Source organism: Spiribacter sp. SSL99 (assembly GCF_009805925.1).
GTDB lineage: Bacteria > Pseudomonadota > Gammaproteobacteria > Nitrococcales > Nitrococcaceae > Spiribacter > Spiribacter roseus.
Genome location: NZ_MAOM01000017.1, coordinates 115,344 through 171,765 on the forward strand (window position 1 = coordinate 115,344; position 56,422 = coordinate 171,765).

Annotated in this window: 52 protein-coding genes and 1 riboswitch (2 of these 53 only partly in view); of the genes, 28 read left to right on the top strand and 24 right to left on the bottom strand. The window is 66.7% G+C overall.

The features are described 5' to 3' along the window. Positions 1-850: the 5' portion of a TRAP transporter substrate-binding protein gene (locus BA899_RS06260; RefSeq protein ID WP_159300091.1), read on the bottom strand. Its footprint begins 233 nt before the window's first position; 850 of the gene's 1,083 nt are visible here — the first part of the coding sequence; it begins with the start codon at positions 848-850; the stop codon falls past the left edge of the window. Between the two features lie 117 nt (positions 851-967). On the opposite strand from BA899_RS06260, the gene BA899_RS06265 reads away from it, so the two are divergent. Further along, positions 968-1,528 carry a biotin transporter BioY gene (locus BA899_RS06265; RefSeq protein WP_159300092.1) on the top strand — a complete coding sequence of 187 codons (561 nt, stop codon included), beginning with the start codon at positions 968-970 and terminating at the stop codon, positions 1,526-1,528. 13 nt (positions 1,529-1,541) lie between these two features. Further along, complete coding sequence (locus BA899_RS06270; RefSeq protein WP_159300093.1) at positions 1,542-2,498, top strand: MBL fold metallo-hydrolase; 957 nt, start codon at positions 1,542-1,544, stop codon at positions 2,496-2,498. Here the strand turns inward: BA899_RS06270 and BA899_RS06275 are convergent. The 4 genes from BA899_RS06275 to BA899_RS06290 are packed head-to-tail and all read right to left on the bottom strand — an operon-like array spanning position 2,495 to position 6,330. Further along, the gene (locus BA899_RS06275) at positions 2,495-3,289 is read right to left on the bottom strand and encodes a hypothetical protein (RefSeq protein ID WP_159300094.1); all 795 of its coding nucleotides are present in this window, start codon (positions 3,287-3,289) and stop codon (positions 2,495-2,497) included. The genes BA899_RS06270 and BA899_RS06275 overlap by 4 nt on opposite strands. Continuing rightward, positions 3,286-4,365 carry an FAD-dependent oxidoreductase gene (locus BA899_RS06280; RefSeq protein ID WP_159300095.1) on the bottom strand — a complete coding sequence of 360 codons (1,080 nt, stop codon included), beginning with the start codon at positions 4,363-4,365 and terminating at the stop codon, positions 3,286-3,288. Before BA899_RS06280 ends, BA899_RS06275 begins: the two co-directional genes overlap by 4 nt. Before the next feature lie 12 nt (positions 4,366-4,377). Further along, complete coding sequence (locus tag BA899_RS06285; protein ID WP_159300096.1) at positions 4,378-5,928, bottom strand: BCCT family transporter; 1,551 nt, start codon at positions 5,926-5,928, stop codon at positions 4,378-4,380. A 15-nt stretch (positions 5,929-5,943) separates the two neighbouring features. Next, the gene (locus BA899_RS06290; RefSeq protein ID WP_110882593.1) at positions 5,944-6,330 is read right to left on the bottom strand and encodes a DUF2237 family protein; all 387 of its coding nucleotides are present in this window, start codon (positions 6,328-6,330) and stop codon (positions 5,944-5,946) included. 99 nt (positions 6,331-6,429) lie between these two features. Here BA899_RS06290 and BA899_RS06295 point away from each other — a divergent pair, with 99 nt between their 5' ends. Both BA899_RS06295 and BA899_RS06300 read left to right on the top strand, forming a co-directional pair. Beyond that, positions 6,430-6,792, top strand: a complete 363-nt coding sequence (locus BA899_RS06295) for a copper resistance CopC family protein (RefSeq protein ID WP_159300097.1) — start codon at positions 6,430-6,432, stop codon at positions 6,790-6,792. After that, positions 6,793-7,674, top strand: a complete 882-nt coding sequence (locus tag BA899_RS06300) for a copper resistance D family protein (protein WP_159300098.1) — start codon at positions 6,793-6,795, stop codon at positions 7,672-7,674. It abuts the gene before it with no gap. Here BA899_RS06300 and BA899_RS06305 read toward each other — a convergent pair. Then, the gene (locus tag BA899_RS06305) at positions 7,646-8,260 is read right to left on the bottom strand and encodes a YqiA/YcfP family alpha/beta fold hydrolase (RefSeq protein ID WP_159300099.1); all 615 of its coding nucleotides are present in this window, start codon (positions 8,258-8,260) and stop codon (positions 7,646-7,648) included. The two genes, BA899_RS06300 and BA899_RS06305, sit on opposite strands and share 29 nt — an antisense overlap. A gap of 29 nt (positions 8,261-8,289) precedes the next feature. Continuing rightward, positions 8,290-8,380: riboswitch (glycine riboswitch) on the top strand. A 154-nt stretch (positions 8,381-8,534) separates the two neighbouring features. Here BA899_RS06305 and BA899_RS06310 point away from each other — a divergent pair. Beyond that, entirely contained in the window at positions 8,535-9,791 is a 1,257-nt protein-coding gene (locus tag BA899_RS06310; RefSeq protein WP_159300100.1) for a D-amino acid dehydrogenase, read from the top strand. Here the strand turns inward: BA899_RS06310 and BA899_RS06315 are convergent. Both BA899_RS06315 and BA899_RS06320 read right to left on the bottom strand, forming a co-directional pair. After that, positions 9,763-10,476 (bottom strand): glycosyltransferase, encoded by a 714-nt coding sequence (locus BA899_RS06315; RefSeq protein WP_144348416.1) that lies wholly within the window; start codon positions 10,474-10,476, stop codon positions 9,763-9,765. The two genes, BA899_RS06310 and BA899_RS06315, sit on opposite strands and share 29 nt — an antisense overlap. After that, positions 10,469-11,374: a LysR substrate-binding domain-containing protein gene (locus BA899_RS06320; protein WP_144348415.1), complete on the bottom strand. Its 906-nt coding sequence runs from the start codon at positions 11,372-11,374 to the stop codon at positions 10,469-10,471. The genes BA899_RS06315 and BA899_RS06320 overlap by 8 nt, the downstream gene beginning before the upstream one ends. A gap of 128 nt (positions 11,375-11,502) precedes the next feature. Between BA899_RS06320 and BA899_RS06325 the strand changes: the two genes are divergently transcribed. Genes BA899_RS06325 through BA899_RS06335 form a run of 3 tightly spaced genes read left to right on the top strand, consistent with a single transcriptional unit; the run spans position 11,503 to position 15,253 of the window. Further along, positions 11,503-12,996 carry an aldehyde dehydrogenase family protein gene (locus BA899_RS06325; RefSeq protein ID WP_144348414.1) on the top strand — a complete coding sequence of 498 codons (1,494 nt, stop codon included), beginning with the start codon at positions 11,503-11,505 and terminating at the stop codon, positions 12,994-12,996. Further along, complete coding sequence (locus BA899_RS06330) at positions 12,993-14,144, top strand: iron-containing alcohol dehydrogenase (RefSeq protein ID WP_144348413.1); 1,152 nt, start codon at positions 12,993-12,995, stop codon at positions 14,142-14,144. Before BA899_RS06325 ends, BA899_RS06330 begins: the two co-directional genes overlap by 4 nt. Continuing rightward, positions 14,141-15,253, top strand: a complete 1,113-nt coding sequence (locus BA899_RS06335) for a mandelate racemase/muconate lactonizing enzyme family protein (protein ID WP_159300101.1) — start codon at positions 14,141-14,143, stop codon at positions 15,251-15,253. The genes BA899_RS06330 and BA899_RS06335 overlap by 4 nt, the downstream gene beginning before the upstream one ends. Here the strand turns inward: BA899_RS06335 and BA899_RS06340 are convergent. The 6 genes from BA899_RS06340 to BA899_RS06365 form a co-directional block, all read right to left on the bottom strand. Further along, positions 15,250-15,606, bottom strand: a complete 357-nt coding sequence (locus BA899_RS06340; RefSeq protein WP_110882603.1) for a thiol-disulfide oxidoreductase DCC family protein — start codon at positions 15,604-15,606, stop codon at positions 15,250-15,252. The genes BA899_RS06335 and BA899_RS06340 overlap by 4 nt on opposite strands. Before the next feature lie 4 nt (positions 15,607-15,610). Further along, on the bottom strand, positions 15,611-17,518 hold the full coding sequence (gene recD / locus BA899_RS06345) for an exodeoxyribonuclease V subunit alpha (RefSeq protein ID WP_157809096.1): 1,908 nt from the start codon (positions 17,516-17,518) through the stop codon (positions 15,611-15,613). After that, positions 17,511-21,221: an exodeoxyribonuclease V subunit beta gene (gene recB, locus BA899_RS06350; protein ID WP_159300102.1), complete on the bottom strand. Its 3,711-nt coding sequence runs from the start codon at positions 21,219-21,221 to the stop codon at positions 17,511-17,513. Before recB ends, recD begins: the two co-directional genes overlap by 8 nt. After that, complete coding sequence (recC, locus tag BA899_RS06355) at positions 21,218-24,685, bottom strand: exodeoxyribonuclease V subunit gamma (RefSeq protein WP_159300103.1); 3,468 nt, start codon at positions 24,683-24,685, stop codon at positions 21,218-21,220. Before recC ends, recB begins: the two co-directional genes overlap by 4 nt. Before the next feature lie 153 nt (positions 24,686-24,838). Continuing rightward, the gene (locus BA899_RS06360) at positions 24,839-25,387 is read right to left on the bottom strand and encodes a porin family protein (protein ID WP_110882607.1); all 549 of its coding nucleotides are present in this window, start codon (positions 25,385-25,387) and stop codon (positions 24,839-24,841) included. Positions 25,388-25,483: 96 nt separating this feature from the next. Further along, on the bottom strand, positions 25,484-26,476 hold the full coding sequence (locus BA899_RS06365) for an asparaginase (protein WP_148122131.1): 993 nt from the start codon (positions 26,474-26,476) through the stop codon (positions 25,484-25,486). A 179-nt stretch (positions 26,477-26,655) separates the two neighbouring features. Between BA899_RS06365 and BA899_RS06370 the strand changes: the two genes are divergently transcribed. From BA899_RS06370 to BA899_RS06435, 14 genes are all read left to right on the top strand, one after another. Further along, the gene (locus tag BA899_RS06370) at positions 26,656-26,961 is read left to right on the top strand and encodes a hypothetical protein (RefSeq protein ID WP_144348404.1); all 306 of its coding nucleotides are present in this window, start codon (positions 26,656-26,658) and stop codon (positions 26,959-26,961) included. Then, entirely contained in the window at positions 26,962-27,801 is an 840-nt protein-coding gene (locus BA899_RS06375; RefSeq protein ID WP_148122130.1) for an urease accessory protein UreD, read from the top strand. Between the two features lie 9 nt (positions 27,802-27,810). Beyond that, positions 27,811-28,146: an urease subunit gamma gene (locus tag BA899_RS06380; protein ID WP_144348402.1), complete on the top strand. Its 336-nt coding sequence runs from the start codon at positions 27,811-27,813 to the stop codon at positions 28,144-28,146. Continuing rightward, on the top strand, positions 28,143-28,451 hold the full coding sequence (locus BA899_RS06385) for an urease subunit beta (RefSeq protein ID WP_144348401.1): 309 nt from the start codon (positions 28,143-28,145) through the stop codon (positions 28,449-28,451). Before BA899_RS06380 ends, BA899_RS06385 begins: the two co-directional genes overlap by 4 nt. Continuing rightward, complete coding sequence (gene ureC, locus BA899_RS06390; RefSeq protein WP_159300104.1) at positions 28,448-30,151, top strand: urease subunit alpha; 1,704 nt, start codon at positions 28,448-28,450, stop codon at positions 30,149-30,151. Before BA899_RS06385 ends, ureC begins: the two co-directional genes overlap by 4 nt. Before the next feature lie 9 nt (positions 30,152-30,160). Further along, positions 30,161-30,613, top strand: coding sequence for an urease accessory protein UreE (ureE, locus tag BA899_RS06395; protein WP_159300105.1), 453 nt, complete (start codon positions 30,161-30,163; stop codon positions 30,611-30,613). Next, positions 30,549-31,286 carry an urease accessory protein UreF gene (locus BA899_RS06400; protein WP_370456325.1) on the top strand — a complete coding sequence of 246 codons (738 nt, stop codon included), beginning with the start codon at positions 30,549-30,551 and terminating at the stop codon, positions 31,284-31,286. The genes ureE and BA899_RS06400 overlap by 65 nt, the downstream gene beginning before the upstream one ends. Positions 31,287-31,315: 29 nt before the next feature. Next, entirely contained in the window at positions 31,316-31,942 is a 627-nt protein-coding gene (gene ureG, locus BA899_RS06405) for an urease accessory protein UreG (protein WP_016353337.1), read from the top strand. A gap of 163 nt (positions 31,943-32,105) precedes the next feature. Further along, the gene (urtA, locus tag BA899_RS06410) at positions 32,106-33,422 is read left to right on the top strand and encodes an urea ABC transporter substrate-binding protein (protein WP_200833072.1); all 1,317 of its coding nucleotides are present in this window, start codon (positions 32,106-32,108) and stop codon (positions 33,420-33,422) included. A gap of 52 nt (positions 33,423-33,474) precedes the next feature. Beyond that, a complete protein-coding gene (gene urtB, locus BA899_RS06415) occupies positions 33,475-35,091 on the top strand; it encodes an urea ABC transporter permease subunit UrtB (RefSeq protein WP_159300106.1) in 1,617 nt (538 codons plus the stop codon). 75 nt (positions 35,092-35,166) lie between these two features. Then, a complete protein-coding gene (urtC, locus tag BA899_RS06420; RefSeq protein WP_198515278.1) occupies positions 35,167-36,225 on the top strand; it encodes an urea ABC transporter permease subunit UrtC in 1,059 nt (352 codons plus the stop codon). After that, positions 36,222-37,058 (top strand): urea ABC transporter ATP-binding protein UrtD, encoded by an 837-nt coding sequence (gene urtD / locus BA899_RS06425; RefSeq protein WP_159300107.1) that lies wholly within the window; start codon positions 36,222-36,224, stop codon positions 37,056-37,058. The genes urtC and urtD overlap by 4 nt, the downstream gene beginning before the upstream one ends. A 3-nt stretch (positions 37,059-37,061) precedes the next feature. Beyond that, on the top strand, positions 37,062-37,751 hold the full coding sequence (gene urtE / locus BA899_RS06430) for an urea ABC transporter ATP-binding subunit UrtE (RefSeq protein ID WP_110882619.1): 690 nt from the start codon (positions 37,062-37,064) through the stop codon (positions 37,749-37,751). A gap of 52 nt (positions 37,752-37,803) precedes the next feature. After that, positions 37,804-38,802, top strand: a complete 999-nt coding sequence (locus BA899_RS06435; RefSeq protein ID WP_144348395.1) for a YafY family protein — start codon at positions 37,804-37,806, stop codon at positions 38,800-38,802. Here BA899_RS06435 and BA899_RS06440 read toward each other — a convergent pair. The 5 genes from BA899_RS06440 to BA899_RS06460 are packed head-to-tail and all read right to left on the bottom strand — an operon-like array spanning position 38,783 to position 46,394. After that, positions 38,783-40,564, bottom strand: a complete 1,782-nt coding sequence (locus BA899_RS06440) for an ATP-binding protein (RefSeq protein WP_159300108.1) — start codon at positions 40,562-40,564, stop codon at positions 38,783-38,785. The genes BA899_RS06435 and BA899_RS06440 overlap by 20 nt on opposite strands. A 20-nt stretch (positions 40,565-40,584) precedes the next feature. Next, entirely contained in the window at positions 40,585-41,097 is a 513-nt protein-coding gene (locus BA899_RS06445; protein ID WP_159300109.1) for a hypothetical protein, read from the bottom strand. Next, positions 41,084-43,210 (bottom strand): response regulator, encoded by a 2,127-nt coding sequence (locus BA899_RS06450; RefSeq protein WP_159300110.1) that lies wholly within the window; start codon positions 43,208-43,210, stop codon positions 41,084-41,086. The genes BA899_RS06445 and BA899_RS06450 overlap by 14 nt, the downstream gene beginning before the upstream one ends. Beyond that, on the bottom strand, positions 43,207-44,331 hold the full coding sequence (locus BA899_RS06455) for an FIST signal transduction protein (RefSeq protein WP_159300111.1): 1,125 nt from the start codon (positions 44,329-44,331) through the stop codon (positions 43,207-43,209). The genes BA899_RS06450 and BA899_RS06455 overlap by 4 nt, the downstream gene beginning before the upstream one ends. Beyond that, positions 44,331-46,394, bottom strand: a complete 2,064-nt coding sequence (locus tag BA899_RS06460; RefSeq protein WP_159300112.1) for a bifunctional diguanylate cyclase/phosphodiesterase — start codon at positions 46,392-46,394, stop codon at positions 44,331-44,333. The genes BA899_RS06455 and BA899_RS06460 overlap by 1 nt, the downstream gene beginning before the upstream one ends. Positions 46,395-46,489: 95 nt before the next feature. On the opposite strand from BA899_RS06460, the gene BA899_RS06465 reads away from it, so the two are divergent. After that, on the top strand, positions 46,490-46,828 hold the full coding sequence (locus BA899_RS06465; protein ID WP_159300113.1) for an Hpt domain-containing protein: 339 nt from the start codon (positions 46,490-46,492) through the stop codon (positions 46,826-46,828). Here BA899_RS06465 and BA899_RS06470 read toward each other — a convergent pair. Continuing rightward, positions 46,803-47,681: a YihY/virulence factor BrkB family protein gene (locus tag BA899_RS06470; protein WP_144348389.1), complete on the bottom strand. Its 879-nt coding sequence runs from the start codon at positions 47,679-47,681 to the stop codon at positions 46,803-46,805. The two genes, BA899_RS06465 and BA899_RS06470, sit on opposite strands and share 26 nt — an antisense overlap. Positions 47,682-47,836: 155 nt before the next feature. Between BA899_RS06470 and BA899_RS06475 the strand changes: the two genes are divergently transcribed. Further along, a complete protein-coding gene (locus BA899_RS06475) occupies positions 47,837-48,178 on the top strand; it encodes a DUF423 domain-containing protein (RefSeq protein WP_200833073.1) in 342 nt (113 codons plus the stop codon). A gap of 35 nt (positions 48,179-48,213) precedes the next feature. Beyond that, positions 48,214-49,113 carry a hypothetical protein gene (locus tag BA899_RS06480; RefSeq protein ID WP_159300114.1) on the top strand — a complete coding sequence of 300 codons (900 nt, stop codon included), beginning with the start codon at positions 48,214-48,216 and terminating at the stop codon, positions 49,111-49,113. Between the two features lie 29 nt (positions 49,114-49,142). On the opposite strand, the gene BA899_RS06485 is transcribed toward BA899_RS06480, so the two are convergent. Both BA899_RS06485 and ade read right to left on the bottom strand, forming a co-directional pair. Beyond that, a complete protein-coding gene (locus BA899_RS06485; RefSeq protein WP_110882635.1) occupies positions 49,143-49,613 on the bottom strand; it encodes a hypothetical protein in 471 nt (156 codons plus the stop codon). 63 nt (positions 49,614-49,676) lie between these two features. Further along, the gene (gene ade, locus BA899_RS06490) at positions 49,677-51,353 is read right to left on the bottom strand and encodes an adenine deaminase (RefSeq protein WP_159300115.1); all 1,677 of its coding nucleotides are present in this window, start codon (positions 51,351-51,353) and stop codon (positions 49,677-49,679) included. A 110-nt stretch (positions 51,354-51,463) separates the two neighbouring features. On the opposite strand from ade, the gene fabI reads away from it, so the two are divergent. Both fabI and BA899_RS06500 read left to right on the top strand, forming a co-directional pair. Further along, positions 51,464-52,252: an enoyl-ACP reductase FabI gene (gene fabI / locus BA899_RS06495; RefSeq protein ID WP_159300116.1), complete on the top strand. Its 789-nt coding sequence runs from the start codon at positions 51,464-51,466 to the stop codon at positions 52,250-52,252. Next, positions 52,239-53,666, top strand: a complete 1,428-nt coding sequence (locus BA899_RS06500; RefSeq protein ID WP_159300117.1) for a bifunctional enoyl-CoA hydratase/phosphate acetyltransferase — start codon at positions 52,239-52,241, stop codon at positions 53,664-53,666. The genes fabI and BA899_RS06500 overlap by 14 nt, the downstream gene beginning before the upstream one ends. Here BA899_RS06500 and panD read toward each other — a convergent pair. Then, entirely contained in the window at positions 53,663-54,022 is a 360-nt protein-coding gene (panD, locus tag BA899_RS06505) for an aspartate 1-decarboxylase (protein WP_159300118.1), read from the bottom strand. The two genes, BA899_RS06500 and panD, sit on opposite strands and share 4 nt — an antisense overlap. 93 nt (positions 54,023-54,115) lie before the next feature. Between panD and BA899_RS06510 the strand changes: the two genes are divergently transcribed. Further along, the gene (locus BA899_RS06510) at positions 54,116-55,861 is read left to right on the top strand and encodes an ABC transporter transmembrane domain-containing protein (RefSeq protein ID WP_144348382.1); all 1,746 of its coding nucleotides are present in this window, start codon (positions 54,116-54,118) and stop codon (positions 55,859-55,861) included. On the opposite strand, the gene BA899_RS06515 is transcribed toward BA899_RS06510, so the two are convergent. Then, positions 55,846-56,422 carry the 3' portion of a lycopene cyclase family protein gene (locus BA899_RS06515; RefSeq protein ID WP_144348381.1) on the bottom strand. The gene runs 560 nt beyond the window's last position, so the window shows 577 of its 1,137 coding nt (coding positions 561-1,137); the start codon falls outside the window, past its right edge — the gene reads right to left on this strand; it ends in the stop codon at positions 55,846-55,848. The genes BA899_RS06510 and BA899_RS06515 overlap by 16 nt on opposite strands.

Sequence of the window (56,422 nt, forward strand, 5' to 3'; positions counted from 1 at the left end):
TCTTGGCCAGGTACTGAGCCGCCATCCAGTTGTTCGCCTCGGCGCAGCAGGCACGGATCTGCGCCTGGATATCGGCCGGGAACCCGCTCCAGACGTCGAGGTTGAAGTAAAAGCCAAGCATGGCACTGGGCTCGGCCCAGCTCGGCAGGTAGTAGTACTGGGCGACGTCTTGCATGCCCAGGATCTGGTCGTCGTAGGGGCCGACCCATTCGGCGGCGTCCAGCGCGCCACGCTCCATCGCGGTGAATACCTCGCCGCCGGGAAGCTGCTGGATGTTCACGCCGGCTTTGGCCATGGCACGCCCGCCGTGCCCCGGGAAGCGCATGCGCAGCCCCTGGAGGTCGGCCGGCGAGTTGATCCGGACATTGAACCAGCCACCGCACTGGGCACTGGTGTTGCCGCCCGGAAAGGCGATCAGATTGTCCTGGGCGTTGAGCTCGTCCCAGAGCGTCTGGCCGTCGCCCGCGGTCATCCAGGCATTCTGCTGCTCCAGGGTCATGCCGAAGGGCAGCGAGGTGAAAAAGCCGTGCGCCGGATTCTTGCCGATGAAGTAGTAGGGCGCGGTGTGGCAGGCCTCGAAGGCGCCGCTGGATACGGCGTCGTAGACCTCCACCGGTCCGACTTCGGCGCCGCCCGGCGAGGTGCGGACCCGGACGTCCCCATCGGTGAGGGCCTCGATGCGTTCGGCAAAGTACTCGGCCGTGCCGTAGAGGTTGTCCAGCGAAGCCGGCCATGACGTCAGCATATTCAGCCGAAAGCGCCGCGGCTGCGCGATCACTGCCGGCGCGTTGATGCTGCCGGCGGCCACCAGCCCGGTGCCGGCGCCCTTGATGAACCCTCGACGATCCATTGCGTTTTCTCCGAACCTAAAACGGCAAGCGTAATGCCGGCTGTGGACCCGCCGCAATGGCTGACGGGCGATGGCGGTTTTGCTAATGTCAGTGACCAACAAGATAAGGGGGCAGTAATGACGACCTATACACCCACCCGGGTATCCGACTGGGCCAATGGCAACCGCATCCGGCAGGCGCTCTGCGTGCTGGTGGGCACGGGATTACTGGCGCTTTCCGCGCGGGTCGAGATCCCGTTCTGGCCGGTGCCGTTCAGTATGCAGACCTTTGTGGTGCTGGCCCTCGGCATGGTCTATGGCCCCGTACTGGGGGCGGCGACGGTGCTGACCTATCTGGCCCAGGGGCTGATGGGGCTGCCGGTGTTTGTCGGCGGCGGTGGGCCGGCCTATCTGGCGGGTCCCACAGGGGGTTATCTGCTGGGCATGGTGGCAGCGGCATGGGTCGCTGGCTGGCTGGCGTTTCACGGCTGGGCCCGGCATCCGCTGACCGCGATTGCCGCGGCGGGCATCGGTAACCTGCCGGTCTATCTGCTGGGACTGCCGTGGCTTGCGGTGTGGGTCGGCAGTGCCGAGCAGGCGGTGGTTGCCGGCTTTGTGCCGTTCATCCCCGGTGCGATTCTCAAGGTCATCGGCGCCGGTCTCGTCGCCTGGGGCATGATGCGGATCGCGCGGCGCTAGGCGGCCGGCGGCGATGTCGCGGAATACAACGCCAACCGCCGCCGCCACGGAGATCGCGCCGGGCCTGATACGGATCGACACCGGCTATCTGCGGCCGGCGCATACGGCCTGCTACCTGGTCATCGACCAGGGCCGGGCAGCCCTCGTCGACACCGGCGTCGTACACAGCGTCCCGGTCATCCTCGAAGCGCTTGCCGCGTCCGGACTCGACCGCTCGGCGGTGGACTGGGTCATCCCCACCCACGTGCATCTGGACCACGCGGGGGGCGCCGGCCCGCTCATGCAGGCCCTGCCGGCGGCGCGGCTCGGGGTGCATCCCTCGGGCGTAGACCATCTGGTGGATCCCGGGCGGCTGGAGGCGGGCGTCCGGGCGCTCTACGGCGACGCCTTCTTTGATCGTGAATATGCACCGCTCGTCCCGGTGGACCCGACGCGCATCGTGGCGCTGGAGGACGGCGCCATGGTGGCGACGGGCGCAAGGCAGCTCCAGGTCATCCACACGCCGGGGCATGCCTGGCATCACCTGAGCCTGCTGGACGCTGACCGGTCCGTATTCATCGCCGGCGACGCCTTCGGCGCGGGTTATCCCGGCTATGCCGAAGGCACCGCGCCGTTTCTGGTGCCCGTCGTGCCACCGCCCCAGTTCGACCCTGACGCCTATCGCCAGACCCTCGAGCGCATCCGTGACATCGATCCGCGCTACGTGGCCCCGGCCCATTTCCCTTTGATCGAGGCACCGCGCGCCGCCGCGGACCGGCTCCAGACCCTGCTGGATGCGGCCGTTGACTGGACGCTTGAGTGCGACTCCCTGGACGATCTTCAGCGGCGCCTCGTCAGCGGCTGGGCCGAGGCATTGCCGGCCGGCGCGGATCGGGCCGCCTTTGAGCGTGATTTTGGCCTGGATCTGTGGCTGACCGCGGAAGGCCTCTGGCACTGGCGCCGGAAAAAGGCGCGCCGCGCTTCGGGCTAGACGCCCGTCACCCCCAGGATCCACCCTTCGTACGCTGCAGCCGCCGCGGTGGCGGCATCCAGCGTCGGCTCGAAACAGGCGGCAAGCTGATGATTCTGATCGGCGGCCTGCAGCGCCCGGGCAACGCTGTAGGCGTCCTGCTGATCGGCCGTCCGCCCGTCGCGGGGATAGTCGGCGGCCCATAAAGACGGGTAGATCTCGGCGATCGCCGAGCGGTCCGCGGGTATGGACCAGCCATCAAAGGGCCAGGCATGCAGCCGCGGCCCGAGGCGATGGCGTAGACGATTGATCCATGGCAGCCCGGCGTGGGTTGATTTGGCCACCGATCCCGGCACGTCGAAATGAAATACCGACTTCGCGCCCACCGGATGCTCCGTATGGCGGCGCCAGCGTGCGTTGCCGAGGCGGGCCAGGCCATCGCCGCATTCGCCCCGACGGATGGATTCGACGGGAGTGTCGGGCTGGTCGGTCGGCCAATGACGACAGAAGTCGTCGAGAAAAACATCCCAGTCGCGCGCCACGCCATGGGCATCGAACCACGCGCCGGGGAAGGCGAACCCATGGTCGATGCCGACGAGGACGCGGTCATCGGTGAGCAGACGCGTCTCGAGCCATGCCGCCAGCGCCCGACGACTCCAGTGCTGGCGGCCGCTCGGAGTGGGCCGGATCTCGGTGATGGGACCGCCGGCAGTGGCCTCGTAGACACGCAGTCCAGTGAGTCCGCGCTCGGCGGTGGCCGCGCCCGAGTAGTCAATCCCGATACAGGCGTCGAAGCGCGGCATGGGATTCATGCCACCTGAGGGCGTTGCTCCAGGGCGCCTCGGGCGGCGGCTTCGCCGGCCAGCAGCGCGCCCTCCAGCAGGCCCGTGCTCTGGTCGGCCGTTTCCGCTGCGCAGAACCACAACCGTCCGCCCAGGTGCGGGGCCCGCAGTGTCGCAGGCCCCACCGAGGGGTGGGCCGGTGGCTCGCGGCGATCGGCCTCGGAACAGACCGTGTCATCCATGGCCCAGTCGCGGATCACCACGGCATCAGGCTGCGCGGCCTGCGGCCCGAGGCAGCGCGTGAGCTGATCGATGATCGGCTGCTCCAGCGATCGCTCCCGGCGCTCGGAAAGCGGGGTCGAGATAAATCCGAACAGCGCGGCATCGCCCTCGGCACTGGTGTGGTCATGGGCCTCGAAAAGCGGCCCGACGCGGCTGGCGATACGGCCCGAAAGTCCCGCATCACGCCAGAATGGGTGTGCATACTGGATGATCGCCTTGGCCTGAGCCGCCATCCAGGTCGATTGCCCGGCAAGGGCCCGGGGGAGCCCCGGATCGATCGAAGCAGGCAGGGTGATGCGCTCGGCAACCCGCCGGGGCGGCGCCGCCACCAGAACCTGCCCGGCAATCACCGGCGGACCGGACTGCCGGTGGACTTCGAGGCGGCCGTCATCACGCTGGCGGATCGACACGACCGGTGAGCCATAGTGGAAACAACCCGCGTCCAGCGGCGCTGCCATCGCCTCGACCAGTCGGCTGGGGCCGCCGACGATGCGCGCCATGCCGAACTGCCCGGGCAGTTGATGGCGCATGGGGGTGGGCGCGAATCCATCGAGGACCGCGTCGCCGTGCTCGTACTGATCGAAGACTGGCAGATCAAGGCGGTCCAGCCAGCGCTGGATGCCCGGCTGAAAGGCCGGCCACACCCATGAAGGGCCGAGATCGCCAACCACGCGTCCATCGGCGTCGGGCAGGCCCTCGATGCGCCCGCCGATGCGATGCCCCGCCTCGAGGATGAGCGGCCGGGTGCCGGCGTCAAACGCCGTCCGCGCAGCCGTCATGCCGGCAAGGCCTGCACCGACGATCGCCAGCTCGGTCTCGATCATGCGTCACCTTTTCTATTTTCTAGCAATGGGCTGAATATCCGATTCCGTCGATTCGTAGCGCAGGGCGCGCATCAGGCTGAAGCAGCAGACCACCAGGATGACCGCCACTGGCAGGCCTGCGGTCAGGGCACCGGTCTGGAGCCCCTGCAGCGCGGTTTCACCGCCAATCAACAGCAGCGTCGCGGCGACCGCTCCCTCGGTAATGCCCCAGATCACCCGCTGGCGGCGCGGCGAGTGCGTCGCGCCGCGCGAGATCAGCGAGTCGACAACGAACGTCCCCGAATCGGACGAAGTGACGAAATATGTGGCAATCAGCAGTGTCGCCAGCGCCGACGTGAGGGTCGACCACGGGAGGGCGTCGAGGGTTCGGTAGAGGGCCACCGTGGTGTCCTCGCTGACCGCCGCGGCAATGCCGGCGTTGCCGCCAAAGACTTCCAGATGCAGGGCCGTGCCGCCGAAGACGGTCAGCCAGGCGAACACGAACAGCGTCGGCAGCGCGAGCACGCCGACAATGAATTCGCGAATGGTGCGGCCACGGGAGATCCGGGCGATGAAAAGCCCGACGAAGGGGGACCAGGCGATCCACCAGCCCCAGTAGAACATGGTCCAGTCCTCGTGCCACTGAGTGCCCTGCAGGGCCCCGGTGGACAGACTCAGGCCCACCAGTTGCTGGAAATAGCCGCCCACGGATTCGAGCAGAAAGCGGATCAGGAACAGCGACGGGCCGGCCATGAAGATGAACGCGAGCAGCAGCAGCGCCAGGCTGAGGTTGAAGACGCTCAGCCATTTCAGGCCCCGGTCAAGCCCCGAGATCACCGAGACCACGGCAAACCCGGTGATCGTGGCGATGATGCCCACCTGCCAGACAGGCCCCACCGGCATCCCCAGTAACTCGTTGAGTCCGGTGTTGAGCTGCATTGCCCCAAAGCCGAGCGAGGTCGCGAGCCCGAACAGCGTGCCGAACACGGCCAGCGTATCAATGGCGTGACCGATGGGCCCGTGGATCCGATCGCCGATCAGCGGGTAGAAGATCGAGCGGATGGTCAGCGGCAGCTGATGGCGGAAGCTGAAGTATGCCACTGACAGGCCCAGCACCACGTAGACGGCCCAGGCGTGCAGTCCCCAGTGGAAAAAGCTGTAGATCATCGCCTGACCGGCGGCCTCGCGCGTGCCCCCGGGGCCGGTCGGTGGGTTCTGGTAATGCAGGATCGGTTCGGCGACGCTCCAGAACACCAGTCCGATGCCCATCCCGGCGCTGAACAGCATCGCGAACCAGGCCGAGAAGCGAAAATGCGGCCGGTCCCCGGGCTGACCCAGGCGGATGCGCCCGTAGCGACTCAGCCCCAGCCAGATCAGAAAGCCGACAAAGAACGTCACCACCACCAGATAGCTCCAGCCCAGATAGGCGGTGATGAGATCGTGAACGGCTTCGAACAACGCCGTGGCCTGAGCGGGCAGCAGGATGCCAAACGCCAGAAACCCGCCGACGATCAGTGCCGAGGCGGTGAACACCGTCGGGTTGACGGTGGCGAAGAACCGCTCGTCGCGCGGCTTGTCGCGCATCAGCGCCGCCCCGGTCTAGTCGTGATCATCGCCCGCGACGGCATGGGCGGCGAGCGTTTCAAAGCCGATCACGGCGAGGGTTTCTTCGTGGGTGGCCGCAAGGTCGACCAGCGGCGCGACACCGGCGCGATGGGCCTCGAGCCAGCGCCCGGCACACAGGCACCAGCGATCGCCGGGCTTGAGCCCCGGGAAGTCGGCGAATGGTACGGGTGCAGTCAGGTCATTGCCGCGGCTGCGTGAAAACGACAGGAACGCCTCGGTGACGATGGCGCAGACCGTATGCATGCCACCGTCGGCGTGGCCGGTGTTGCAGCAGCCATCCCGGTAAAACCCGGTCACCGGGTCCTGCCCGCAGGGCTGGAGCGCGCTGCCGAATACGTTGGTGCTCTTGAACTGATCCATGTTCCCAGTCTACCCCTGCAGGATGCGGGTTGCCTACGCAGGGTCGAGTGCGTACGATTGGTTGCAAGAATAGCGTCGTGGATTGTATCAGGAGTACTCATGAGGTCACTCGTTCTGCCGTTGGCAACCCTTGCCCTTTTGCTGTCGCTGGCAGCGGGATCCGTCAACGCCCACCCGATGGTGACATCGAGTACACCGGCTGATGGGGCAACCGTCGGCGAGTCGCCGGAACGCATCGCCGTGGCGCTGAGCGCACCCATGCGCATTGTGAGTGTCACGCTGCGTGCCGAGGACGGCACCGACTACGCGGTGAGCGCCATGGCCGGTCGCTCGGCGAGTGACCGCCTTGTCGTCGAGCCGCCGAATCTGCCGGCTGGCGACTACACCCTCGAATGGCGCGGCCTGTCCGGCGACGCACACACCCTGTCGGCGGCGCTCAGCTTTACGGTGAGTGAGCGCTGAGTGCTCGAAGTCATCGCCGACGCGACCGCTTTCGATGGCGTTGTCATCAGCCTCAAGGCGATCACTTATGGCGCTCTGCTGGTGGCGGCGGGGTCCATTCTGGTCGGCCTGACCATCGACGGCGTGCCGTTGAAGGAGCGCCGGTTTCTGCGTCGGCTTGCGGCCGCTCTGGTACCGGTCATCCTGTTTGCACTGATGGCCCAGCTGATGCTGGAGGCAGTCTTTCTCGCCGGCAATGACTGGACGGCCGCGGTCGATGTTCAGCTACTGGGCCTGCTGGCCACGGGCTCGCTGGGAAAGGCACTGGGCCTGGAGGGCCTCGGTGCCGTGTTGCTGGTCGGTGGGTTGATGCGTGGCGCGAGCGGAGCCGCCGTATCGTTGGCAGGTGTTGCGCTGATCGTTGGAGCGTTTGCCGTCGGTGGTCATGTCAGCAACACGCCCGGCGCATTGGATAATCTCCTGCTGGCCATTCACATGCTCTGCCTGGCGTTCTGGGTGGGTATCTTCCTGCCGCTCGAGCGCCTGAGCCATCAGCCCGGCAATGCTGCCGCGCGGGTTGCCGAGGATTTTGGTGACAAGGCACCGGTGGCTGTCGGGCTGTTGCTGGTGGCCGGTGCGCTGACCCTTGACCAGCTCACCGGAGGCATCGTCGCTGCCCTGCAGACACCCTATGGCCAGCTCTTTGCGCTCAAGCTGGCCGCGTTTGCCGGGGTGCTATGGTTGGCGGCCTTGAACAAACGCCGGTACACACCGGCACTGGTTGCCGGGCATCCCGGCGCGCGGCGGCGACTGCGCCGGTCGTTGTACGTCGAAGCGGTAGCGATTGGATTCATCCTGGTGGTGAGCGCGACTTTCACGACGCTGACCGGGGCGAGCGGCTGAGATAGGCCTCAATGCCGTCGAGGGCCTCGGGCATGTGCTCGAAGCGGTGGGATCCTCCCTCGAACACCAGTGCCGCACCCAGCGACGCGTACCGTTTGTGGGTGGCCCGGGCGTCCAGCAGTTCATCGCCGGTATCCAGCACGAGTAGGGGCGGAACCGGGTAATCCGCCGGGTCAGTGGACAGGGCGGTGTCCCGGTAGGAGTCGACGACCGCCGAGGTCAGCGTCTGCGGTGGCTGATCGGGCAGTTTGTAATTCTCAAGGGTCATGCCGCGGTAATGCGCCAGCGCCCAGTGCGGGTCGCAGCTTGGGTTGACCAGGATCGCGGGGCACGCCAGACGCTGACCCATGACGGCCGCAAAGTAGCCGCCCAGCGAGGTGCCGATGAACGCGGTGGTGTCGCCTTCGACGGACTGCGCGGCAATCGACTCGATGATGCTGGCGCGGGGGGCGAAACTGTCGTAGTTGATGCGATGAACGCCGAAGCGGGTGGCGAGTTCGCCGACTTTGGTATCGGTCTCGAGGGCTGCGGAGTTGAAGCCGTGCAGGTAGTTGAGCGTGATCATTGAGTCTCTCGGTGATTGCATTCGGGATTCAAAGACGGGAGACTTTGATTCTAGCGCAGGTGGGAGAGCCCGGCATTCGATGCCGGCGCCGAAGGAGCAACCGCCCCGGAATCTCTCAGGCAACCGGACCGTCTGCGTGCTGATCATTCCGAAAAGCAGTCGGCCGTAGGGTTCGACTCGCCGAAGGAGCAAGCGAAGCGCCGGGTCGCTTCGTCAATCTCTCAGGCACCAGGACGGAAGGGGCACGGATCGCCACAAGGCGATGGGTGCACACAACCTGACTGGGAGTACGACGATGAACCACATTGCAGTCATCGGCGGCGGAATCACCGGCATCACCACGGCCTATGCGCTCACCAACCGCGGCTTCGACGTCACGGTGTTTGAGCGTAACCGCTACGCGGGCATGGAAACCTCCTTCGCCAATGGCGGGCAGCTCTCGGCGTCCAATGCCGAGGTCTGGAATCACTGGCCGACCATCGTCAAGGGCCTGCGCTGGATGCTGCGCTCGGACGCGCCTCTGCTGGTCAACCCCAAACCCTCCTGGCACAAACTCAGCTGGTTCGCCGAGTTTGTCGCCGCGACCCGGCGCTACGCCCACAACACCACGGAAACCGCCCGGCTCGCCATCGAGGCGCGGGACTATCTGTTCGACTGGGGTCGCCGCGAGGGCATTGATTTTGATCTTGAGCGCCGCGGCATCCTGCATATCTACCGCCAGCAGGCCGACTTTGACCACGCCGCGCAGGTCACCCGCCTCCTCGCCGCCGGCGGGCTCGAGCGACGCGCCGTATCACCTGAGGAAATGCGCCAGCTTGAACCCAACCTCGCCGGCGACTATTACGCCGGCTTCTATACCGAAAGCGATTCCACCGGCGACATCCACAAGTTTACCCACGGACTGGCCCAGGTGCTCGAGGCCCGCGGGGTGTCGATGCGGTATGAGTGTGCCATCGAGGATCTCGGCACGGCCGGCTCCGGGGTCTGGGTGCAGACTGACGGCGGGCGCGAATCCTTCGACGGCGTGGTGGTCTGTGCGGGTGTCGCCAGTCGCCGGCTCGCGACCCGCCTGGGTGATCGCGTCAACGTCTACCCGGTCAAGGGTTATTCCATCACGGTCAATCTGGAGGATGCCGCGTCGCGGGAAGCGGCGCCGTGGATGAGCCTGCTCGACGACGAGACCAAGCTCGTCTCAAGCCGGCTGGGTGCCGACCGCTTCCGCGTTGCCGGCACGGCCGAGTTCAATGGTTATAACCGCAACATCCGCCAGGACCGGATCGAGCCGCTGCTGAAGTGGGTTGAGACCTGTTTTCCGGGGGTGAGTACCCGCCAGGCGGTGCCCTGGGCCGGCCTGCGGCCAATGATGCCGGACATGATGCCGCGGGTGGGCGCGGGCCGGCGCCCTGGTGTGTTCTACAACACCGGCCATGGCCATCTGGGCTGGACGTTATCCGCCATCACCGCCGAGCAGGTCGCCGAGACCGTCGAGGCGGCCGCGGCGCCGTCGGTCCCGGTATCCGGGGTCAGGGCCGCCGGTACCAGAACCAGCTGAGCCGCTTGAACCGTCCCGCCCATGGGAACAGGACAAAGGTGGCAAGCACCAGCGCATGCTGCCACGGCCGGAACCAGTCCATCTTGCGGGCCGAGCTGATCACGGGCGGGCAGTCGAGGATCATGAAACGCCGGCCGCGCGGGCGGCCGAGGCGGTCGAGCCGGCGTGAATAACCAATCTCGTCGCCGGCGTAGAGCTGCTCGCTGAATCCGCCGATGGCGGCGTGTGCCGCTGCGCGGGCAAAGACGAAGCAGCCGGCCGCGAGACGCAGGCGTCGCGACAGCCCGTTCCAGGCGGCCAGACCCAGCCGCTGGGGGGCGGACTCCAGGCGATCAAAGCCGATCGGCGCGCCGCCGCCCACGCAGCCCTCATCCATGGCCGCCCGCATTGCCTGCAGCGCCGCCGGCGTGACGCGTGTGTCGGCATCCACGAACAGTAACCAGTCGCTGGCGGCGGCCTCGGCACCGGCGTTCCGCACCCGGGCGATCCGGTGTTCGGGTTCATGCACCACCCGGGCACCTGCCCCGGCGGCGATCGCGGCCGTCGCGTCGGTGGAGGCATTGTCCACCACGATGATGTCCGCCTCGAGCCGGCACGCGCACAGGGAATCCTGCAGGGTCTGCAGGGTGTCGGGCAGGTAGGCGGCCTCATTCCAGGCCGGGATGATGACCGACAGCTCAGGCATGGTGGGTCTCCAGCGTTGCGCGAAGCCAGCGCTCGAATGTCTCGAGCGCGCCGGTGGGGGAGGCCTCGGGCGGGCGTACCCACCAGTATGACCGGGTACCGGGCACGCGGGTTTCAAACAGCTGCACGAGACGCCCGGCGGCGAGGTCATCGGCCACCATGTGCCAGTCGGCGATGGCCGCCCCCAGGCCTGCGATGGCCGCCTCGATGGCGAGGTCGAGGGTATCGAACTCGAACCCCTTGCCGGCATCCACGCCGTCGATGCCGGCGGCATCCAGCCAGTGCTGCCAGGACAGGTACCGTCCCTCGCGCTTGAGGACATGCAGTAACGTCGCTTCGCCAAGCACGACCGTGCCGTCACGTCGGGTCAGCGCCTGCTGGACCCCCGGCGCTGCCACCGCCACATGCTCCTCCGAGAACAGGTGGCTGCTGTGCAGGTTGGGCCAGTCGCCGGTGCCAAAGCGGATGGCGGCATCCAGCTCATCGCGCTGGGACAGTCGATCCTTGGTCTCGGTGCGGATCGACAGGACCAGCGCGGGGTCCTGCGCCCGCAGGCGATGCAGCCGGGGCATCACCCAGCGGCTGGCGAGGGTGCTGGGGATGTTGAGCGCAAGCCGTCGGCGGTGACGGCCCGCCCGCAGATCGCTCACGGTCTGGCGCATCTGCTCGAGCGACGCCGCCACGGTTTCCATCAACCGCTCGCCGCTGGGTGTCAGGCCTGTCTGCCGCGGCCCGCGAATCACCAGTGTCTCGCCGAGTTCACGCTCGAGCTGCTTGAGCTGGCGCGATACGGCACCGGGCGTGACATGCAGCACGGCGGCCGCCCGGGTGATCGAGCGGCAGCGGGCCACCACCTCGAACGCCTTCAATGCATTCAGTGACGGCAGGTCAGTCGGCATGGATGGCCTTGTCGGATCGGACTTGAGTAAAACGCAATTTGAACCTGCAATTTTATCGATTGAGTCGGCATCAGACGCGCTGATACTACTGGCCGCGTTTACTTCAGCGCAAAGGATGGGCCGATATCATGACCGCTCCTGAAACCCCGACCGACTGGCGGGCCGCCGCCGCGGCCGTTGAGCTCCCCACCCAGGCGTTTGTGGACGGCCGCTACCGGGCGTCGCGTCACGGTGCGACGTTCAATGCCGAGAACCCCGCCACCGGTCAGGTCCTGACGCCGGTGGACGAGTGGACGGCGGCGGATGTCGATGATGCCGTGGATATTGCGGCCGCGCGCTTTGAGGCCGGCGTCTGGGCGGATCGCGATCCGGCCGAGCGCAAGGCGGTCATGCTGCGGTTTGCCGAGGGCATCCGCGCCAATGCCGAGCGCCTGGCGTTGCTCGAGACCCTCGAGACCGGCAAACCCATCAGCCAGACGCAGGCCGTCGATGTGCCGGCCTGCGCCGGGACCATCCAGTGGTACGGCGAGTGCCTCGACAAGCTGTATGACGAAATGGCGCCCGGCGGTAACGACGCGGTCATCGCCATCCGGCGTGAGCCCGTGGGCACAGTGGCCGCCATCGTGCCGTGGAACTATCCGCTGATCATCGCCAGCTGGAAGATCGGGCCAGCGCTCGCCGCGGGCAACAGCGTCATCCTCAAACCGGCCGAGGAGTCCACCCTGGCCAGTCTGCTGCTGGGCGAGATCGCGGCCGAGGCCGGGATTCCGGCAGGGGTGTTCCAGGTCCTGCCGGGCCGGGGACATGTCACCGGCGACGCGCTGGCCGGACACAACCAGGTCCAGGCCATCGCGTTTACCGGGTCGACCGAGATCGGCAAGCGGCTGCTGGTCCGCAGCGGCGAGTCGAACATGAAAAAGGTCGGGCTCGAGTGTGGTGGCAAGTCGGCGCAGATCGTCACCCGCGAGTGCGAGCAGCTGGATGCGGCCGCCGAGGCCATTGCCTGGAGCATCTGGTACAACCAGGGCGAAACCTGCCATGCCGGTTCGCGACTGATTGTTGACCGGCGGGTGGCCGATGCGTTGCTCGAGCGGGTTGAGGCCTTGATGGGGCAGTTTGAACCGGGCGATCCGCTGGATGATGCCACCGTCATGGGGGCGATGATTTCGACCGATCATCTGCACCGGGTACAGGGCTATCTCGACGCCGTGCGCCGTGGGGGAGGTCGTGTGATCGGCGGCGAGGTCATCGAGCGGATCGAGGGGGGTGCGTTCATGCGCCCGGCCATCCTCCGTGACATCGATCGGACCGGGCAGGCGGCGCGCGAGGAGATCTTCGGCCCGGTACTGGCCGTGATGGAGTGCGACGGTCTGGACGAGGCGGTGCGTATCGCCAACGATTCGGAGTATGGCCTGGCGGCGGCGGTCTGGACCGACCGCCTGAGCGATGCCCACCGGGCCGCCCGGCGGCTGCAGGCGGGCACCGTGTGGGTCAACTGCTATGACATGGCGTCGGTGGCGACACCGTTCGGCGGTTACAAGCAGTCGGGGATCGGTCGGGACCGTTCGCTGCATGCCTTCGATAAGTACACCGAGCTCAAGACCACCTGGGTGGCGGTATGAGTGGCCTCGAACTGCACGTGGATCGTCCGGCCACGCCGCGGATCGTTGCCGGGGCTGATGCCCTGCAGCGCCTGGGTGAGGTCCTGCCGGCGACCCCCGCGCCGATCCTGCTGATCGTTGATGCAGGGCTGGTCGCGGCGGGAATGGCGGAACGCCTCGAAGTCGCGCTGCCGCCGGGACGTCCGGTGACCCGGTGGATCTGCCCGGCGGGCGAGCCGACGCTTGCCAGCGTCAACGACGCCGTGGCCAGTGCCCGCCGCCTTGATCATGCGGTGATCGTGGGCCTGGGTGGGGGTAGCGCCCTTGATAGCGCCAAGCTGGTGGCAAGCCTCGCGGCCAGTGCATTGCCGGCGGAGGATTTTGTGCTGGGCCGTAACGTCCCGCCCGCGCGATGGCCTGCGGTGATGATTCCGACAACCTCCGGGACCGGCTCCGAGGTGACGCACACGGCGATCGTGAGTGATCAGGCCGGCCAGAAGCTCTGGGCATGGGCGCCGGATATGGCGCCCGATAGCGTGATCCTCGATCCGACGCTGACCACCAGTGTGCCCCCGGATATGATCGTTGGCACCGGGCTTGATGCGTTTGTGCACGCCCTTGAGGCCATGACCGGGCAGAGCCGGCAGGCCTTCACCGAGGCGTATGGTCTGGAGGCAACACGCCGGGCGCGCGGCGCGCTCGCCAGTTATCGGCACGATCCTCATGACCTGCACGCCGCCGCCGACATGCAGCTGGCTGCGACGCTGGCGGGGCTGGCCATTGATGGCGGCGGCACCGGCATGGCGCATGCCATCGGTCATGCCCTGGGCAGCCTCTACCACGTCCCCCACGGCATTGCCGTCACGCTGGGTCTGCGGGCCAGCCTTGCCTGGAGCATTGAGGCCGATCCCGGTCGCTACCAGCCCGCCGCAGCGGCATTCGGTCTACCCGGCGGGACGGCGGCCGATCTGGCCGAGGCCTTCGATGGCTGGCTCTCGGAACTGGCGTTCGACGCGGTGGCGGCGCGCTCACTGCCCGCGTCGATGAGCGCCGGGGCATTGCATGCCGAACTGGCCGCCGAGCCCAACCGGCCCATGATCCAGAATAACGCGCGGCCTGCCGCGGATGCGGACCTCGCCTGGCTGGCCCGACAGGTGGTGGCGGCATGAGTATCCGGGATATCCGCATCAGTCACCATGTGCTGCCGCTGGATCCGCCGTTCCCCGCCGCCTGGGATACCCGCCCGCGCCGTCGGTTCGGCGCTACCATCGTGCGCGTCGAGGACGACCAGGGCCGCGTCGGCATCGGATCAGGCGATCCGATGCACGGCCTGTCGGAGATGCTGGATCTGTTCATCGGCCAGGATCCATGCGCGCTCGAGCGGCATGCCGAGGTGCTGAGCAATATCGGTTTTCATGCCGGGCGGCCCTGGCCGCTGGATGTCGCGCTGTGGGATCTGGTCGGCCAGATCGAGGGCCGGTCCGCCTGGCGCATGGCCGGTGGTCGGGGTGGGACGATCGCCTGTTATGCCTCAAGCGGCGTGCATCGCACGCCCGACGCCATGGCCGACCAGGCGCGCCGGATGCTTGCCGAGGGTTTCCCGGCAATGAAAATCCGCTTTGGCCGATCCACGCTGGAGGCGGATTTCGCGGTGCTCGAAGCCGTACATCGCGCGGTGGGCGACGGGCTCACCCTGATGGTGGACTGCAACCAGGGCTGGCGTATGCCTTGGGACACCCAGCCGCCGTGGACGTATGCCCAGGCCCTGGAGGTGGCTCGGGAGCTGGAGCGCTACGGCGTGCACTGGATGGAAGAGCCGCTGCATCGCGGCGATTACGCCGGCATGACCCGCCTGCGCCGGGAGACGCGGCTGCTGATCGCCGGCGGCGAAATGACCCGCGAGTGGCACGAGTTCCAGACCCTGCTCGAGCGCGATTGTCTGGACGTCTATCAGCCCGATGCCGTGTGCTCGCTGGGGATGACGCATCTGCGCGCATTGGCCGAACAGGTCGCGGCCGCCGGATGCGTGTTCACCCCCCACACCTGGGGGAATGGGATCGGGCTGCTCGCCAATGCGCACCTGACGGCCGGCAGTGTTGGCACGGCGTTTATCGAGCTGCCCTATGACCCGCCCGAGTGGACACCCGAGCGCCGTGATTTTCCCCTGCTGACCCCGGTGCGGCCGGATGAGCAGGGCAGGCTCGATCTGGGTGACGCTCCGGGCCTGGGGATCACGCTGGACGAGGAGCGGCTGGCGCAGACACGGGTGGCGCTCTAGCGCGGTGGCTCGCAGCGCAGGCGGCGCAGGCGCCATGCCGCCCAGCGGTTATAGGCCCAATCGCCGCACTGGAAAAGACCCGGCAGGGTGAGCACCCGAGCCAGCCAGCGGAAGCCCCCGCCGGCCACGCGCCAGTAGCCCAGCGAGGCGCGCAGGCCCACCTGCATGCGTTGGCCGTCATGAAAGTGCAGCTGAGCCATCATGTCCGCGAGCTGATAGCCGGCGGGTGGCTGGAATCCGCTCTGACTGATATCCACCAGGTCGATCCGGTGCCTCAGCCGCGGTCGCAGATGGTCGATCTCGCGGCGGCACATGCCGCAGCTGCCGTCGAAGTAGAGCGTGGGCCGTGTCATCCGCCTAGTGTGCCTGCGGATGGGCAATAACGGCACCCTTGCGGGCGCGGGTGACGGCTGTGTAGAGCAGTTCCGGGCGCGTTCGCCCGGGCCCACCCTCGGGCAGCACCACCAGCACCTGGTCAAATTCCGAGCCCTGGGATTTGTGCACCGTCATCGCGAATACGCTCTCGATGGCGTCAAGCCGGCTGGGCAGGACCAGCCGGATGGGGCCGTCGGGCCATTCAAAGACCACACGCAGCCGTGGGGTCTGTTCGCCGGGCAGACGGGTCATCAGGCAGATGCCGATATCGCCGTTCATCAGGCCCAGTTCGTAATCGTTGCGGGTGATCATCACCGGGCGGCCTTCAAACCAGCCGCTGGCCCGATCGATCAGTCCGTTCTGTTGCAGTGTCGCGGCAATGCGGGCATTGAGGCCCGTGACCCCGAGGGGGCCATGGCGGACCGTGGTCAGCACCTGGAAACGGCTGAAAGCCGCCAGCACCGTGCGGGCCCACTCCTCGGTGGCCTCGCGGTCATCACGGACGGGGCGCGTGGCCTGCAGCTCGGTGAGATAGGCCTGGTAGCCCTGGCAGGCCGCTGTCGCAATGCCCGCATCATCGCCACCGGTCAGCTTCAGACGCTGAATGTCGGCGGCATCGCTGTCGAGCAGGGCCTCTGCGTGGGCTGAATCGCCGCGTCGAACGGCCTCGGCCAGCGCCCCTATCCCGCTATCCACCCCGAATCGGTGGCTGTCGCGCAGGCGGACGATCTGCTGTTGCAGCGCGCTGCCCCCGGCCTGCCAGGTGGCGATATCGTCGCCACTGTTGGCCTTCACCCAGGCCACGGTCCCGGCGGTGTAGTGGGGCTGCTCGATGCCGGCGCAGAGCTCGCCGAGCACCGCGCCGGCCTCCACGGATGCCAGTTGGTCCTTGTCGCCGAGCAGTACCAGCCGCGTTTCGGGGCGCAGGGCATCAAGCAGTCGGGCGGTCAGTTCCTGGTCGATCATCGACGCCTCGTCCACCACCACCAGGTCGGCATGCAGGGGATTGTCGCGGTCATGCCGGAAGCGTCGGCTGCCAGGGCGCGGACCGAGGAGTCGATGCAGCGTGCTGACCGATCGCGGGATGGCGTCGCGCACGGCGGCTGGAAGCGGCAGGGCATCAACCTCGCCACTGATCGATTCGCCAAGCCGTGCGGCCGCCTTGCCGGTGGGCGCCGCCAGCCGGATGCGCAGCGGAGCTTCCGGGTGGGTGTCCATGCGCTCGGCCTGCAAAAGCCCCAGAAGCCGCAGCACCGTCCGGGTCTTGCCGGTGCCGGGGCCGCCGGTGATCAGGGTAAAGCGCGAACGCGTGGCGAGGGCGCAGGCAATGCGTTGCCAGTCCGGCTCGCGCCCGGTGCGCGGGAAAAGCCCGTCAAGGCGGTCCGTGAGTCCCGAAGGCGCCGGCAGTGATTCTGCAAGCCGGCTCGCAAGGGCGGTTTGGATGAGACGTTCGTTGGCCCAGTAACGGCGCAGGTACAGGGTGTTGCCCTGCAGTACCAGCGGCGTGGTGCCGTTCCGGGCGACGGCTGCATCGTCGGCGGTGACCGACTCGACGCTTCGCGCGTCGGTTAGATGCGCGCGCAGGGTATCGAGTGCCAGTCCTCCGAGCCATTCGACGGGTGTCGGTGTATGGCCGTCGGTCGCGGGGGGTTCGGGCCAGAGCATTGCCGGTGTCTGCATGAGCGTGTCGAGGGGCAGGCGGATATGCCCCGCACCCACCGTGTAACTGACCAGCGTGGCCAGTCCCAGGACGACCTCGTCGGTCTCCCCGCCGTTCTCGGCAAGCAGGGCGGCCAGCGCCAGATCGGTGGAACGGATCCAGCCACCATCGAGCCACTGATGGAGCTGCGCCGGCAGCTGCGGCGCTCGGAGGGTCGCGATCTCAGACATGCTCCGGGGCCTCGTTGAAAAGCGCATCCAGGGATTCCACAAGCGCCCGGTCAGGGCGTTCGGCATGTATCCCGCGGCTGCTCTGGTTGATGCCGCGCAGGAAAAAACATATCGCTCCGCCGACGTGGGTGTCGTAGTCGTAGCTGGAGCCGAGCCGCGCCCGCAGCAACCGATGGAGCGCCAGCAGGTAGAGCGCGTACTGCGCGTCGTAGCGTTTCTCGCGAACGATCTGCTCGAGCGCCCGGGAAGGATGGGCGTCGCTGTTCGCCGGCAGGCGGTTGGACTTGTAGTCCATGACCCAGTACCGCCCCTCGTGGCAGAAGACCAGATCGATATAGCCCTTGATCATGCCGTTCAGTTCATTTTCGCCCAGGGCGGGGCGGCCGACGCCGGCCAGGGTATGACGGCGGATGATCGCGTCGATCTGACTCGCCCGGGCCCGTCCCACCGCCATCAGGAACTCGAGCTCGGCCACCAGCGCCCCGGCATCGAGAGTGCTGAGGCGGACCGGTGCCGCGCCCGGCAGGGGCAGGTCGGTGTCGGTCACGGCGGCCAGCCAGTCCCGAATGGCCGGTGCCCAGGGCTGCCAGCGCTGTCCGCGCAGACCACGCTCGACAATGGTACTGAAGGCGGGATCATCCGCGCCGGGAAACCGCCGACTGGCGAGTGCCTCGAGCTGCGCGTGGATGAGGGTGCCCGTGGCCGGTCCAGCCGGGATCATCGCGACGGAATCGGCCGCCGTCTGCGTCGGTGCGGCGGGCGTCGGCGCTGCATCGCGGCTTTCCTCGGCCAGGATGTCCGCCTGCGCTGTGCCGGGGATGGCGGCGCGCGGCCCGTCCTCGACCAGCGCGCTGTAGCTGGCGATCCACCATCGCGCCCGGCCCGGCGCCGGGCCGGTGTAGTGGCGCGCCACCGCCATGGCCGGCGCCGGGGCCAGCGCGGTGGTCGCCACCGGTGCGCCTGGCTGCGTCGGCTGGATACGCTCGCGGGTCAATGCCGGGCTCTGGCCGGCCAGTGCCTCGAGGCAGGGGCCCAGATCCATCGGGCGCATGTCATCGGAACAGCCAAGCAGGCGGCCGATGGCCGAGCGCTGCAGATGCACCGTCGCCGATCCCGTCTGGGCACTCCCGCGCACGGGGGCCATTCCCAGCCAGCAGGCGTGGATGGCTCGGGTGACAGCGACGTAGAGCAGGCGCATGTCTTCCGCCTGCTGGCGATCCCGGGCGGCATCCGTGTCGTCGCGCCCTGCGTCAAAGGCGATTTCGGGACCCTTCTCGGTGGTCCGCACCAAGGGCGGCTCGGCCCGGGCGCTGCGGTAGCTGCAGATGAATGGCAGGAACACCAGTGGGTATTCGAGGCCCTTGGATTTATGGATGGTCACCACTTTGATCAGGGCCGCGTCGCTTTCCAGACGCAGGATGCGGTCGTCGGCGGGCGTTTCGCCGCGATGCTGCATGGCTTCATCAAGCCAGCGGATCAGACCGCCCGCGCCATCGAGCGTGGCGGCGGCTTCCTGGAGTAGCTCGCTGATCTGCAACAGGTTGGTCAATGTCCGCTCGCCACCGCTCCGCGTCGCCAGGCGCGACGCCAGTGCGTGGTCGTGGATGAGCTGGCGCAGCGCGGGCAGGACGCCCTGACGCTGCCAGCGCTCGGCATAGTCCTCGAATTGCTCCAGCGCAGCCTCCCAGCGCGCGTCGTCGCTGAACAGTCCTTCCAGCGTTGCCCAGTCATAACCCATGCTGGCGGTCCCCAGGGCGGTGCGTACCCGGCGCTCGGATTCCGGCGTGGCCATTGCCTGCAGCCAGCGCAGCACATCTCCCGCCTCGGGGGTCTTGAGGACATTGTCACGATCCGACAGATAGACCGATGCCAGCCCCCGACGCCGCAGGGCCTCGCGGATCAAACCGGCCTCCTGGCCGCTGCGGACCAGAATGGCGATATCCGCCGGCCGGACGGCGCGGGATGTTTCCGCGTTTTCGAACCGGGCCTCGCCGGACGCGGCCCGGTCGAGGAGCTGACGGATCTGCTCGGCACCGGCTTCAGCCATCTGCTGGCGGTAGACCGGCAGGGGGATGCTCTCGTCAGGCGCGTCCTGCGGCTCGAGCTGCCAGAGCGTCATGGCGGTCGCGGGCTGCTCGCCGATCCACAGCGCCTCGTTGCGGCCATTGGCCTCGACCCGGGCAAAATCGATGGCATCCGGATGGAAGGGCCCGGGCTGCATCGGAGACTGGCCGAACAGGGTATTGACCGCCTCCACCATGCCGGTGCTCGAGCGATAGTTGCGATCCAGGGTGTAGCGCTGGCCAGCGGGGATCCGTGCGGCTGCGCTCAGGTAGGTCGCCAGGTCCGCGCCGCGGAAGCCGTAGATGGCCTGCTTGGGGTCGCCGATCAGGATCAGGCTGGCGGATTCGTCCGCCGGGTAGATGGCCTGCAGGATCCGGTACTGCACCGGGTCGGTGTCCTGGAATTCGTCCACCAGCGCGACCGGAAACTGCCGGCGGATGGTTGCCGCCAGGCGCGTATCGGCGCCGGGTTGATCAAGCGCATCGCGCAGGCGCGTCAGCATGTCATTGAACCCGATGACGCCGCGTTGGTGCTGTGTGGCCTCGACCCGTCGGGCCACCCATCCCACGGCATGGGCGTAGAACGGCGCCGCCGCGCCGGCGAGCGCCGTCCGGGCGGACTGCAGGGCGTCGGCGGCGATTGCGATCGGGTGCTCGGCGAGCGCTTCCGGCAGCGTGCAGTCCTTGGCGGTGCCGGCATTCAGGGTGCTCAGACTGATCTGATCGAGCTCGATGCCCGGGTGTGGCTGAGCGGGGTTGGCCGCCCACTCCGACAGGGCCGGTTTGAGGGTGTTCGCCCAGGTCCCGGCAGTGGGCCTGCGGTTGCCGCGCAGGCGGCGGCTGGCGCGGGCGTCGGCGAGGGCCTGCTCAAAGCCCTCGAGATCGCTCTTCACCGCCTGCCGAAGCGCGTCCGTCGCCTCCGCAGCGCGCCGGGCACTGGCCGCGATCGCCGCCATCGGGTCATCGCCGGACGGCTCCGGCAGGGAATCGCGCCGCTTCAGCAGCGCTTTGAGGTTGGTCGCGAAGCGCTCCACTGAGGGTCGCGGGTCGTTCGATTGACCGCTGAGCACAAAGCCCAGGGCGCCCAGCTGGACCTCATCGAGGGGGTAGACCGTTTCGCGCCAGTAGTCCTCGATGGCCTCGCGCGTGATCAGGTCGGTGTCCTCACTCAACTCCAGGGCAAAAGCAGTCCCGGCTTCGAAGGCATGCTGCTGGAGCATTCGATGGCAGAAACTGTGGATGGTGTAGATGGCTGCCTCGTCCATCCAGTCAGCCGCCGCGCGCAGGTGATCGGCATGCCGCTGACGGGCATCGGGGTCGGGGTAGGCGGTGAGCAGCGCGGCGAGAATCGTGTCGTCGGGCTGCGGATCGGCGGCGCCGGCAAAGCATCGGGCGGCGGTGGCCAGCCGCGCGCGGATCCGGTCGCGCAGCTCCTTGGTCGCGTCGCGGGTGAAGGTCATCACCAGTATCTCGGGCGGCAGCATGGGCCGGCGCTGCGGGTTGGCCGGATCGTGTCCCAGCACCAGACGCAGATAGATCGCCGTCAGGGTGAACGTCTTGCCGGTGCCCGCGCTTGCCTCGATCAGGTGCTGCCCGTCGAGGGGCGCGGTGAGGACGTCGAGTGTCTGTGCTTCGGTCACGACCCATCCTCCCGGATCAGTGCATCGATAAGGGGTTGGTAGAGCCGGGTGGCCCAGGCAACCAAAAGGGGGCTGGCGTCGGTGGACGGCTCGAACAGCGCGTCGGCATCGGGAAAACACCGGCGCAATGCGCCGTTGCCCGCGAATGTCATCTCGCCGGGGTGACGAGTCGTGCCTTCGTAATGCGGCCGTGCCGTCCCGGCATTGATGGGCTTGTCGGGGGCCTGTCCAAGCAGGGCAAAGACGGTACGTACCGGCAGCGGCAGGGGGCGTTCAAGCCCGGCTCGCCAGCCGCGCAGGATGTCATCGAGAGGCCCTCCGGCCGATCCGCAGGGCATTGCCGGCAGGGAATGGGTGGCATCGTGGGCGATGATGACGCTGCGGGCGCTGAATCCGGCGGCATTGAGCGCCAGGTGCTGAACCCAGTCGCTGAGCAGGCGCGGGTAGTGCGGGTGGCCAGCCTTGAGGGTGTCGCCGGCCTTGAGCACCAGACGCAGCCGCTCACCGTCGGCGAGTCGATACAGATCGGCGCTCCAGTCCTCGATGACAAAGGGCTGATCGTCGACATCGCGGCTCAGTCGCAGCTCCTGAGGCGGCTCCGGCGCTGGCCCCCTGGCTCGCCAGACCTGCCAGCGCCGGGCGGCCCGCAGCGCCTGGGCGATGGACTGATCAAGCGCGATCCGGCCCATGCCGGCCACCGGCAATTCACCGCTGCGCTGCAGCCGTGCCCCGGCGGCGGCGATGGCCGGGTCGGGGTCATCGGGCGGGTCTTGCCGCCGCAGGGGGGCCAGCAGGGCATCCTGAACGCTGTAACGGGCGAGACCGGCCAGCTCGAAAGGCTCGCTATCAGGCGTGGCATCGCGGGTCTCGTCAAAGCGCAGCTTGAGCCGCTCTCCGGCAAAATGCCCGGCGCTGTCGCTGAGGAACGTCGCCAGATCACGTAAGCCGAGAGCCTGCGGTGACGCCAGTAACGGCGGGCCGAGTGCCGGCGATTCGTCCATCGGCCGGGCGTCGTGCCGCCATTCGCTGGCGTAGGTGAAATATTCGCCCTGGCCGTCATAACGGGGGCTGAACGGCTGCAGGGGATGGTCGACGGTGAGATGCGGCGTCACCGCCGTGCTGTCGGTGTCAGGCTCATCGAGCCGCCACCCGCGGTCCAGGTGGTCACGCAGCTGGCTGACCAGTACCGAGGGGGGGAGCTCGCTGTCGTCGCGCGGATTGCGTCCGATCCAGCTGACATGCAGGTGGTCACGGGCGGCCAGCAGCGCCTCCAGAAACAAGTAGCGATCATCATCGCGTCCCGATCGATCGCCGGGTCGGTACTGACCACCGGCGGCCATCAGGTCAAAGTCTACGGGCGGCCGGGTGCGCGGGTATTCACCGTCATTCATGCCCAGCAGGCAGACCAGCCGGAACGGAATGCTGCGCATCGGCATCATGGTGCAGATATTGACGCGGCCGGCGAGAAACCGCTGGCTGGGGCCTTCGTCCTCGAGCACGGCAAGCCATGCATCGCGGGCGACCGTGAGGGGGATGGGATCATTGAAGGCCGCCTCGTCACAGGCATTCAGCCACTCGGTCATGGCATCAGCGAGCCGCGACTCCAGTGCCAGTTCTTCGCTGCCCTGCAGGCTCAGGCAGTCGTCGATCAGGGCGCTCAACCGGTCCGCCCAGTCGCGGGGACGGCCGGGTTCACGGAACGCCGCCGCGTGATGCTCAAGGGTGTCGAGCAGCGCGCGCAGAGGCCCCAGCAGCGCAGCATCCAGGCTGCCCACTTCCGGGTAGGGCTCGATGTCCTGCCAGGCGTCGCCGGCTCCCACGGCATATCCGAGCAGCATGCGCCGAAGCCCGAATCGCCAGCTGTTCTGCTCGAAACCCCGGGCGATGTCGAGGGACTCGCGGCGCTCGGCATCCAGTCCCCAGCGCACGCCGGCGTCGCGGCACCATTCGCGCAGGATGATCAGATCCTCCTCGCCGAGCCCGAAGCGCTGGCGGAATGCCGGTACCTCGAGCAGATCGAGAACCTCGCCAAGGGTGAGCCGCGCATTGGGCAGATCGGTGAGTCGTTCGATGGCCGTGGCCACGCGCGCTTCGCTGCGCGCGCGACGATCGCCGATGGTATAGGGGATATAGCGGTGGTCGTGGCGGTCGAGCCGTCCGAACACCGCCTCCACGGCCGGGGCGTAGGTGTCGATGTCGGGCACCATGACGATGATGTCCCGCGGCCGCAGCGGTCGATCCGTCCGCGCGGCCTGCTCGAAGGCGTCGAGCAGCCGGTCATGGAGGACCTCCACCTCGCGCTGTCGGCTGTGGGCACGATGAAAGCGGATGGACGCGTCCCGGACGAGGGGGCGCTCCTCCCCGGGTGAGGGCAGGGGCGTCAGGTCGAAGATATCCTGCTGGATCTGCTCGAGCAGCGGATAGTCGGTGATCGACGCCGTCGCGGGGATCGGTGGCTCGAACGCGTCAATGGTCTGGAACCAGTCACGGTATCGCTCCGGCTGGTCGATTTCATTGAGCAGCGCGATGAAGTCGCGGCCCTGCTTGCCCCATGCCGCCAGCAGCGGCTGTCCCGGCGTACCGAAGTGGCGTTGATGGCGGCGCTGGTCCAGCTTGAGCAGGTCGCGGTCCTCGACCAGGTCGGCCCAGAAGTAGCCCGAGGGGTTCTGGACCAGCTGCAGGATCTGGCAATGCCGCGACAGGGCATGCAGGGCATCCAGGACCGGCCGCGGCATCGAGGTGACGCCGAATACCGTCAGACGCCGTGGCAGCGCGGGCCATTCGCCCGGTTCGGCCGCGTCCAGCGCGGCGATCAGCTGCGCCTGGATGGCGGGCCGCGAGAGGGCTTCGGCGCCGGCGCCGATATCGGCATGGAGGGCCCGCCAGAGCTGCGCCTGCCATTGCAGGCCGGCATCCAGGGGTGTGGTCTGGCCGTGCCCGTCGCGCAGGATGTCGTCGCCGGCCAGCCAGTCGGCCAGCCAGTCCGGGCGATAGACCTGGTACTGGTCGTACAGATCGGCGAGGCGCCGGGCGAGCTGATGGCGCTTGCGCGGGTCGGGGTCATCGCCCAGGTAGTGATCCAGGGCGGCGAACGTCTGCGGGTGGGCCTCGAGCTGTTCGGGGATGAGCCGATAGATCCGCCACTGCAGGCGGGTCTTGTCAAACGGCGATGTCTCCGGGATCCGGCTGGCGCCGAGGACCAGGCGGCAGGCCTGCCAGAGGAACGACTGCGGCAGCACGAACCGCTGGGCCGCGGCGATGCCCGCGCCGCCCCCGGCACCGTCATTGGATGCCGCGAAGGCGTGACGCAGCCACTGCGCCATGCCATTGGACTGCACCAGAAAGGTCTCCGACTCGAGGGGTGCGGGCGGATGGGCCTGCAGGTGGCTGACGATCAGGTCGCGCAGCGTTTCGAGTCGGTTGGCATGAATGGCCGCCAACCCCGGCGTGAATGTCTCTGTCATGCAAACGCGTTCCCGACCGACTCGATGAAGGCCTCCAGTCTGCCGCCGGGCGGCGACATTGAGTGACGCAGGTATCGATCCATGGCGTGGCCGCTCCTTCCAGTCCCACCTCCCAGAGTGCCACGCCTGGACCGTCATGCTCACCTGGCGGTGCTAGAAACCATAGGTGGCGCCGGCGGTGATCGCGGTGGCCGTGTAGGCATCCTGATCGAGGTAGCTCGCCCACTCGACATACCCCGAAATCCGGTCGGTCAGGGCCGCCTCGCTGCCGATGCCCCAGGACAGCCCGGTGTCATTGGCCGTGTCACTGAAACCCCCCGCGCTGCCGGTGAACTCGGCCCGGCCATAGGTGAAGCCGGCCAGACCGTAGACCGATACTCCCCGGGTGATCGGCAGATGACCAACGGCATAGGCGCCAGCGAGCTGTTTGAGCGCGATTTCGACGTTGCCGCCGCTGTCGATAGCGGTGTCGTCGCTCGAGAGGCCCACACCCAGGCGAGCCTCAATGGCGATGTGATCGGTGACATGGTAGCCCAGCCGGCCGACGATGGCGGTGGGGTTGAGAGTCACGTCGGCATTTGTGTCATAGCTGACCCGGCCAAGGCCACCGCCGGCATAGGTGTCGCCGGCGTCGGCACCGAGCGCGGGTGTGGCGGATGCGGCGAGAAGCAGGGCGAGGGGAAGGGTTTTTGCGTGGGGCATGGGTCTTACTCCGCTGTTGTCGAGTCGCGGAGAGCCTAGCGACGCGGCGGACGCCGCATCGGGCAATGGTCCGCACAACGAAGAAGTCGGCGACGATTAGACGGTCGACCAGCCCGCCGCGGTCGCAAAGCGGGCGCGCCAGTCGGCGGCGCCCTCGGGCGTGGACAGCACCAGCATCAGCAAAAGGCGCGCCTGCCGGGCGCTGAGGGTGTCGGCGCCGACCGCACCGGCGGCGATGACCCGCTCCAGGCTGCCGGGATATTCGTAGACTTCGGCCACCGGCCCGGATCCGGTGCTCGAAGTGATCGCCACCGGGCAGCCCGCCGCATGGGCGCGCGCGATGGCCGGGACCCAGTCGGGCGGCACCTGGCCGCGGCCGAGGGCGTCGATGATCAATCCCTGCGCGCCATCACCCCGCAGTGCATCAATGGGACAGGCACTGCCGGCGGCGGCCGGCACGATATCCACCCGCGGCAGCGTCGGCCCGCGTGGGATCGGCGTCGGGATCCGGGCATTCAGGGGATACCGGAGGATCGTGCCGTCGATGTGACCGACCGGGCCATAACCCGGCGAACCGAATCCGGTCAGGCGATAGCTGCTGATCTTTCGCACCAGCGACGCGCTATGGATCGCCTCGTCGAATACCACCAGCACGCCCTGGCCCCGCGAACCCGTCGCCGCGGCGACACGCAGGGCGTCGACGAGATTGCGCGGTGCGTCCGAGCCGCGCTCATGCAGGGCGCGCTGCGAGCCGGTCACCACCACCGGTCGCGGGCAGTCCCCCAGCACCTGCTGAAGGAACCACGCGGTGTCCTCGAGCGTATCGGTGCCGTGGGTGATGACAATGCCGTCGGTGGAGGGATCCGCGAGCCGTGTCTCGCAACGCTCGGCGATCCGGCACAGGTCCTCGCCATTGATGGCGTTGCTGGGCTTTTGCAGCAGCGACTCGGTGTGCACGGCGGGGCCGGCATCAAGGCCGGCATCGATGGCGTCAAGCAGCGCCTCGGCGGGCAGCGCGCCGGCGACGTTACGGCCACTGGTGCCGGGCGTGCTGGCGATGGTGCCGCCGGTGGTCAACAGATGGATCATGGGGCAGGCCGCTCCTTGAGTCAGTCGATTTGCATCAATTTGGTGCCAAATGAGCCGGTTTGGTGCAAAAAACTGCACCGGTGGTGATTCCTGTGCGAGTTTCTGCCCCGATCTGATGCTTGGCAAGCGAATTGCATAGTGCGAGGCGTTACTCAATCACCACGATCAGGGAGCCAAGCATGCATCGGAATCCACTCGTCGTCTGCCTTGCCGGGCTGCTCGCCAGCCCGGCGACGTGGGCGCACAGCGCTGAGCAGACCGGCCACGGCCTGATGTTCTTCCACTGGCACATCGCCGACACCGGCCACGTGCTGGGCATGTCCCCGGCCATGCTCGGAGTGGGCGCGTTGCTGCTGGCCATCGTCGCAGTGGTGGGCAGTGTCCGGTTCCGGCACGCCCGTCGTGCGCCGGCGGCGTTGTCGCTGGCCGGTACCGCGGCCGCGTTCGCCTTGATTGGCACCGGGCTGATCGCAGGCGCCGTTTAAATGGCGGCGGTGGCACCGGCAGCCCCCGATCCAGGATGGCGGGCGCGGCTCGATCTCGCCTTCGTGCCCACCCCCGCACGCACCGTGCTGGCGCGGCGGCGCCATGAGGGGCCGTTGCGGGTGCAGCGAAGCTTTCACCCCGAGGGCGCCCCCTGCCATAGCTATGTCCTGCATCCCCCCGGTGGTGTGGTGGGGGGTGATCGGATCAGCCTCGACGCCGATGTCCGGGAGGGGGCATGGGCCCTGTTGACGACGCCCGGTGCCACCAAGTTCTACCGCAGTCTGGGCCGCACGGCGACGTTGCGCCAGAACCTGCGCGTCGCCCCCGGGGCGACACTGGAGTGGCTGCCCCAGGAGCAGATCGTGTTCTCGGGGGCGATCGTCGAGGCATTGACCCGTATTGATCTGGGTGCTGACAGCCGCTGCTTTGCCTGGGAGCTGAACTGCCTGGGCCGTCCGGCTGGCGGGCTGCCGTTCGAGTCGGGATCGCTCCGCCAGCGTCTCGAGGTCTGGCGCGAGGGACGGCCGGTGTTGCTGGAACATACCCGTATCGAGGGCGGTAGCCGCGCGGTGGAAGCGCCCTGGGGCCTCAACGGCCAGCCGGCCTTCGCCACCCTGGTGGCCGGCCCGACGGATGCCGATGCGCTGACGGCGGCGCGCGGGGTGTTGGCCGCAATGCCGGGCGAGGCCTCGGCGACCCGACTGGAGGATCTGCTGGTCGTGCGCTGGCGGGGGGCGGGCGCGCTTGAGGGATATGCCCTGCGCGAGCGCCTCTGGGCGGCGTTGCGCCCCTTGTTGATGGGGCGGCCGATGTGTCGGCCCCGAATCTGGAATACCTGAGGAGGACGCATGCAACTCACGCCGAGAGAAAAGGACAAGCTGATGCTCGCCACCGCCGCGATGGTCGCCGAGCGGCGCCTGCATCGGGGGGTTCGACTGAACTACCCGGAATCGATGGCCTACATCGCCAACGCCATCGTCGAGGGCGCGCGCGATGGCCGCAGCGTGGCCGAACTGATGAGCGAGGGGACGCAGCTGCTGAGCCGCGAGCAGGTCATGCCCGGCATCCCGGAAATGCTCAGCGAGGTCCAGGTCGAGGCGACTTTCCCCGACGGGACCAAGCTGGTGACGATTCACGACCCCATTGCTGAAGCGGCCGATGACGGCCAGGCGGTGTCATCATGATTCCCGGCGAGGTGATCACGGCGGCCGGCGAGATCGCGCTCAACGCGGGGCGGGAGACACTGACCGTCCGAGTGGCGAACGCCGGTGACCGGCCGATCCAGGTCGGATCCCACTACCATTTCCACGAAGTCAATCCCGCGCTGGAGTTTGATCGCGACGCTGCGCTCGGCTACCGGCTCAACATCCCGGCCGGCACCGCCGTGCGGTTTGAGCCGGGGCAGTCCCGCGAGGTCGAGCTGGTGGCCTACGCCGGTGATCGCGCGATCTATGGCTTTCGCGCCGCAGTCATGGGGGAGTTGGAATGACCTCGATTGAGCGATCGGCCTATGCCGAGATGTATGGCCCGACCACCGGCGATCGCGTCCGGCTGGGGGATACCGAGCTGTTCGTCGAAGTCGAGCGGGATCTGACCTGCTACGGCGATGAAGTGAAGTTCGGGGGCGGCAAGGTCATCCGCGACGGCATGGGCCAGAGTCAGCGTGATAATGAAACCGCCGTGGATCTGATCATCACCAACGCCCTGATCATTGACTACACCGGTGTTTATAAGGCTGATATCGGGGTCCGTGACGGCCGGATCGCGGGCATCGGCAAGGCCGGCAATCCCGATACCCAGCCCCACGTCGATATCGTGATCGGCCCCGGCACTGAGGTGCTCGCCGCCGAGGGCAGCATCGTGACGGCCGGGGGCATTGATGCGCATATCCACTTCGTCTGCCCACAGCAGATTGAAGAGGCGCTGATGTCAGGCGTGACCACCATGCTGGGCGGCGGCACCGGTCCGGCGACCGGTACCAACGCCACCACCTGTACGCCGGGCGCGTGGAATATCCACCGGATGCTGCAGGCCGCCGAGGCCTTCCCGATGAATCTCGGTTTCATGGGCAAGGGCAACGCGAGCCTGCCCGACTCGTTGCATGAGCAGATGCAGGCCGGGGCGATGGGGCTCAAGCTGCATGAGGACTGGGGGACGACGCCGGCGGCGATCGATAACGCGCTCGACATCGCTGAGCAGTACGACGTCCAGGTGGCCATTCATACCGATACCCTGAACGAGTCCGGGTTCGTCGAGGACACCCTCGCCGCGTTCAGGGGACGGACCATTCACACCTATCACACCGAAGGCGCGGGCGGCGGCCACGCCCCCGACATCATCCGCGCCTGCGGGCAGTCCAACGTTCTGCCGTCGTCCACCAATCCGACGCGCCCGTACACCCGCAACACCATCGATGAGCATCTGGACATGCTCATGGTCTGCCATCATCTCGACCCGGCCATCCCCGAGGATGTCGCCTTTGCGGAATCGCGGATCCGGCGCGAGACCATCGCCGCCGAGGACATCTTCCACGACCGCGGTGCGTTCTCGATGATCGCGTCCGACTCGCAGGCCATGGGTCGGGTCGGCGAGGTGATCACCCGCACCTGGCAGACCGCCCACAAGATGAAGGTGCAGTTCGGGCCACTTGCCGAGGACAACGATCGGCATGACAACCTGCGGGCCCGGCGTTACGTCGCCAAATACACCATCAACCCGGCGATCGCACACGGGATCGCCCACGAGGTGGGATCGCTGGAGGTGGGCAAGCTGGCCGATCTGGTGCTCTGGAAGCCCGCTTTCTTCGGCGCCAAGCCGGGCACGATCGTCAAGGGCGGCATGATCGCCGCCGCACCGATGGGTGATCCCAACGGGTCGATCCCCACGCCGCAGCCGGTGCATTACCGGGGCATGTTCGGCGCCCATGGCGGGGCGGTGGCCGAGACCGCGGTGACTTTCTGTTCCCAGGCCGCGATCGAAGCGGGCATCGGCGGGCGACTGGACCTGAACAAGCGCCTGGTGGCGGTCAAGGACTGCCGCGACGTGGGGAAGGCCGATATGAAGCTCAATGACTGGCAGCCCGAGGTCAGTGTCGACCCGCAGACCTACGAGGTCCGCGCCGATGGCGAGCTGCTGACCTGCGAAGCGGCGGTGGAGCTGCCGCTTGCACAGCGCTATTTCCTTTTCTGAGGGGCTGTCATGGAGACACTGACACAACGGCTCGGGGCCCTCGCGGCGGATCAGGAGGTGGTCGGCACGCTGGTCCTGACCATCGAGCAACGTGAGCGCTCGCGGTTTCGGGCCATGCTGGGTAACGGCGAGGTCATCGGCGTGATCCTCGAGCGCGGGGGCGCGGCCCTGCGCGCGGGTGATGGACTGGCTGACGACAGCGGCCGGGTCTACCGCGTCGAGGCCGCGCCCGAGCCGGTCAGCACGGTGCGCTCGGACGATCCGCTGGTGCTGCTGCGGGCCGCCTATCATCTGGGCAATCGGCATACGCCATTGGAAGTGGCCAAGGGCTACCTGCGCTACCGCCATGACCATGTGCTCGATGAGATGGTGCGCGGGCTGGGCGCTGAGCCCACTCATGAAACCGCCCCTTTCCAACCCGAGTCCGGTGCCTACGCCGGCGGTGGTCACCATCATGGTTGATGGCACCGATGCCCGAACGCTGCGGCTGTGGCAGCTGCTGAGCCCGACGCTGCCGGTAGGCGCCTACGCCTACTCGGCCGGTCTGGAAACCGCCATTGAGCAGGGCTGGGTGGGCGACGAGCCGTCTCTGATCGATTGGGTTGGCGGTCAGTTGCAGAGCGGGATCGGGGCGCTTGATCTGCCGGTACTGGCGCGTCTGCAGGCCGCCTGGCAGCGCGATGACCGCCCGGCGGTCGAGGTCTGGACCAGTCGTCTGCTCGCGGCCCGGGAAACCGCTGAGCTGCGCGCCGAGGATATTCACATCGGTCGGGCACTGATGCGGCTGCTCGGTGAGTTCGGCATCAGCGAGGCGCTCACTTTCGACCGCGACCGCGATGTCACCTGGGCCACCGCCTTCGCCCTGGCCACCGCGCGCTGGGCCATCGGCATGGATCAGGCCGCCCTCGGCTATGCCTGGGCCTGGTCCGAGAATCAGGTAGCCGCGGCGGTCAAGCTCGTTCCCCTGGGGCAGAGCGCCGGTCAGCGTGCGCTGCTTCGTATCGCGGACGCCATCCCCGGGGCCGTCGACAACGCCGCTGCCCTCGATGATGAATCCATTGGTGCCACCACCCCGGGCGTCAGCCTGGCCAGCGGCTGGCACGAGGTCCAGTACTCACGGCTGTTCCGCAGCTGAACGATCACAATTCCGGAGGATGACCCGTCATGACAGATAACCCCACTCCGCTGCGCGTCGGTATCGGTGGACCGGTCGGATCCGGCAAGACCGCCCTCACGCTGGCGCTGTGCCGGGCGCTTCGCGAGCGCCTGTCGCTTGCCGTGGTGACCAATGATATTTACACCCGCGAGGATGCCGAGTTTCTCTCGCGCCACGAGGCACTGCCCAGCGGGCGCATCGTCGGCGTTGAAACGGGTGGGTGTCCGCATACCGCCATCCGCGAGGATGCCTCGATGAATCTCACCGCGGTCGCCGATCTGCAGGCGCGCTTCGGTGATCTCGATGTGGTGTTCATTGAAAGTGGTGGCGACAACCTCTCGGCCACGTTCTCGCCGGAACTCTCCGATCTGACCCTGTACGTCATTGATGTCTCGGCCGGCGACAAGATCCCGCGCAAGGGCGGCCCCGGCATCACACGTTCTGACCTGCTGGTCATCAACAAGACCGACCTCGCGCCGCAGGTGGGGGCGTCGCTCGACGTGATGGCCCGTGACAGCCGCATGATGCGCGGCGAGGCCCCGTTCCAGCTTGCCAGCATCGCCGCCGGAGAAGGCGTTGAGGGCATCATCGAATTCATCCTGCGGGAGGGCATGCTGGCGCGCTCGGTGGCCTAGCGTGCACTACGAGCGGGAATCGCCGGTCGCGGCCGCACCAGTGTGGCGCATGCGACACCGGTTGACGCCTGCCGGGCGGTAGCCCGAACAGCTGGCACGTTAATTGCTATCCAGTGAACAGGCCGATGGTCGGCCTGGTGATTCACTTCAAAGGAGTTCACGCATGTACGCAAAGAAGCGACTGCATAACGGCATGGCAAGTACGCTTGCCGCTGGCGTTCTGGCGCTTGGGCTGGGAGGCAACAGCGCACTGGCCCAGGAGGAGGATCCGATCAAGGTCGGCATCCTGCATTCACTGTCCGGCACGATGGCGATCAGTGAGACGGCCCTCAAGGAAACCGTCGAGATGCTCATCGAGCAGCAGAACGAGAACGGCGGCCTGCTTGGACGCGAAATCGAACCGGTGGTCGTGGACCCGGCCTCGGACTGGCCGCGATTCGCCGAGCAGGCAAGGCAGCTGCTGGCGGACGACGAGGTTGACGTGGTGTTCGGCACCTGGACATCGGTCTCGCGAAAGTCCGTCCTGCCGGTGTTCGAAGAGCTCAACGGGCTGCTCTTCTACCCGGTGCAGTATGAGGGCGAGGAATCCTCCGAGAATGTGTTCTATCTGGGGGCCTCACCCAACCAGCAGGCCATTCCGGCGGTTGATTACCTGATGGACGAACTGGACGTGGAGCGCTTCGCGCTGCTGGGGACCGACTATGTCTATCCCCGCACGACCAACAAGATCCTCGAGCAGTACCTCATGGATAACGGGGTGGCCGAGGAAGACATCATGATCAACTACACGCCGTTCGGGCATTCCGACTGGCAGAGCATCGTCTCGGATGTGCGCGACTTCGGGGGCCAGGGTGAGAAGACCGCCATCGTCTCGACCATCAACGGTGACGCCAACGTCCCGTTCTACACCGAGCTGGCCAACCAGGGCGTTTCCGCCTCGGATATTCCGGTGGTGGCCTTTTCGGTGGGTGAGCAGGAGCTTGCCGGGATCGACACCGAACCGCTGGTCGGTCACATGTCGGCCTGGAACTACTTCATGAGCGCGCCGACCACGGAGAACGTCGAGTTCATCCAGGCGTGGCACGAGTTCAAGGATGATACCTCGGCGGTCACCAACGATCCGATGGAGGCCCATTACATCGGCTTCAACATGTGGGTCGAGGCCGTGCGCCGGGCCGGTACAACCGACGTTGAAGCGGTGCAGGACGCGATCATCGGCGTGACCGTCCCCAATCTCACCGGCGGCTACGCCACCATGATGCCCAACCACCACATCACCAAGCCGGTGATGATCGGTGAGATCCAGCCTGATGGGCAGTTCTCGGTGGTCTGGGAGACCAACGGCGAAGTGGCCGGTGATGCCTGGTCGGACTATCTCCCCGAGAGCAGCGACATCATCGCCAGCTGGCGGGCACCGTTGCTCTGCGGAAATTACAACGTCGAGACCGGCGTGTGTTCAGGTCAGGACTACGGCGACTGACCATGGCGACGCTGCCCCGCCGCCGGTGGGGCAGCGCCTTGAGGGAACATTCATGAAACGCTTTGCCCGATGCATGCTGGTCAGTCTGCTCATGGCCCTGGGTCTGACGGCGTCGCCCGCCGGGGCGGCGGATGACGGGGCGCTGGTCTCGAGTCTGCGCCAGCTCAATGAGGGAAGTTTTGATGACAAGGCAGCGGCGGTCCGCACGATTGCCGAGAGTGGCCACCCGCGGGCAGTGCCCGTGCTGCAGGCCCTTCTCGACAGCCGGCTGTACTTTCGGATCGGGGGTGGCGAGATCGTCATCGCCGACAGCCTTGATTCGGGATTCGCGGTGACCGATCCGCTCAGTGGCGAGCGGGTCGGCGAAGCCTCGCAGTACGAAATCCGCCGGGTGAGCATCAACAACGCAGTTCGCACCGAAGCGCGCAAGATGCTGGCGCTGGCGGGACTCTCCAGCCCCGATCGCCAGGCGCGTAGCGAGGCGGTCGAGCGCCTGCTGGAATCCCCCGACCCGGCGATTGCCAAGCGCATGGAGGGCCTCGTCGCGGAGGAGCCCGTCGATGCGATTCGTCGGGATATGTCGTTGGTCATCGGCCTGGCGCGCCTTGATTCCCCCGACGCAGCGATCCGGCTGGAAGCGCTGGAAACACTGGATGGCTCGCTGCGCAATCGGGTGCGCAATGAGGTGCGGCGGCTGGCACAAAATGACCCCGATTCGGCCGTCCAGGCCCGTGCCGCTGAGATCCTCACCGGCATAGAGGAGCGGCGGGATCTCTGGGGACTGGGCGAGCAGATCTTCTTTGGTCTGTCGGCGGGATCGGTCCTCATGCTCGCCGCTTTCGGGTTGGCCATCACCTTCGGGGTGATGGGCGTCATCAACATGGCGCACGGCGAGCTGATCATGCTCGGCGCCTACACCACCTATGTGGTCCAGCTGTTGATGCCCAATGCAATCGATTATTCGCTGTTCGTCGCGATTCCGGCGGCCTTCCTGGTCACCGGGGCGTTTGGCGTGGCCATCGAACGCGGAGTCATCCGGTTTCTGTACGGGCGGCCGCTCGAAACGCTGCTCGCCACCTTCGGTATCAGCCTGATCCTCCAGCAGCTGGTGCGGACGGTGTTCTCGCCACTCAACCGCCAGGTGAGTACGCCGGATTGGATGAGCGGCGCCATCGAGGTCAATGCGGCCCTCAGCCTGACGCTCAACCGGCTCTATGTGATTGCGTTCGCGTTTCTGGTGTTCGGGTTGCTGCTGTTGCTGTTCAAGCGCACCACGCTGGGCCTCAAGGTGCGGGCGGTGTCACAGAACCGCGCCATGGCGCGGGCCGTGGGGGTCAGTTCATCGCGCATTGATGCACTGACCTTCGGCCTGGGGGCGGGTGTCGCCGGCCTTGCCGGTGTCGCGCTGTCGCAGATCACCAATGTCGGCCCCAATATGGGTCAGGCCTACATCATCGACTCATTCCTGGTGGTGGTGTTCGGGGGCGCCGGTAGTCTCTGGGGCACACTGGTCGGCGGGCTGTCGCTGGGCGTGCTCAATAAATTCCTCGAGCCCGAAACCGGCGCCGTTCTCGCCAAGGTGCTGGTCCTGGTGTTCGTGATCCTGTTCATCCAACGCCGCCCGCAGGGACTGTTCCCCCAGCGTGGTCGCGCGGCATCGGAGGGCTGAGGCATGGCGACCCCGCAATCCTCGGCCACCCGGCTGATTCCCGAGCGCCCCTGGCGGCGGCTGCTGCATGGCGACATGGGTGGCCGGATACTGCTGGGTGCGCTCGCGGTACTGATTGTCGTGATACCGATCCTCAACCAGGGGGTATCGCCGTCGTCGTCGTTTCATGTGAGCGACTACACCGTCAATCTGCTCGGCCGCTATCTGTGCTTCGCCCTGCTGGCGCTGGCCCTCGATCTGGTGTGGGGCTATGCGGGCATTCTCAGCCTGGGGCATGGTGCGTTTTTTGCCCTGGGTGGATATGCCATGGGCATGTACCTGATGCGCCAGATCGGCGACCGCGGGGTCTATGGCGATCCGGTGCTGCCGGATTTCATGGTCTTTCTGGGCTGGGAGCAGTTGCCGTGGTTCTGGTACGGCTTTGATCAGTTCTGGTTTGCCGCGTTGATGGTCCTGCTGGTGCCCGGCGTGTTCGGCTTCATCTTTGGCTGGCTCGCGTTCCGTTCGCGGGTCACCGGGGTGTATCTGTCCATCATCAGCCAGGCGATGACCTATGCCCTCATGCTGGCGTTTTTCCGTAATGAGATGGGATTCGGCGGCAACAACGGCCTGACCGACTTCAAGGATATCCTGGGGTTCAGCCTTTCCGATCCCCAGACACGCCTGGCGCTGTTCGTGGCCTCAGCGCTCGCGCTTGGGCTGGCCTATCTGCTCTGTCGCATGGTGGTCCGCTCGCGGGCCGGCCGTGTCGTCCGGGCCGTGCGCGATGCCGAGCCACGCACACGCTCGCTGGGCTATCGCACCGATCACTACAAACTCTGGATCTGGACGCTCTCGGCGATGCTGGCCGGACTGGCCGGGGCGCTTTATGTCCCCCAGGTGGGGATCATCAATCCGAGCGAATTCTCACCGCTCAACTCGATTGAGATCGTGGTCTGGGTGGCGGTGGGCGGCCGCGGCACGCTGTACGGCGCGGCACTGGGGGGCGCGCTGGTCAATTATGCCCAGACGCTGTTGACGGCGATGATCGCCGAGCTCTGGCTGTTCGCCCTGGGCGGGCTGTTCGTCGCGGTCACCCTGTTTTTCCCGCGTGGACTGGTGGGCCTTTTCAGGCGCCGGGAGGACCGCTCATGAGCCTGTTGGACAGACCGCGCGAGGTCATGCGCCGGGATCGGGTGTTCGACTTCATGATGCCGGACCCCCTCGAGGCGGGGCGCCTCGATACCCGTCATGGCCCGATCCTCTACCTCGAGGACGTCACCGTCAGCTTCGACGGGTTCAGGGCGCTGGATGCCCTGACCCTGTACATCGATGTCGGCGAGCTGCGCTGCATCATCGGGCCCAATGGCGCCGGCAAGAGCACCATGATGGACGTCATCACCGGCCGCATCCGGCCCGATCAGGGGCAGGCGTGGCTGGGCCAGCGCCTGGATCTGCTGCGCATGCAGGAGACCGACATCAGTCGTGCCGGGATCGGCCGGAAATTCCAGAAACCGACGGTATTCCCCGAGCATCGGGTGGTCGAGAACCTGGAACTGGCCATGGCCGGCCCGCGCGGTGTCTGGTCCACACTGCGCCAGCATCTCGACGGCGAGTCGCGGGATCGTATCGATTCAGTGCTCACCGAGATCGGGCTGCAGTCGGCCGGGCATTCGCGTGCCGGGCAGCTCTCCCACGGCCAGAAGCAATGGCTGGAGATCGGCATGCTGCTCATGCAGAACCCCCAGGTGCTGCTGGTCGATGAGCCGGTCGCCGGGATGACGCATCAGGAAATGGACCGCACCGGCGAGCTGCTGCAGCGTCTTGCGGGTCGCCACTCGGTGGTGGTGGTCGAGCATGATATGGACTTTGTGCGCTCCATCGCCCGCACGGTTACCGTTCTGCACCAGGGCTCAGTCCTTGCCGAGGGGTCCATGGATGCCGTCCAGGCCGACCCCCGCGTGGTCGAGGTGTATCTCGGAGAGTAGGGCATGCTGTCGATACGCAAGCTGAATCAGTACTACGGCGAGAGCCATACCCTCTGGGATGTGGACTGCGAGGTCCCGGCCCAGGGCTGTACCTGCCTGATGGGCCGGAACGGCGTCGGCAAGACCACGGTGCTCAAGACGGTGATGGGCCTGCTGCCGGCAGCATCCGGAGAGATCGAGTTCGATGGTCGCCGCATCGAGTCGCGACCTGCCGAGCAGCGCGCCCGTGGGGGCATCGGTTATGTCCCCCAGGGCCGCGAGATCTTCCCCCTGCTCAGCGTGGAAGAGAACCTGCGGGTCGCCCGGACCTCGGTGGGCCGCCGTGACATCCCGACGCTCGTCCACGAGCTGTTTCCGGTGCTCCATGATATGCGCCACCGCCGGGGTGGTGATCTTTCCGGCGGGCAACAGCAGCAGCTGGCGATTGGGCGGGCTTTGTGTCTGGAGCCCCGGCTGCTGATCCTCGATGAGCCCACCGAGGGCATTCAGCCCAATATCGTCCGCGAGATCGGTGACGTGATTCAGCGATTGAATCGTGATCAGGCAATGACCGTGCTGTTGGTCGAGCAGAAGCTGCCCTTCGCCCGTCGCACCGCGGATCACTTCGTCATCCTCGACCGTGGCCGTTCGGTGGCGGACGGCCGTATGGACGAGCTGGGGGACGATCTTGTCCAGCGCTACCTGACGGTGTAGCCGATTGGCGTTAGGCTAGGTAGGCAGAGACCGATTCACGGATGGAATCGCGATGACCGACACCCTGTTACGTCAATGGCTCATGCTTCGGCACATACCGCGCTATCCGCGCAAGATCACCGCGCAGGCGCTGCGTGATCGCCTGGCCGATCAGGGCTACCCCACCACCGAGCGCACCGTGCAGCGGGATCTGCTGCGACTCTCCGGCGAGCTGTTCGGCCTGTCGCTGGACGACCGCTCGCGGCCCCATGGCTGGTCCTGGGATCGCGACGCCATCCAGCTCGACATCCCCGGTATGGAGCCGCAGACGGCGCTCGCCTTCAAACTCGCCGAGCATTTCTCGGGTCAGCTCATGGCGCCGGCGACCCTGAATGCGCTCGAGCCCTATCTGCAGCGTGCCGCCGATGTCCTGGCCGATACCGCCAGCCCGGTGCGCACCTGGCCGGACAAGATTCATGTGGTGCCGCGGGGGCAGACCCTGATTGCGCCGAACATCGATCCAGACATTCTCGAGACGGTGTACGCCGCCCTATTCAATGACCGGCAACTGGACGCCCGCTACCAGCGCCGCTACGACGGGGCGGTCCGCGATTATCGTCTGCATCCGCTGGGGATCGTTTTTCGGGATGGCGTGGTGTATCTGATCTGCACGCGCACCGGCCGCGATGGGGTGGTGCAGATGGCGCTGCACCGCATGCAATCGGCAAGTGCCTGCGCGGAGGCGGTCGAGCGACCGGCGGATTTTGATCTGATGGCGTATGTGCGCGCCGGTGCCCTGGATTTTCAGCTGAGCGCCGAGCCCCTGGCCCTGGAACTGTTGCTGGAGCCTGCCACGGCGGTCCATCTGGAAGAGACACCGCTCAGCGAGACCCAGCAGCTGGAGGACACCGATGACGGGCGCATCCGCCTGACCGCTCGAGTTGCTGATACCGCCCAGCTGCGCTGGTGGTTACTGGGGTTGGGGGATCAGGTCGAAGTCAACGGCCCGCCGGCGCTTCGCGGTGACATCGCCGACCGGCTTGCCCGCGCGCTCAGCCGCTATCCGGGCTGACCGGCAGATGGCGCTGGAGCGTGGCGCTCAGTTCGCCGACATTGACCGGCTTTTTGACCACCGCCTGCATGCCCGCATCCAGACAGCGCTGCTCGTCCTCACCCAGGGCATTCGCGGTCATGGCGATGATCGGCAGTGTCGCACCCTGCGCCCGCAGCCGGCGTGTGGCCTCAAGCCCATCCATGACCGGCATCTGCATGTCCATGATCATCAGATCAAAGGTCTCGGCTGCGAATTGATCGAGCGCCTCGCGACCATTTTCAACCACGACGACGGAATGCCCCAGGTTCGAGAGCATCTCGCGCGCCACCAGCTGATTGACCGGGTTGTCCTCCACCACCAGGATCCGGCCGGTTCGGGTCGCTTCCGCACCGGGGACGAGCGGGTCAGCCGGCGAGGCCTGCGGTGTCGATGAAACGACGATCGGCAGTCGCAGGTGCACCGCAAAGTGGCTGCCCTGGTCCAGCTCACTGTCAATGTGGATCGCACCGCCCATCTGCTCGATCAGTTCGCGACTGATCACCAGTCCCAGCCCTGAGCCCTCATGGGCCCGGGTCAGCGATGTGTCGACCTGGGAGAAGGGCTGAAAAAGCGTTGCCTGATCCTCGGGACGGATCCCGCAGCCGGTGTCGGTCACATGAAAGCGCAGATCAACGTGATCGGTGGCTGGCTCGGCCTCGACGGTCAGCGCGACATGACCGCGTTCGGTGAACTTGAAGGCGTTGTTGAGCAGGTTCATCAGTACCTGGCGCAGCCGATCGGGATCGCCGCGGACGTCACCCAGCGCTTCGGGATAATCGCAGCGGAAGGCCACCGGAGCGCTCTGGGCCTGGATCCGGTAGCCCCGGCAGAGGGTCTCGAGGAAGTCATCCAGACAGAATGGCCGGGGCGTCAGCGCGAGTTTGCCCGCCCGAATGCGCGAGTAATCGAGGATGTCGTTGACCACCGTGAAAACGGCATCCGCACTGGCCCGCAGCGTCTGCAGATAGCGATAGGCGCGGGACTGCGGAGTGAGCTCCTGCTGGATCATGTCGGTCAGGCCGAAAATGCCGTTCAGCGGCGTGCGCACCTCATGACTGATAACCGCCAGGAACTCCGTCTTGGCCTGGCTCGCCTGCTCGGCCTCGGCCCGAGCCGCCTCCAGCTCGCGGTTGGAGGCCTCCAGCGAGGTGCGCTGACGGCGCAGCTGTCGGACCAGAAGCAGACCGGCCAGCATTGCCAATGCGGCAAGAACCAGCACCGTCTGAATCATCCGGATCTGCCCTTCACGGCTTTTCTGGCGCTCGCCGGCAAAATGCCGATTGGTTGAGAGGATGAGATCCCGCGTACCGGTCTGGATCTGCCGCAGCGTTGCCAGAAGCGGTTCCCGGCGCTCGCCGAGATTCTCTGCGCTCAACGCACTGATCCGCTCGTCAAGTGACTTGATGCGCTCGAGCAGGGCGTTGATGTTGCTCTCGCGAACCTCGACCGACTGAATCAGGTCGGCCACCTGACCGCGCTCGAGGACATTGATGCGGCTGTAGAGGATATCGTAGTTGAGCTTGACGTCAGCAATCGTCGCGGGCGTCGCACTCAGCAGCGAAATCCGCAGGCTCTTCAGTTCGCGGTCGAGCTGGAACGTGGCCCAGACCGCATCCTCGAGGAGCACGTCGTCGAGCGCCCGCTGTTTCTGCAGCATCATCACCCCGACCGCCATCAGGGCAAAGAACAGCACACCCAGCGCGATCAGGGTCGAGAAGCGTTTATGGAACGTCAGGCCCACATGAGCACCCTGCCCGGCGTCTATTCGACGCGAAGCCGGTTGACCTGCCAGACAGAACGTCCGTATATGGTCTCCCGGTGGAGTTCCGGGTGGCCATCGAACGGGTAGATGACAAAGATCGGCCCGCGCTCGCGCACACTCATGCGCTCGCCGTCCTTGTGGGTGGCGAGGATGACGTCATAATCGCGGAAGTTGCTGACCGGGATTTCGGCGCTGTAGTCGTTAAGGGCGATTGCCGTGACCTGTTCACCGCCAGCGTCCACCGCCTCCAGCACCGCCCGGGCGAGCGGGCCGCTGAAGGTTCTGACGCCCTCATGCCAGGGCGTTTCGGTTTCCAGTGTCCGACCCTCGAGTTCGGCGAGCATCGCGGCGTCGAATACCGCCTGATCGCCCTGGTTGGTGGTGCCGATATCCCCACTCACCGTGAGGATGGCCCGGCCTTCCGGCGCCTCCAGGGCGCTGGCGGGGGCGCTCCAGAGGCCCAGCAGCGCCAGGATGCCGATCAGTGCGGCGGTGGATCTAGATCGGGTCATTGGAAGTCTCCTCCTCGGTTGGGCGACCGGCTGCCGCCTGACAGACCCGGTCGATCTCGGCCTTGAGCCGGTCGGCATTGAGCGGCTTGGTGACATAGCCCTCCATCCCCGCCGCAGCGTAATGCGCCTGATCGCCCTGCATGGCATTGGCGGTCACGGCCACGATGGGGGTGTGCGGGCGTTGCGCCTGCCGCTCCAGGTCCCGGATATGACGCGCTGCCTCAACGCCATCCATGCCGGGCATCATGATGTCCATGAGAATGACGTCAAACCGCGCTTCCTGAAAGCGCGCCACGGTCTCCTCACCATTGGTGGCGGTCTCGAACGACAGGGCATTTTTCTCGAGCAGCTTCTCGGCCAGCAACCGGTTGACCGAGTTGTCTTCGGCCAGCAGGACATGCAGGCCGGCGAGGCGCTGATCGCGACTTTCAGCTGACCCGGGGGATTGCGCCGGGTCCGGGGCGGATGTCTGCAGTAGCGTCCGGAGCGTCTGCAGTGACAGAGGCTTGGTCAGTGGTTGTGGCACCCCCAACCGGTCCGCCTGTCGGGCCGCCTCCGCATCCAGCGTGCCGGTGACCAGCCGTAGGGGCGTGCCGGCGGTCTGCAGGGCGCGGATCGGTCCGAGGGCGTTGTCGGCATCGGCCATTGCACTCAGCCGGGCATCCATGAGGACCAGATCGAATGCTGAGCGGGCGGCAGCGGCCGCCTCGCCGATGTCGCGGGCTTCCACCGCCTCGACCCCGAGGGTTTCGAGCAGGGTCCGCGCCAGAGTGCGGTCTCGGGGGTCATCATCGATGATCAGAACGCGCCGTCCCTTCGGCTCGCTGGCGCCGCCGGCCTCTTCCTGTGGTGCATCCGCCGGGCGGAGGGGCAGGTCGACGCGCATGACCGTCCCTCGACCTTCCTCACTGGTCATCGTGATCTGGCCGCCCATCAACTGAGTCAGTTGCCGGGTAATGGCGAGCCCCAGTCCGGTGCCTTCGAACGGGCGGTCATTGGCATTGCTGGCCTGTTCAAACGCATCGAACACATGGCGCTGGCGATGGGGCGAAATGCCGACCCCGGTATCCGAGACCGTTAACGCGACCGGCAGCACGCCATCCGTACCCGGGCCGCGCGCCGTCGCCATCCCGACGCTCAGTTCGACATGGCCCTCATCGGTGAACTTCAACGCATTACTGAGCAGGTTGTCGATGATCTGCTGCAGACGCATCGGGTCCAGCATCAGCCATCGGGGCAGTTGCGGGTCGAGGGTGCAGTACAGGCGGACCCCACGGGTCAGGGCCCGGGGGGTATGCGCCTGGACGATCTGACCGATCAGGGTCGGGAGATCGCAGTTCTGCGGGCGGAGTTCGAGCTTGTCGGCCTCGACTTTCGACAGATCAAGGACCAGGTTGACGATTTCAAGCAGGTGATCGGCGCTGTTGCGGGCCAGATCGATGTACTGGCGCTGGTCGGTCTGCAGTGGCGTCTCCGCCAGCAGATCGAGCATCCCGAGCACGCCATTCATGGGAGTCCGGATCTCGTGGCTCATATTCGCCAGGAATTGGCTCTTGGCGCGGCTCGCCGCCTGCGCCTGGTCGATCTGGTACTGCAGTTCGCTTTCGTACAGGCAGGCCCGGGCGGCAGTGGCGAGTTTTTCCATCAGCCCTGCCAGCGACATCAGCAGGCTGTGCGTAAAACCGCTACCGCGCCGCCGCAGCAGCAGGATCCCGAAATTCGGCAGATCCAGGACATAGTCCTCGCCGTCGCCGGCGTGATTGGGGAGACGGGCGGGCAGACGCTCAGTCAGGCGGGGCAGCGCAGTGTCCCGATCGGGGAGTTCCAGCCAGTCGATGAGCTGCTGGAAATCGGACTGTCGGGTCAGGGTGCGCGGCAATGCCAGTGAATAGCGCCACTCCAGCGTGGATGAACCAGGATCGTCCACGGCGGCTGACGGCGTGTACTGCAGCACGCAGCCGCTCACGCAGTTGAGGATGCGCAGCATCTTCCGCAGGCTTTCGGTGAGCATCTCGTCGAGCTTGAGACTTTGGCCGATGGAGATCGAGATCTCGTAGAGCAGATCCGATTCGGGGATGCCGTGGGTGTGGGATGAGCGCATCCGGTCGTTCATTGATCGAGGATCGCGTAGACGATGCTTTTATTGAGGAAGTCGAGATAGTCGCGCCCGCTGTTGGCGATCTCGCCCAGGGTGAACGCGCCGTGGACCGGCGCCCCGCCCCCCACGGCATCCAGTTCGCGATCCAGGTCGGCATCCAGAAACAGCACCCGTGAGATGCAGTCAAAGAGCAGGGCAGTGTCGATGGAGCGCTGCGGGTGCGCCGTGGTGGCCTCGCTCCGTGCATCACCGGCCGCGGTGAGCAGGGTATCCATGTCGCCATTGAGCAGCCGGATACGACAGCCGGCGGGCACTTCACCCACACAGACGATCTCACCTGCTTCATTCATCATCAGCGGGTCGCGGACCACCACCTCCGCGCCGTAGCGCGCGATGCCCAGCGGATAGGATTTGGCGATCGAGAAGAAGTTATCCGCGTCAATCCGCTCGCCCCCGTGGGCGAAGACCTCGCGGGCATAGAGTTCGGCCGCCGGCTGCCAGTCGATGGTCCTGACCCGATTGCCCTCACTTTCGGTGACGGTCATGGTCTCGCTGATGGGCTGCCAGCCATGACTGACGCCAATGGCACTGGGCAGCGCCAGCCGGGCTATGAGGGCACTGTCGGCATGCAGCCCTTCAGGGGTGATGATGCAGGGCGACTGTTGCAGGCTCAGTGAGCCGGCGCCCCCGCCGATAAAGTTGTGCTCGAGGCCAAGACTGAAGAAAAGCGCCTCGATCAGGTCGCTGGTGCGGGCGGCCAGGCCATCGACCACCACCAGGTAGGTGGCGTCGTGGGGCTCGTCGGGCCAGGTGTCCGCGAAGGCTGAGATGGCCGGCTCGAACGCCGTGTCGGGCGCGCTCAGGGTGTCGATGACACCGTAGTCCGGAAGGTGATCAAGGCCCACCACCAGGGTACCCTGTTCGTGGCTTTTGCTGGCATAGGCAATGGCCGGGAAAATCCCCCCCAGCAAGGGCAGCGGCGAAGCGCTGATGGCGTCGTTCATCGCCCCGGCCGGCAGGTCGTTGCCATCCGCGGCAAACACCAGCGCGGCGCGCACGGTCGGGTCGGTGTGGAGCCGGTTGATGGCCTCGCCAAGGCCCGTCACCGTGCCGGTGGGATCAAATTCGACGTGCATCAGTCCTCCTCTTTGGACAGGGCGGCCAGTAGACCGGCACAGGCGTCTGCTTCCATGGGCCGATGGATCAGGAACCCCTGGATGGCATCGATTTCAAGGGCATGCAGGTAGTCGCGCTGGCGCTGGGTCTCGACCCCCTCGGCAACGGTCTTCAGTCCGAGCCCATCGGCCAGCAGCGTCATTGAGCGGATCACCGAGCGGTTACGCGGATCATCGGCCACCGCCTCAATAAAGCGCCGGTCGATCTTGAGCGTATCCATCGGAAACCGCAGTAGCGATTCATACGACGAGTGACCCGTGCCGAAATCATCGATGGCGAGCCGGAATCCGGCCGCGCGGAGTTTCTCGAGGGTGCGTTGACTGGCATCCGGGTCCTGCATGGCCATGCTCTCGGTGATCTCGAGCTCGAGCGTCCGTGGATCGATGTGGTGGCGACGGGCGATGCGGGTGATGCGCTCGGCGAGGTCCCCGCGCTCGAACTGCTGAGCCGAAATATTCACGCCCATCACCAGTCTTGCGTCTGATTCATGCCAGATCGCCAGCTGTCGGCAGGCCTCATCGAGCACCCACTCGCCGACCTCCGCGATCAGCCCGTTTTCCTCAAGCAGGGGGATGAAGCGGGCCGGCGGGATCACCCCATGGACCGGGTGACGCCAGCGCAGCAGCGCCTCCACCCCGTTGAAACGCCCACCGCTGAGGGGTTGCTGGAGCTGGTAGACGAGAAAGAACTGGGCCTGACCCAGGGCTTTGCGGATATCGCTTTCAAGGCTCAGCACGCCGGTTTCATCCACCGCGCCAATGTCCCGATAGAACATCACGCGGGGTTGGCCGCGACGGCTGCGACTGAACTGTTGGGCCTGCTGCGCGTGACTGATGAGTGTGTCAGCGTCGCTGGCATCATCCGGATGGAGGCTGGTGCCGGCGGAGAAGTCCACAAACACCTCTTCGCCGGCCACGGACAGCGAACGGGCCAGCGGCGCCAGCCATTGTTCATGGGTGTCGGCCGGCCCATCAACGGCGGCGACCGGCGCGGCGACCACGAAGGTGTCGATCTCCAGCCGTCCCACCAGCGCATTGCGGGGCAGGATCTCCTTGAGACGCTGGGCGAAGGTGGCAACGACCTGATCCCCCGCGTTAATGCCCAGCAGCGTGTTGACCCGACTCAGTCCGGTGAGGCCGATGGCAGTGATCGACCAGTGTTGCCGACCGTGCTGGCGGATGCGGTCGCCGAGCAGTCGGTTGAACAGGCGTCGCCGTGGCAGATCGGTGAGTTCGTCGTATTCGGCGAGATAACGCGCTCGATCCTCGAAAGCGCGCAGCGCGGTCACATCCTGAAAGGCGCCAATCAGCCAGGACGGGCCGGCGCCGGCCTCACTCTGCAGTCGCAGGATGGTCGGCTGGTCGTCGCGCAGCCACAGGGTGAACTCGACGTCGACGCCGCGGCCGCCAGCGACGGCCGAGTCAAGGGCCGCCTCCAGCCGGTAACGGTCGTTGTCGGCCGTCCGTTCAATCAGCGCCTCGCGGCTGGCCGGCAATCCCTCGCATTCGAGCAGATCGGCCGCCTCGGCCGACCACTGCAGATGCCCCGTCGCCGGGTCGTAGCGCCAGAAGCCGAGCCGTGCCATCCGGCAGGCGGTGGCCTGCTCGATCTGGGCGTCGGCCAGCGCCTGGGCCCGTTCCGCGGCCGCAAGGGCGTATTTGACCCGTTCGATGAGCAGTGCCAGGTTGACCGGCTTGGTGATGAAATCGGTCGCGCCGACGGTGAATGCCCGGTGTATGGACGGCGTGTCATCCAGGGCGGTCAGGATCAGGATCGGTACATCGCGGTTGGCCGGGCCGGCCTGCCCGAGGCGGACCGTTTCGATGAACGCGAACCCGTCGCGGCCCGGCAGGTTGACGCTCGCCAGCACCAGATCCGGCGCATCCGCCTGCATCGAGGCGAGCGCCTGATCGGCATTGTCGGCCTGCTGGATGATATAGCCATTCTTGCTCAGACCGGCTGAGGTCATGAGCTGGATGGTGGGGTCATCATCCACGATCAGGAGTGTCTGTGGGCGCAGCATCAAGTTTTCCCGTCGGGCGCTAGTGATCTCGGGTAGTGTAGACTCGGCGAAGGACGTTGCAATAGGCCGTGGACGCAGAAGGGTACGCCAAGCATATGTTTTCCGAAGATTTCGATCGCGAAGCGGGGCTGGCCTGTGTGGATGGCGACGCGGCGCTGTATGAATCGGTGCTGGCCGTATTCCATCAACAGCTCAGGGATGACTTTGCGGCGTTGCCCGATCACCTGCGCGGCGAGCCCGATGAGGCGGTCGCCCGGCAGGTGCACTCACTGAAGGGATCAGCGGGATCGGTGGGCGCGAAACGTCTCGAAGCCAGTGCGACCGCGGTGGACCGGCGCCTTAAATCGGGCGACGGCGAGCTCGATGAGGCGCTCGTCGAGGAATTGGCCGCAGCGCTGCAATCCGCGATCAATTCGCTCGAGTCGCCGCGCTGAGGGGCGTCCACAGCTGCATGGCCCGCGTCAGCGTTGCACCAAACAGCAGGATCAGGGCCGAGCCATAGATCCACAACAGCAGAACCACCAGCGAGCCGGCGGCGCCATAGGCTGACCCCGGTGCCGTGAGCGTCAGATAGGTGGCCATCAGCTGCCGACCCGGCATGAACAGCACGGCGGTGATCAGCGCGCCGGGCAGGACGTCGCGCCACGCCATCCGGGTGTCGGGCAGAAACCGGAACATGGCGGCAAACAACAGCGTCATCAGCAATACCGTGAACGCCGCCTCCAGCGGGGCGATCAGGCTGATGTCAAATGCCAGCCAGTCGGACGCGAAATGCGCGATGGCCTTCAGCGCCACCGACGAGGCCAGCGAGATCAGGAAGCTCAGTCCGAACAGGGCGACGATGACCAGCGACACCAGCCGGTGACGGACCAGCACCAGCAGCTGCCGGCGGCGCGTGGCCTGCGGCGGCACTTCCCAGATGGCGTTCAGCGAGCGCTGCAGCTGGGCGAACACCGCGGTTGCGCCCGCCGCCATCGCCGCCAGCCCCGCCAGGGTGGGCAGCCAGCCGCCGCGCTGGATGCGCACCTGCGCCACCATTTCGCGGGCCGCCTGAGCGGCTTCGGGACCGATCAGGGCCTGCACCTGCGCGACGATACGCGTCTGCGCCGCCTCGGGTCCCAGCACCATACCGGCTCCGGCGATCATCAGGATCAGAATGGGGGCGAGCGAGAAGAGTGTGTAGAACGCGAGGGCACCGGCACTGCCGAGGGCGTTGTGCGACTGCCAGAGTCGGCCGGCCTCGAGGATGACCCGCAGGGCGTTCTTGCTGACGGTTTTAAGGGGCATGGTCGCGGATTCCGCCATCGATTGCCGGCTTCGGGAATTTTCGCATAGACGTCGGTATCATACCCGGCACGGACGACAAACCCACCATCCCGTTCAGGCGTCGAGGGGAATACTCAGTGCGTATCTTTCTTTTACTGGCTGGTCTAATCGGGCTTGTGTCGGTGGCTTTCGGGGCCATCGCCGAACATACCATCCGCCCGGCGGTGGACGCGGAATACTTCCGTTATCTGATGACCGGCGTGCGCTACAACCAGGTCCATGCGGTGGCGCTGCTGGCGCTCGCCTTCGGCCTCGGCCTGCCGCTTGCCGACGCCACCCGCGGGCGTGTGCAGATTGCCGCGTGGCTGATGGTGGTGGGCACGGTGCTTTTCAGCGGCAGTATCTACCTGGCGGTCTCCCTCGACGTCATGGCCATCACGTACCTCACACCGGTAGGGGGTACGCTGCTGATGGGCGCCTGGCTTGCCCTGATCTGGGCGGGCTGGAAGGCCCAGTAAACCGGTGATGAGAACCGTCAGCCTGCCTGTCGCCCATGGTTGATCCCGGCTTGGCACTGCTTGAAGAACTGGCCGAACTGCTGGAGCGCGAGCCCGACACCCGCGTTGCGATGAACGATCGCATGCTCCAGGTCCAGCGCGAGCAGACCAGCAGTGACATCAGACTGCGGCGGGTTCACGGCGTGGGCGTGGATGCCGGAGTCCGCTATCCGGCCGTTGACGTCAGCACCACGCTCAACGGCAATATTACCGCGCCCTCCAATCCGCGTATGCGGGCCTATCGGCTCAACCCCCAGTGCGCGATCGGTGCCGTGCAGTCACGCGCGCCCGGCGGTGTTGAAGCGGTGGTTCTCGGCAGTCGGATCTGCATTGACAGTGAGGTACCCTGGTCGGCCACCGGGCGCCACCTGGTGCGCCTTGCGGTCACGGACGCCGGGGGGCACCTGTTCGTCGACTGCGTTGCCGGCGAACGCACCCTGGCGCGTGCCGGCATGGGCGTCTGGCGCAATAGCATCCAGGGCATCCGCCCCACCGAGACCGACGGCTGGCGCGTGCTACGACGCACGGCCGACAGCCTGTGGGCGCAGCCCCTGGGATGGCCTGGCGTTCGCGGGGCAAGAATCGGAATCGCCGTGCAGGGCAACAATGCCCGCGTTGGCCGCGGGCTTGAGTATCGCCTTGAAATGCCCGCCACCGATACCGATGCGGAGGCGCTGGCCGCCTACTGCGATGCGCTCAACCAACAGGAGTGGGAGACCGCCACCGGTGCCCCGCATATCGGTGCCTGGTCGGTGACCGAGGCGGGGCAGTGCTGCTACCGGGCCAGTGTTCCGGCAAGGCTCGGCCGGCGGATGCCCGATCTACCCCGCCAGCTGCTGGCCACCTCGGGGGCACGGGCCAACGCCGCGATGGCGGTGCAGGCAATGCGGGACTAGCCGCGTCCATCCACCCCCGGGCGGTGGCTTCAGGCCGCTGCGGTATAGCGATCCAGCTGCCGGATATCCTCATCGCTCAGGTGCATCCAGAAGGCCGTTACCATCGCATTGCGGCGCGCCCGCCCGGCCTCGGCCTCCAGTGGGATGGGCCACTCCAGTGACTCACCCGGTTGAATGGCGGCGCGCTCGAGCAGGGCCCCGGTGAGGCGGGGGGTGAGCGTGACCGCCTGCAGGATCGTGCACTCGACGGGCCACTGGTAGTGGGCCGGCGCGCGCGTCTGGGTGGCGAGGGCCAGCGGATCCCGTTCGCCGCTTTGAAAACGCCGCCAGCCCCGGAGGACGGTTGGTTCGGTCAGGCGGCGCTTGCGTGCCGAGTGCTGGACTGCATCCAGGGCCAGCAGCAGATCGGCCTTGCGCGGATTGATCAACAATTGCCGACCGCCGGCCAGTTCCTGGTAGAGACGCTCGGATATCTCGGGGCGGATATAGTCACGGGCCATCGGGTGCGCTCCTGCCGGGGATGTTGGCCGAAGCGTGTCAGGATCCGCCGGGGGCGACTGTGATCAGCTGCTCAGGGGTGGCGTCAGCAGCGACACGAACTCAAAGCGCTCGCCGTCAAAAAGGCCCTGGTCACTCAGCTTGAGCGCCGGGATGACCAGCAGGGCCATGAATGACAGGGTCATGAAGGGTGCGCTCAGCGGGCTGCCCATGGCATGGGCCAGTGACACCATGGCGTGATGTCGCGCGGCCATGGTGTCGCCATCGGCGGTGCTCATCAGTCCCGCCACGGGCAGTGGCAATCGGTCGCGACCGGCACCGCCCACCGCCGCGATCCCGCCCTGCATGTCGATCACTTCGTTGACGGCCTCGCTGACCCACTGGATATGACTGCCGACCGCGATCACGTTGTGCGAGTCATGCGCAATCGACCCGGCGATGGCGCCATCGGTCAGCCCGAACCCGCGGATGAACGCCACCGCCGGCGGGGCGGGGTGATAGCGGTTGACCACGGTCAGCAAAAGCAGGTCGCGATCCGGGTCGGGGACGGGGTGATCGCCCTGCCAGCTGGGAGGCAGATGGCACTCCCGGGTATCAAGCGCCCCATCGCGGCATTCGATGACCCGCAATTGCCGGGACGCGTCGTCCGGATCGCCCCTGGGCAGCGCCTCGGTCAGTGTGCGCGCCGATATCGGTGCGGCATTGAACCGATTGCTGGGTGTTGCCGGGCGATGCGCCGTGAGGCTGCGGCCTTGCTGCGCAACGCGTGTCCCCGCCACCCAGGTGGTGACCACATTGAGTTGATCCGGGTCCGTCACCGTAATCGCATCCATGCGATCGCCGACCCGCAGCTGGCCGACGTCCATCCGGTAGTGCGCCACCGGATTGCTGCAGGCGGCGCGCAGGACATCGAAGCGGTCATGACCGGCCTGGATGGCCCGTGCGGCGATGCGGTCGATGTGGCCGGTGACCAGGTCATCGGGGTGCAGATCGTCGGTGCAGAACATGATCTGACCGGGGAACCGGTCGATCAGCGGGTGGAGCGCGTCTAAGTTCTTCGCCGCGGAGCCCTCGCGGATGACCAGATGCATACCGGCGGCCAACTTGGCCTCGGCCTCTTCGCGGGTGGCGCACTCATGATCGTTGTGGATGCCAGCATCGGCGTAGTCGCGTGCCGCTGCACCGGTCAGCCCCGGTGCATGGCCATCGATGGTGCGGCCCCAACGCCGGGCGACCTCGATTTTGGCCATCAGGCCGGGCTCGCGGGCCAGCACCCCCGGAAAGTCCATGACCTCGGCGAGATGCCCGGCGCTGCCCTCGTGCAGGAGGGTCTCGATGGCCTCGGCGGACAGTTCCGCGCCGGATGTTTCGTAGCGGGTGGCCGGCACGCAGGCGGGGGCCCCGAAATGGATCGGGATCGGACTGCGGCGGGCGTCCTCGGCCATGTAACGGACACCGTCCGCGCCCAGGACATTGGCGATTTCATGGGGGTCCGTGACCGCCGCCACGGTACCATGACGGCTGGCAATGCGGCCGAACTCGGCCGGTGTCAGCATCGTGCTCTCGACATGCACATGGGCATCGACAAACCCGGGCAGGAGGTAATCCAGGGCCGGATCCGGAGCACCGAGGACGGCGATCGCCACAATATGCCCGTCTTCCCAGTGCACGCTGGCGGCATAGATGCGGCGATGATCGATGTCGACGAGGTTGGCGCGAATGTTCTGGGTGCGGCGTTGCATGGGGTCAGTATAGGCCGCGAGGTCGACGGCCAGATACCCCGTCCACGATTGCGGATGATCAGCACATGTTGTTAAGTGTGCACTGCAACATGAGCGTTAGGGAGTGACTGATGACTGATTCAACCGGCGCCGGGGCCTTTTCGCTGAACGGTCGTGTGGGCATCGTGACCGGCCTGGCCAATGAGAACAGCATCGCCTATGGCTGTGCTCGGGCATTGGCCGCGCAGGGCGCGGAGTGCATCGTGACCTATGCCAGTGAAAAGGCCGAGCGCTTTGTCATGCCGCTGGCCGAGGGAATGGGCAATCCCGAATACCAGCTTGTCGATGTGCAGGATGATGATTCGCTCCAGGCGCTCTTTGATCGGGCACGGGCTCGCTGGGGCCGTCTGGACTTTGTCATTCATTCGATCGCCTTCGCCCCGCTCGCGGAATTGCAGGGCCGTCTCACCGACACCTCCAGCGAGGGATTCGCGCTGGCCATGGATGTGTCCTGTCACTCCTTCGTGCGCATGGCGCGACTGGCCGAGCCCCTGATGGACAACGGCGGGAGCCTGATCTGCATGAGCTATCACGGCGCTCACCAGGCGGTGGAAAATTACAACCTGATGGGCCCGGTCAAAGCGGCGCTGGAGGCATCCACGCGCTACCTGGCCACCGAGCTCGGGCCCCGCGGTATCCGCGTCAACGCCATTTCTCCCGGGCCGATCCGCACCCGTGCCGCCTCCGGGCTGAAGGACTTTGAAGCGCTGGCGGCGGACGGCGAGGCCCACGCGCCGCTGCGTCGGCTGGTCACCACCGACGAGGTGGGTCAGACGGCCGCTTACCTCATCTCCGATGCCGGGGCAGGTGTGACCGGTGGCACTCACTACGTTGATGGGGGACACCATGTCCAGTTCTGAGGCGCTGATCGAGAACCGCACCTTCAATGAGATCGAGATCGGCGAGTCGGCCAGCCTTGAAAAGCGCCTGACCATGGATGACATCAAGCTGTTCGCGGTGATGTCGGGGGACGTCAATCCCGCCCATGTGGACGAGGCGTTTGCCCGCAGCAGCCGCTTCCATGAATTGATAGCCCACGGCATGTGGGGCGGGGCGCTGATCTCGACGGTCCTGGGGACGAAACTGCCGGGGCCGGGGACGATCTATCTGGGTCAGACGCTACGCTTTCGGGCACCGGTAATGCTGGGTGACCGGATCCGCGTGCGGGTGACCGTCCGCGAGAAGGATGAGCAAAAGGGCCAGGTGGTATTCGCCTGCGAGTGCCGCAACCAGGAAGACGCCCTGGTGCTCGACGGCGAGGCACGCGTGCTGGCGCCCACCGAAAAGGTCAGCCGGCCCCGGGCCGTGATGCCCTCGATCCGCCTGGCGGAACAGGGCAAGCTTGCGGAAACGCTCGCTGAGACCGGCGATGCGACGCCCGTCACCGCGGCGGTGGTGCATCCGGTGGATATCGAGAGCATGCAGGCGCTGGATGCGGCCGTCCGTCAGGGGCTGATCCGGCCGGTGCTGGTGGGGCCAGGCGGGCGCATGCAGGCCGCCGCCGATGATGCGGGTGTCGATATCAGCGGTTATGAGCAGATCGCCACCCGGCACAGCCACGGTGCGGCGCAGACGGCGGTGGGCATGGCGGCCGCCGGCGATGTGGCGACGCTCATCAAGGGCGGGCTCGCCACCGAGGAGCTGCTGGGCAAGCTGATTGATCCAGCTGGCGGCCTGCGCACCGAGCGGACACCCAGCCAGGTCATGGCCTATGACGTGCCGACCTATCCGCGCCCGCTGTTGATCGCCGATCCGTTGGTCAACATCCACCCCGGTCTTTTCGAGAAGCGCGACATCGTCCGCAATGCCACCGGGCTCGCCCACGCGCTCGGCATCCATGAACCCCGCGTGGCCATGCTCTCATCGTCCGAGGCCATCGACCCCAAGCTCAGCTCGACGCTGGATGCGGCGGCCATCTGCAAGATGGCGGATCGCGGCCAGGTGCAGCATGCGATCATTGACGGCCCCATGGCCTTTGACGCGGCCATTTCGGCGGCCACGGCCCGGGCACGGGGGCTGGAGTCGCCGGTTGCCGGGCGCGCCGATGTGCTGATCGCGCCCGATCTGGAGGCCGCCAGCATGCTCGTCAAGCAGCTGAGCCACCTCGCCGACGCCCGCGGTGCCGGCCTTTTACTGGGTCTGAGACTGCCGGTGGTGATGAGCGCCCGGGACGATGATGTCGCGAGCCGGGTTGCTGGCATCGCCCTGATGCATCGCTACCTCGACCATCGGGCCCGTTCCGGGCAGAGCGCCATGGCGGCGGCGATGAGCTAATTGCCCAGCGCTTTGGGCCGGTTGTCGTCGTCGACGAAAACCCGCGTCGGTACCCAGCTCGGGGCGGCGTCGGCATCGATCTGGGCGTAGGCGGCGATGATCACCCGGTCACCGTGACCGGCCAGGTGGGCGGCGGCGCCATTGATGGTGATGGCGCCGCTGTCGCGCTCGCCCTGGATGATGTAGGTCTCGAATCGATGACCATTGGTGATGTTGTAGACATGCACCTGCTGATGGGCAAGCAACCCTGAGGCCTCGAGCAGGGTCGAATCGATGGTGATGCTGCCCTCGTACTCGAGGTTGGCATCCGTCACCGTCGCCGCGTGGATTTTGGCTTGTAGGACCGAAATCATCATTGCTTTACTCGTGGCCTTGTCGTCTCTCATTACAGGATCAATGGTAATGCACAGTTTGTTCGCTGACGAGATCATCCCACCCGGAGCGCCCGGATGAGGCGCTTTGGTGGACTGCTGCGGTTGTCCGGGTATCTGCGCCCGTACTGGCGCCAGGCCCTGGTGGCCGGCACAGCGCTGATCGTGGCCGCCGCGAGCGTACTGGCCATCGGCCAGGGCCTGCGACTGGTGATTGACCAGGGGTTTGCCAATGGCACGGGCGCTGCCCTTGATCGCGCCCTGATGATCACCGCCGGCGTGGTGCTGGTGCTGGCGGTGGCGTCGGCCATGCGCTTTTACTGGGTGATGTGGATTGGCGAGCGGGTCGCGGCGGATCTGCGCCGGGACGTCTTCGAGCGCCTGCTGGATCTTGACCCCGGTTTCTATCTGCGTAACGGCGTCGGCGAAATCCAGTCGCGCATGACCACCGACACCGCGCTGTTGCAGAGCGTACTCGGCTCAACGTTTTCCATGGCACTGCGCAATGCGCTGCTGCTGATCGGCACGCTGATCATGCTGGTGGTCACCCAGCCCACGCTGAGTGCCATGGTCATCATCGGGATCCCGGTGGTGGTGGCGCCGATGCTCATCTATGGCAGGCGCGTGCGCCGCCTCTCGCGCCTCAGCCAGGACCGGATCGCCGAGGTGGGGAGCTACGCCGGCGAGACGTTGGGTGGCATCGAGACGGTTCAGGCCTTCGTCCATGAGGCCGAGGACCGTCGGGTCTTTCGTGACCGGGTGGAGGATGCCTTTAGCATTGCGATCCAGCGCATCCGCCAGCGCGCCGGGTTGAATGCAGTGGCGCTGCTGCTGGCCTTTGCGGGCGTCGCTTTCGTGCTGTGGCGCGGCGGCAATGCCGTGATCGCCGGCACGATGAGCGCCGGCGAGCTCTCCGCGTTCGTTTTCTATGCGGTGCTGGCCGCGGGGGCCGTCGGGGTGCTCTCGGAGGTGGCGGGCGAGCTTTTCCGAGCCTCCGGCGCCGCGGAACGGCTGTTTGAACTGCTTGACGCGGTGCCCGCCATCCGACCGCCGGCCGATCCGGTGGCATTGCCGGTGCCCGGCCGGGGTGAGGTGGTCATCGAGGCGGTGGAGTACCGCTATCCCACCCGGCCCGACCCGCCGGCGCTTGCGGGCGTCGATCTTGAGATCCGCGCGGGGGAGACCGTGGCACTGGTCGGGCCTTCGGGGGCGGGCAAGAGCACGCTGATCAGCCTGCTGCTGCGTTTTCACGATCCCTCCGCGGGACGCCTGCGACTCGATGGCGTGGATCTGCGCGACGCCGATCCGGCGGCGCTACGCCGGCGCATGGCGCTGGTGGCGCAGGAGCCGGTGCTGTTCACCGGCACGATTGCCGGGAATATCCGCTTCGGCGATCCCGCCGCGGCGCGCGAGAAAATCCTCGAGGCGGGCAGGGCGGCGAACTGCGAGGGCTTTGTCGAGGCGCTTCCTGACGGTTATGACACGCACATTGGACCCGGCGGCGTGCAGCTCTCGGGCGGGCAGCGACAGCGCATCGCCATTGCCCGGGCCATCCTCCGCGATCCGGCGTTGCTGCTGCTCGATGAGGCCACCAGCAGCCTCGACGCCGAGAGCGAGCGCCAGGTGCAGACCGCGCTCACGCGCCTGATGGCCAAGCGCACCAGCGTGGTCATCGCCCATCGGCTGGCGACCGTGCGTAACGCCGATCGCATTGCGGTGCTCGAGGCGGGGCAGGTGCGCGCGGTGGGCACCCACGATCAGTTGCTTGCGGGCGACGGCCTTTACGCGCATCTGGCGGCGTTGCAGTTTCAGTCCATCGCCTGACGGGAATGGGCGAGTGCCGCCCGCAGCATCGGAGCGGGCGGCAGGGCCCTCAGAATCTTATAAATATCCGCAAGTTGTGGCCGACTCATTAGAAAGCGGACCATTGATTCAGCGGGTGTGCGCTCGAATAACTGGACGAAAGGCGTACCCGCCGTGCCGGCCGGGCGATGCCGCCAGAGCGACTCAAGGAACACGCCATCCAGCCAGTCCATGCCCCGGCGTCGTGCCGGGGCGACCGGTGATCGGCCGGCCATGAGGGCATCGGCGCAATCATCCGCCCAGCGCTGGATGCCGTGAAAGGCGTAACCGGTGGCCGGCCGCATACTGCCACCGGCGGTACCGACGCGCATCCAGCCGTCTTGATTGTAGGGCGGCACGGGCGTCATCGGCAGATGACTCGACTCCTCACGGGCGATGGTGTGATCAGCCAGGCCCCGATCGGCAAGGAGGCCGTCCAGTCGTGCGCCAAGGGCGGACAGCGACGGGCGCTGCGGGGCAAATCGCGTCAGTTCAATCAGCCGTCGGCCCGGTGCGATGGGCAGCTCGTAGACAAACGTCAGT

Excerpts from the sequence above, each read along its gene's own strand:
- BA899_RS06265 (WP_159300092.1), top strand. The coding sequence starts at position 968 with ATGACGACCTATACACCCACCCGGGTATCCGACTGGGCCAATGGCAAC.
- BA899_RS06270 (WP_159300093.1), top strand. The coding sequence starts at position 1,542 with ATGTCGCGGAATACAACGCCAACCGCCGCCGCCACGGAGATCGCGCCG.
- BA899_RS06275 (WP_159300094.1), bottom strand. The coding sequence starts at position 3,289 with ATGAATCCCATGCCGCGCTTCGACGCCTGTATCGGGATTGACTACTCG.
- BA899_RS06280 (WP_159300095.1), bottom strand. The coding sequence starts at position 4,365 with ATGATCGAGACCGAGCTGGCGATCGTCGGTGCAGGCCTTGCCGGCATG.
- BA899_RS06285 (WP_159300096.1), bottom strand. The coding sequence starts at position 5,928 with ATGCGCGACAAGCCGCGCGACGAGCGGTTCTTCGCCACCGTCAACCCG.
- BA899_RS06290 (WP_110882593.1), bottom strand. The coding sequence starts at position 6,330 with ATGGATCAGTTCAAGAGCACCAACGTATTCGGCAGCGCGCTCCAGCCC.
- BA899_RS06295 (WP_159300097.1), top strand. The coding sequence starts at position 6,430 with ATGAGGTCACTCGTTCTGCCGTTGGCAACCCTTGCCCTTTTGCTGTCG.
- BA899_RS06305 (WP_159300099.1), bottom strand. The coding sequence starts at position 8,260 with ATGCAATCACCGAGAGACTCAATGATCACGCTCAACTACCTGCACGGC.
- BA899_RS06310 (WP_159300100.1), top strand. The coding sequence starts at position 8,535 with ATGAACCACATTGCAGTCATCGGCGGCGGAATCACCGGCATCACCACG.
- BA899_RS06315 (WP_144348416.1), bottom strand. The coding sequence starts at position 10,476 with ATGCCTGAGCTGTCGGTCATCATCCCGGCCTGGAATGAGGCCGCCTAC.
- BA899_RS06320 (WP_144348415.1), bottom strand. The coding sequence starts at position 11,374 with ATGCCGACTGACCTGCCGTCACTGAATGCATTGAAGGCGTTCGAGGTG.
- BA899_RS06325 (WP_144348414.1), top strand. The coding sequence starts at position 11,503 with ATGACCGCTCCTGAAACCCCGACCGACTGGCGGGCCGCCGCCGCGGCC.
- BA899_RS06330 (WP_144348413.1), top strand. The coding sequence starts at position 12,993 with ATGAGTGGCCTCGAACTGCACGTGGATCGTCCGGCCACGCCGCGGATC.
- BA899_RS06335 (WP_159300101.1), top strand. The coding sequence starts at position 14,141 with ATGAGTATCCGGGATATCCGCATCAGTCACCATGTGCTGCCGCTGGAT.
- BA899_RS06340 (WP_110882603.1), bottom strand. The coding sequence starts at position 15,606 with ATGACACGGCCCACGCTCTACTTCGACGGCAGCTGCGGCATGTGCCGC.
- recD (WP_157809096.1), bottom strand. The coding sequence starts at position 17,518 with ATGTCTGAGATCGCGACCCTCCGAGCGCCGCAGCTGCCGGCGCAGCTC.
- recC (WP_159300103.1), bottom strand. The coding sequence starts at position 24,685 with ATGACAGAGACATTCACGCCGGGGTTGGCGGCCATTCATGCCAACCGA.
- BA899_RS06360 (WP_110882607.1), bottom strand. The coding sequence starts at position 25,387 with ATGCCCCACGCAAAAACCCTTCCCCTCGCCCTGCTTCTCGCCGCATCC.
- BA899_RS06365 (WP_148122131.1), bottom strand. The coding sequence starts at position 26,476 with ATGATCCATCTGTTGACCACCGGCGGCACCATCGCCAGCACGCCCGGC.
- BA899_RS06370 (WP_144348404.1), top strand. The coding sequence starts at position 26,656 with ATGCATCGGAATCCACTCGTCGTCTGCCTTGCCGGGCTGCTCGCCAGC.
- BA899_RS06375 (WP_148122130.1), top strand. The coding sequence starts at position 26,962 with ATGGCGGCGGTGGCACCGGCAGCCCCCGATCCAGGATGGCGGGCGCGG.
- BA899_RS06380 (WP_144348402.1), top strand. The coding sequence starts at position 27,811 with ATGCAACTCACGCCGAGAGAAAAGGACAAGCTGATGCTCGCCACCGCC.
- BA899_RS06385 (WP_144348401.1), top strand. The coding sequence starts at position 28,143 with ATGATTCCCGGCGAGGTGATCACGGCGGCCGGCGAGATCGCGCTCAAC.
- ureC (WP_159300104.1), top strand. The coding sequence starts at position 28,448 with ATGACCTCGATTGAGCGATCGGCCTATGCCGAGATGTATGGCCCGACC.
- ureE (WP_159300105.1), top strand. The coding sequence starts at position 30,161 with ATGGAGACACTGACACAACGGCTCGGGGCCCTCGCGGCGGATCAGGAG.
- BA899_RS06400 (WP_370456325.1), top strand. The coding sequence starts at position 30,549 with ATGAAACCGCCCCTTTCCAACCCGAGTCCGGTGCCTACGCCGGCGGTG.
- ureG (WP_016353337.1), top strand. The coding sequence starts at position 31,316 with ATGACAGATAACCCCACTCCGCTGCGCGTCGGTATCGGTGGACCGGTC.
- urtA (WP_200833072.1), top strand. The coding sequence starts at position 32,106 with ATGTACGCAAAGAAGCGACTGCATAACGGCATGGCAAGTACGCTTGCC.
- urtB (WP_159300106.1), top strand. The coding sequence starts at position 33,475 with ATGAAACGCTTTGCCCGATGCATGCTGGTCAGTCTGCTCATGGCCCTG.
- urtC (WP_198515278.1), top strand. The coding sequence starts at position 35,167 with ATGGGTGGCCGGATACTGCTGGGTGCGCTCGCGGTACTGATTGTCGTG.
- urtD (WP_159300107.1), top strand. The coding sequence starts at position 36,222 with ATGAGCCTGTTGGACAGACCGCGCGAGGTCATGCGCCGGGATCGGGTG.
- urtE (WP_110882619.1), top strand. The coding sequence starts at position 37,062 with ATGCTGTCGATACGCAAGCTGAATCAGTACTACGGCGAGAGCCATACC.
- BA899_RS06435 (WP_144348395.1), top strand. The coding sequence starts at position 37,804 with ATGACCGACACCCTGTTACGTCAATGGCTCATGCTTCGGCACATACCG.
- BA899_RS06445 (WP_159300109.1), bottom strand. The coding sequence starts at position 41,097 with ATGACCCGATCTAGATCCACCGCCGCACTGATCGGCATCCTGGCGCTG.
- BA899_RS06450 (WP_159300110.1), bottom strand. The coding sequence starts at position 43,210 with ATGAACGACCGGATGCGCTCATCCCACACCCACGGCATCCCCGAATCG.
- BA899_RS06455 (WP_159300111.1), bottom strand. The coding sequence starts at position 44,331 with ATGCACGTCGAATTTGATCCCACCGGCACGGTGACGGGCCTTGGCGAG.
- BA899_RS06460 (WP_159300112.1), bottom strand. The coding sequence starts at position 46,394 with ATGCTGCGCCCACAGACACTCCTGATCGTGGATGATGACCCCACCATC.
- BA899_RS06465 (WP_159300113.1), top strand. The coding sequence starts at position 46,490 with ATGTTTTCCGAAGATTTCGATCGCGAAGCGGGGCTGGCCTGTGTGGAT.
- BA899_RS06470 (WP_144348389.1), bottom strand. The coding sequence starts at position 47,681 with ATGCCCCTTAAAACCGTCAGCAAGAACGCCCTGCGGGTCATCCTCGAG.
- BA899_RS06480 (WP_159300114.1), top strand. The coding sequence starts at position 48,214 with ATGGTTGATCCCGGCTTGGCACTGCTTGAAGAACTGGCCGAACTGCTG.
- BA899_RS06485 (WP_110882635.1), bottom strand. The coding sequence starts at position 49,613 with ATGGCCCGTGACTATATCCGCCCCGAGATATCCGAGCGTCTCTACCAG.
- ade (WP_159300115.1), bottom strand. The coding sequence starts at position 51,353 with ATGCAACGCCGCACCCAGAACATTCGCGCCAACCTCGTCGACATCGAT.
- fabI (WP_159300116.1), top strand. The coding sequence starts at position 51,464 with ATGACTGATTCAACCGGCGCCGGGGCCTTTTCGCTGAACGGTCGTGTG.
- BA899_RS06500 (WP_159300117.1), top strand. The coding sequence starts at position 52,239 with ATGTCCAGTTCTGAGGCGCTGATCGAGAACCGCACCTTCAATGAGATC.
- panD (WP_159300118.1), bottom strand. The coding sequence starts at position 54,022 with ATGATGATTTCGGTCCTACAAGCCAAAATCCACGCGGCGACGGTGACG.
- BA899_RS06510 (WP_144348382.1), top strand. The coding sequence starts at position 54,116 with ATGAGGCGCTTTGGTGGACTGCTGCGGTTGTCCGGGTATCTGCGCCCG.